The organism is Cuspidothrix issatschenkoi CHARLIE-1 (assembly GCF_002934005.1).
In the GTDB taxonomy this organism is placed as follows: domain Bacteria; phylum Cyanobacteriota; class Cyanobacteriia; order Cyanobacteriales; family Nostocaceae; genus Cuspidothrix; species Cuspidothrix issatschenkoi.
Window position 1 is genome coordinate 57,672 of sequence record NZ_PGEM01000025.1, and the last position, 48,817, is coordinate 106,488.

Genomic DNA, 48,817 nt, shown 5'->3' on the forward strand with positions numbered 1-48,817 from the left:
AATTAAGCAAAACATCACGGAAGTAGGGTAATTCATGAATTACTCCTATGAAGGAATGAGGCTGTTGATGACTTCATAGGTAAGTCCGAGCATTTTATAGTTGGCTATTTAATATGACAATAAATTTCATCTTCGTTTCATTTTCAGATGAAAAGCTAGAATTGTAGTTATAGAATCTTCATGCGCTCTAGGAGCTAAAATTATGAAGAGTAAATATTTGATGTATGGTATTGTCGCTTTAATCAGTAGTAGTGCTGTTCTAGGATCATCAATTATTAACAGTACACAAGCACGAAGTACCAATTCTGATCACAATTCTCATCATCTATCTACAAAAACTACTCCACCAGCAAAAGAGATGATGATGAATATGGATCAGCATTTTATCGAAATGATGATTCTACACCATCAGCAAGCGGTGGAAATGGCTGATCTGGCATTAACTCGCGCTCAACATCCAGAAATTAAGAATTTAGCAGTTGCTATTAAAAAAGATCAAACCGGTGAAATTCAACAAATGCAAAGTTTATATCAGGTATGGTACGGGAAACAAGCACCTGTAACAGCTATGAATCATCAACAAATGATGACAAAACCTTGCAAGATGTGTCAACAGATGAACCCAGACACGATGAAAATGCCGATGAATGGTAAAATGACGTGCATGAATCTGGATTTAGAAACCTTAAAAAATGCACCAGATTTTGATCAAGAATTTATCCGTCAAATGATTCCCCATCATCGTCACGCTGTCAAGATGTCACAAATGGTTTTGAAAAAATCTCAAAAGCCAGAAATACGTAATTTAGCTGAGTCTATTATTACCAGTCAAACAGCAGAAATTAACCAGATGGTGCAATGGTATGAAACTTGGTATAAATCAAAGCTACTTTAAACCATTTCTGTGTTTAATAAATAGGACTTATGCAAGTGTCACACTAAAAAATCTTTTGTAGGGTGTGGTTCGACAAGCTCACCAACCAATTATCAGCAGTAACTAGCAAATTGCGTTATTAAAGAGAAAAATGCGGCTTATCTAGTAAATGAAGCCGAAAAACAAGGTTTATTACAAGCTGGTGGTACAATTGTTGAATCTAGTTCTGGCAACTTTGGTATTGGGTTAGCAGTTGTGAGTGCAATCAAAGGTTACAGGGTGATGATCGTTATTGATGCAAAAACTCCTGTAACACGACAGAGGATGAAATTGGAAGAATCTCCAGCTACAAAAGTAAGTTTAGGGACTTTATGGCGGGAATTTCTGCCTTTATCCCTTAGTGATGTAACTATGGCCTGTGGTGATCCGATGATGACCACTACCTTAGCCCATCTCCCTGATGCTCAAAATAACCTTGCATCTGTAGGTATTGCCAAATCTTTGGCGATATTTTTTGAAAGTCCAATTATTATGATTCTGCACGCTTCTAATGCTTTGGCAGGTTCTCAATCTTCACGTAAGGCTTTATGGCGGTTTAATTTATTTTTGGGTGGAGGACTGACTTTTTTATTAGGTTTTTTAGGGATACCTATTATATTTAATTCTGTTGGTGTAAGTCTGTTGGGTGTTCCTCCAGCAATGTTAGCTACAGTCAGTCAAGTATTATTAATTGCTTGTGGCTGGCCATTTGCGATCGCTTGGCGGCGTTATTTTCAAGGTTTATTAATTTACCACGGTCAACCCCATGCAGTTGCTACAGCTAGTATTTTAAGGCTTTTGACCTTGGCAGTAATTCTTGGATCTGGCTTTTTTTTACAAGTATCTGGGGGTGTACTGGCAGGAATTGCCCTTATTAGTGGGGTGATAGTCGAAGCTATAGCTGTAACAATTTTTGCTTATCAGACTGGAGCAAATATACCACCGGCCGCAGTCACCCAACCTAATTTACCCCGCAATTTAGCCCAGGTGTGGAAATTCTATTTACCCTTAGCTAATACGATGATGGTGGTTTGGGGTGGTAGAACAATATTAATTAGCATTATTGCTCGCGCTGAAGATGCGACAATTGCTATTGCTGCGTGGTCTGCGGCCTGGGGTTTGGTGTTAGTAATTGCCAATTCTACCCGCATGGTACAGCAAATTGTGATTAAATATCGCCATCAAGTGAGCGATCGCCAATTATTAACTTTTGCTGTGAGTGTGGGAGCAGCTTGTTCTGCTTTATTATTGTTTATGAGTTTAACACCGATAGGCGATCGCATTGTTCAAAGTTTTATCGGTAATGATCTCACCCTCGCTAATAGTATCAACCCTGTAATTTTAATTTGTACCATTGTCCCATTATTGGTAGCTTTGCAAAATGCAACTCAGGGATTTTTAGTAAGTGAAAATCGTACAGGTCATGTTAATCTATCCACATGGTTAGGAACAGCAACTTTATTAATGATTGCCAGTTTAGCTATCAATAATGGTCTAAAAGGTGCAACAGCCGCCGCAATTGCTATGATCACATCAATCATGGTTGAAGTTAGTTGTTTAATTTGGAAAAGAGTGGCAAAATAACAGTAAATTTAGTACCAATATCCACCTGATTTTCTACTTATAATGTATAATTAATTTTGCTCAGGTACTTAATTCAAAAACTCTTCTAAACTTGGCACATTTACCCAACTCCCTCTTTGATTAGATTCATGGGATAAATCCATTAATAATTGAGAATAAACTCCTTCTTTTAAAGACGGTATAATTTGTTGATGATTAGTAATTCCTTTTACCCATTCATCCACAACTCGCAGAAAAGCACAAATTCGACCATCACTATAATGTTGAGGAAATAATAATTGTGGAGGAATTTCTATTTCTTTTGAAGCTTCACCAGGTTGAGATCCCCAAATCTGAAAACCATGAATGTAATCTTTTCGATTATCACTCCCTAAAACTAATGTTCCCTGATCTCCATACACTTCTATCCAATGAGTTCTTTTAGCATGAACAACCGCACTAATAGAAACTTGGCAAGGTGTACCATTTACTAATTCTAGAGATAATAAACAAGTATCATCACTATCAACAGCTTGTAATTCTCCCGTTGCTGGGTTAATTCTTTCAGAGATAGCCGTAATTAAATGAGCATTTAATTTACCAATTGGACCGAATAACCAATTTATATAATCAAAAGCGTGAGAACCCAAAGAACCTAAAGCACCACCACCTTTTGCTTTGGTAGAATACCAATTCCAAGGACGGGAAGTATCAGCACGAGAAGAACCTAACCAATCAATTTTAATTAAGCGGATATTCCCAACATAATTTGTAGATAAAAGTTGGGCAAAAAATTGCCATGCAGGAACAAAGCGAAATTCAAAATCAACAGTAGCAATTACACCTTGATTTTGTGCTAAATGATATAATTCCTTAGCTTCATTGACATTTAAAGTAATAGGTTTTTCTAATAATAGATGTTTTCCAGCTTGCAAAACTTGTCTAGCCATTTCATAATGCAAAAATGGCGGTGTAGAAATACTAACAGCTTGCACCGTCGGTAAAGCCAAAATTTCTGCTAAATTGTCTCCTGCATAGGGAATATTGTAAGTTGCGGCTATGGTTTTGGCTTTATTAATATCTCGATGATAAACAGCGACAATTTCCGTTTGATGATGTCCTTGAAATGCGGGAATATGAACCTTTTGACCAAATCCCGTTCCAATAACTGCTACCCCTATCATGTTTAGTTTTGGTAAATTTTCTCAATCATCATTGTAACCATAAACAGGACAAGATCAAAGGGAAATGAAGTCACCAAAAATACTAACCCAAGTTGCTAGTTATCAAAAAACACTTTAGAATAAGTACAGAATAACCATAATTTGTACTTTATAATACCTCAGAGATAAAATTCTGTATCAAATGGATACAATTATCAGCACTAACTAGCAACTTGCGTTATAACAGAAATGCCGAAAACCCTTGAAGGCGTGACCGACTCAGAAGATCACACCTGGTCCTTGGACAAGGGATGAAGGCCAAGCGCGGGATAAATAAATCCTGCATTGACGTTAATTGCGTTGCTCTTGAATATATTTTTTCACTGTTTCCGTGCAAATATTTCCTGCTGTGCTTACAAAATAACTTGGTGTCCACAAGGTAGGTATTTTTAAAAGCTCGGGAAACTCTTTCCTGAGATAATGAGAAGCTCTCGCCCTAATTTTTCTCATGATACTAGATGGATCATCAGTCGGCTTCACATTTAAAAACAGATGAACATGATCCGGCATAATCTCCATAGCAATAATCTTCCACCTATTCTCTACAACCAACTCACAAATAATTTGCTGTAATCTCTCTGCGATAGCACCTACCAGAACTTTTTTCCGACGATTAGGAATAAAGACAAAGTGGTAATTTAGTAGTGATACCGCATTACTTTCATGCCTGTACTCATCTGGAGAAAATTTCGCCATAACCTTAAAATATTTGCTTACTATTTGTATATAACTATTGTATAATAGTTCTAGGTTGTAAACAATAAACCAATGATAGTTCTAGAATATAAAGTTAAGGGAAAACAACATCATAGACGATGCAATTCGGACTACTTAATTCCTTCGTAATCAGGCGATTAGATATTGGATGGATGCACCACGCGAGCTAAAAATTGATAAGTTTGCTCTTAATAAATACTCTACTAAACTTAGGAAATAATTCACCTTTGCTGCTGAATTAAACTCAATGGCTGTTTTTTGTGTGGGTATTGATTATGTATCACTGATGTTTAGTCAGTGGATTTATTTGATTGGGTAATGCCTATAAAAACCGGAATAAAGCGATCGCTTACAGCACTGCTGGAGGCAATCGCTATTAAGTTCACAAACACAAAATCCTCTGAACTCTAGATAGAAACTTACGCAGCAGAATTACTGTTATTAGGCAGTAAACTAGCATTTTTAGATGCTTCATTTACACGAATAATTTTTGCCCCTAGTTGCTGTAACTTCATATCTAGCCGATCATAGCCTCGATCTAAATGTTGTAATCCTTGAACTGTGGTTGTTCCAGACGCTGCCAATCCTGCCATAACTAAAGCTGCGGAAGCTCGTAAGTCTGTACCTATAACTGGCGCACCTGATAAGCTTGACACTCCCCGAACAAACGCAGTATTACCTTTAACACGGATATCCGCCCCCAAGCGATTCAACTCAGAAGCATGACGCAGGCGATTTTCAAACACCGATTCATTAATGATACTATCACCTTCTGCCACGGACAGTAGTGCCATAAAAGGAGCTTGCATATCCGTAGGAAACCCTGGATGGGGCAAAGTATCAATATTGATCGCTTTGAGAGTTTTGGCTGGCAAAATCCGTAAACAGTCTTTCCCTTCCTCAATGATTGATAAGCCAATCTCTTGTAGCTTGGCAATGACTGGGGTTAAATGATCCGGTACAACTGGGGATAAAAGCAGTTCAGAACGAGTAATTGCTCCAGCGATTAAAAATGTTCCTGCTTCAATGCGATCAGGAATAGTACTATAATCGGTAGAGTGTAGCTCAGGAACACCAACTATGGTAATTGTACTTGTTCCTGCACCATGAATTTTTGCTCCCATAGAGTTACAAAAGTTGGCTAAATCCATGACTTCTGGCTCTCTAGCCGCATTTTCAATGATAGTTTCCCCATCTGCTAGGGTAGCAGCCATCATTAAAGTTTCCGTCGCGCCGACACTGGGAGTATCTAAATAAATTTTCGCTCCTCTTAACCTGCCATTATTTCCGGGAACATGAGCATTGCAAATACCATGTTCAATTTGCACATCTGCACCCATAGCTTGCAGTCCCCTGACGTGCAAATCTACCGGTCTAGCACCAATGGCACAACCGCCTGGTAATGGCATTTGTGCTACTCCTAATCGTGCCAAAATTGGCCCAATGGCAAAAAAACTAGCTCTCAGTTGGGTAACAAGTTCATAGGGTGCTTTAGATGTGGTAATTTCCCGCGCATCGATATCTAAAATATCTCCATTTCTGCTTAAACGTAACCCTAAAGCTGACAATACTTGTCCCATTCGTTCTACGTCCGCTAATAATGGAACGTTACGAATCCGACAATCACCGGAACAAAGGAAAGCTCCAGCCATGATCACCAGTGCGGAATTTTTAGCCCCGCTAATTTCCACATGACCCCCCAAACGATGCCCACCAGAGATTTGCAAGACTGAGGAGTCTGCTTCTAGTGAAGACTTGGCATCTGGTAAGCTGCTAGAAGAATTAATAAGCCTACCTCCAAAAGTACGTAATTATAAAGGTTCGATGTTTTTTTTGATTTTACATTGACAATCCGTTAGCTCGACGCTATGAGATTTTGATCTCAATTGTCAAATACGATAAAATCGTTAGATTCTATCATGTAGTATGTCAGCTTAACGGCAAAAATCACGATTCGGCAAATGGGAGAAAATTTTTAGCCTTCCTCCTGGGCTGAATTGATAAATTTTCCCTTGACAAATCAAAATTTTTTAGGAATAATGATAAGCTGTGAATAAGATTCAATTCCAGCGGAACTGGCGGAATTGGCAGACGCGCTAGATTCAGGTTCTAGTGCCGCAAGGCTTCCGGGTTCAAGTCCCGGGTTCCGCATCTCAATTTTGGGTTGATCTAAAATCCGAAATTTTTAATCTAAATGTTGTGTTAACAAGTCTACAGAATTCCCTAGTTAAACAAATCCGTAAGTTGCACTCCACTAAAGAGAGAAATAAGCAACACCTAATTTTATTGGAAGGAACGCATTTATTAGAGGAGGCCTGTGCAGTTAGTTATCCTCTAGAATCTGTATGTTGTACTCTGCAATGGTATGAGACACATCCTCAATTGTGGGAAGTTATTTGTGAATATTGCTATCGCACTGAATTAGTTAGTCCCGAAGTTTTAGCGGCCATGGCTACCACTGTTAATCCTGATGGGATCGTGGCTATCGCCCCTAGAAATGCAAGACCAAATCAACTTCCTTTTACTGGTTTAGTTCTGGCTTTAGAAACGGTTCAAGATCCCGGTAACTTAGGAACTATGATTCGTACAGCGGCCGCCGCAGGTGCATCTGGGTTGTGGGTAAGTGAAGATAGTGTAGATTTAGATCATCCCAAGGTTTTACGTGCTTCTGCTGGTCAATGGTTTCGTGTCAATAAGGCTGTTAGTGAAGATTTGAAAGCCACCGTTAAACAATGCCAGCAAGCAGGAATGCAGGTAGTAGCCACCTTACCCAGTGCCGATTTAACTTATTGGCAAGTGGATTGGCGTAAACCTAGTTTAATATTATTAGGTAATGAAGGGGCAGGATTATCAGCAGATTTAGCCGCCTTGGCGGATATCCAAGTGAAAATTCCTCTTAGTCCCGGGGTAGAATCCTTAAATGTGGGAATTACTGCCGCTTTGATGTTGTATGAAGCCCAAAGACAAAAAAGTTGAATAACTATCTGCTTAATTGAAGTTAGGAATTTTTACGACTATTTGTTTTTTGTTGTAAATACCGTTCAATGTCAGCAACTGCATCTTCCCACGCGTCTAAATCACCAATATCAGTATGTTTACTAATGACATCATGGATAGAGTTACTGTTGTTTGATTCTGTGGTTAGTTCATCTTGAGATTGAATAATATCTTCTAATTGATTTAGGGATTGCTGAAAGTCTTCATCAGCAAAATTGCGCTTAGTGTGCTGAATAGTTTTCATAATCTTTTTAGGAGAATGATCATTTGTGGGAGATGATTGTGAATCTTCGTTATTCATCTAAGTAACATCAGATATTTAATACTATTGTTATAGATAATCGCTACTAACAATGGTTTCTGTATCAATTTTACACATTTAGAGGCAAAATTGCTAAATTTTTCGATATGAATAAACTGGTTAAACAAGGGTTGGTTGGGCTAGGTGTAGCTATCATTGCTGTAAATTTGGTAGCTTTTACTCCTTCTGGCGATTTAGTACAACGGGTTAGCGATGGGGATACATTAGTATTAAAAACTGTGGATGGAGCAAAAATAACCGTGCGGTTTGCTTGTGTTGATGCTCCAGAAATACCTCATTCTCAGAAAGAAAAGAATAGTAAAATTACTCAAGATGTGAATCAGTTTGCTTGGGGTATACAAGCACAAACACGGATGGAGAAATTAATCAAAGAGGCAGACAACCGTGTCAAGTTAAATATTACAGATAGCGATAGGTATGGCAGAAAAGTAGCTGAAGTCCGTTTAGCAAATGGGACATTTTTACAACAAATCTTATTACAGGAAGGACTAGCTAAAGTCTATCGCCCCTATTTAAACAAATGTCCTAGTAAGGATATATTACAACAAGCCGAAGCACAGGCAAAACAGCAAAAACTGGGCATTTGGGGGGATAGGGAATTTGTTGATCCTTGGGATTATAGGAAAATTAGAAAACAGGTAAATGTTGATGGTTGATTGTTGTAAGAGCGAACAGCCGTTCACCCCTACTGCCTTCTATCACCTTTTACCTGAGAAAAAAACTTGCTTAAAAGTCCCTAATTCTTACAGAAAGGTGTAGAATGGGAAATACTGTCTTTAATTAGATTAGGGAATTCATGGCGAAAAAGAGTATGATTGAGCGCGAGAAGAAACGCGCTAAGTTGGTGGAAAAGTATGCGGCAAAGCGTGAAACACTGCTAGAAGAATTCAGAACAGCAGAATCCCCCTTGCAAAAGCTAGAAATTCACCGCAAAATTCAACAATTACCCCGCAACAGTGCGCCCACTCGCAAACAAAACCGTTGCTGGTTAACGGGTCGTCCTAGAGGTGTGTACCGTGATTTCGGGCTATCTCGGAACGTACTCCGGGAATGGGCTCATGAAGGTCTGTTACCAGGAGTTGTTAAGTCTAGCTGGTAGGTCAGTTGTCAATGGTCAGTTGTCAGTTGTTAGTAGCTATTTGCTGTGAACCAATGATCAATGACCAATGACCAATAACTAAGATATTATTGACCACAACAGTGATCAATTCCCAGGCTGTCTAAGAGTAGATCGCTAACGGCGTTGGCGATCGCAAACTCTCCGAAAAAGCTTTTAGAAAAATCAAATGACTGCATCTCTGTGATAATAGCAATTACCAGAGAGCCTAAGTCATTTTCTCCTTCCATACGTTGTCGGACAAAAATCTGTGATGCGCGTTCGGCTATATTTTGATTGATAGCTTCGGGAATAAACTCTTCATCAAGCCAGGTTAATAAATTTTTCTGTAGCCATTCTCCTTCCTGTTGGGGATTTTCTGAAGGAGGTAGGGTAATGGGTGGAATTGTTAGAGTCATGTTTGTCTATCTTATATAGAATGTATTTGCCAAGGTAATTTCAGAAGCAGACTAGAGAATGCTGATAGTGTCCCATAGTTTGCATCTGAGGATGTTTGTGATGATTCACTCAACTATGGAATATGATGTTGCTGCTATTATTCGGGGTTATGCTCAAGGTTATTTTCTCATGGCGGATGAGAGTAATAACCTGGGATGGTATGGAAGTAATGAACGAACTTTAATTCCGTTGGATGGGCGCTTTCGCTATCCTAAATCATTACAGCGAGTCCTCAACCAAGAACGATTCTCTGTGGCCATTAATCGAGACTTTTTGGGCGTGGTTGCTGGGTGTGCTGACCGCGAAACGACCTGGATTTCTCCACAATTAGAAAAGATTTATTGGTTACTTTACCAAACTGGTTACGCCTATAGCTTTGAAACTTGGCAAGGTGACAAACTCGCAGGGGGAATTTTAGGAATTGTGATTGGGGGTGCTTTTATTGGTGAATCTATGTTTTTCAATATCTCGGAAGGTTCTAAGGTGGCAATGGTAAAACTGGTAGAAAGATTGCAGGAAAGAAACTTTTTATTATTTGATGCCCAAATGATGAATCCTCATTTAGCCAGATTTGGAGCTTATTATGTGAGCGATAAAGAATATCAAACTTTATTAAAAGACGCATTACCACGTCCTTGTAATTTTATGTAGTGGTTGACTGTTGACGGTTGACAATTACCTAACTTGAACCACCCCTAACCCCTCCCCGCAAGCAACTATCCATTACCCACATCTTTCTTAATATGGCTGAAAAACAGACAAGATAAAGGTAGGCTTTTTAGCCCACCCTAGAGCTATTCTTTCAAAACAATGTGATTTGAACTTTCATTGAACAGAAGGATCTTGCAACACAGTTTTTGAGACAATTCTGGTTTTCTTGCGATCGCTTTCTGATAACTCTTCCCCGGCTTGTAAGCGGGTGGCGGAAACTTGCAACACCGTCGCCGCACTAGTATCTCCCATTTGCAAAGCGGTTTTGGCTGCCGTTTGTAACATCGTTGCTGCACCGGCACGATCACCTTGCTGTAATTTCGTTTCTGCTAATTGGGTTTGACGATATTTGGCTAAAGCTAAAACCGATTGTTGTACCTGGAGATTGGGCGCTGGTTGGTAGTTCCTGGCGGCATTAACGTAAACTGGTAGATTGGGAGAGTATAGCCCGACTTGGTTATGGGCGGGATCATCGTAGCAGACTTGTAGATTGGCGATCGCCTGTTTACCTTCTGGCAACTGTCCCACATAAATATTAACTAAAACTACCCGTTCGGAGTCTTTCATTAAATCTCCCAATCTCACCCCCAACCTTCCATCACTGTCTGGTTGTACTGGTAATTCAATGGTATCTGGGGAAACTTGGGCAATGGGTTTGAGTTCCGCTAACCGCACATTAGGCATTAAGGATAATAATAGTTGAGCATTAGTTAAACCTACTGTTTGCATTCGACTAAACAACCGCCCAAATTCTGATACCGCCTGATCAGGGTGTTGAATATAAGATAATGTACCCATGCCAGCATCGGCGATTTTTTCTAAAACTTTATCATTCCAGTTGTCACCAAATCCCAATGTATTCAGGGTTAAATTATAATGGGCGGCTAATTGGGCAAATTTCAAACAGCGATCGTTATCACCATGTTCATTTTCCCCATCTGTCAGTAAAAATGCTTGGGAAACGGTATCATGTTTACCTTTCGCTAACTCCTCAATGCCCAAACGCAAACCCTCATCAATGGATGTTCCTCCATCTGCTGTGAGTTGCATTATCTGTTTTTTAATCTGTTGGCGATCGCTAATTAACTGATTTGGGACTAAAACCTTGGCACGGTGGTCAAAAGCAACTACACTGAGACGATCTTCCGAACTGAGACGATCTACCAACAAACAAGCAGCATTTTTCACGGTTTCTAGGGATTTTCCCATCATTGAACCGCTATGATCGAGAATTAAGCATAAATTCAATGGTACATTCCGATCTATCGTTTCACCACTAGCAGACACCGAAATTGCCAATTGACGTTGAGTGCTGGGTTGATTGATATCCATACCAGCATCATTAAGTGCTAGTTGTAAATTTACTTTCATAATTCCTATTTCCTATTTAGCCTAGACACACATAATCAATATAGATAACTTCAAACCACATCCTCCAGACTACGGAAATTAAGTTAATGAAGATTGTTAATATAATTTCATCAGTGGAATAAAGCCCATTCTTATACTGTCATAATTCTTTAAACTCCTGTGGGTGCTTCCCAATCTTCCATAATGTCCTCCTGAAACAGTTGTTTAAGTAGATTGCTATTAATTTTTCCTTGAATCTGGTGATTGTTATTTACCAGATTCTTACATATATGCTGGTGCTTGGGTTGATGATTTAGACAACAATTTCATATCACCCCCCTAACTCCCCATAAAAATCTTCATCTAATAACTGTTCTATAGTAAAAGGAAAATCAAGAGGATATTCTATTTCCTCTGGTTTTCTGACTCCCAATTTAGCATTTTTACTTTCTTTAATTGCCAACTTTCTAGCATCAGCATAAGCAATAAAAATAACCTCATGGAGATAATTTTTAAAAGAAGGATTTTCTTCTAAATCTTTTTTAACTCGAAAGCGATGTTCAGTAACTAAACTGTACCAACTTCCTTTCATCATTTCGGGAGCATCAGCTTGAACAGTTAATTTGAGTAAATGAGAAATTAAGATAGTTAAATTACTCACAAATGACCGTTTTTCTGATTTCCCCATATCTTCTAATTCTAAAAGCAAATGTTCCCAATCAATATCATTAAAATCTTGTTGTTTGATTTTTTTAATGATAGTTTCTCGCCAAACATTAAAATCTTGTTCATAGAGTTGATTGTTCATAATCCTCCTGAAAAAGTTAACTCTTATTTTAATTTAAGTAGCATACCGTTAAATTTTTCGGTCTACCTACTTAGTTTAAAAATATTTACCCGTATTCAGAAAAGCAAAATTTAATAAAATTTAACCAAAACTGGAGATAATACCCGCAAATAAGTATAAAATCTAATAGATAATCTCCTGCGGATGTGATTATGCCACCAGACTACAACCGTCAAAATCTTAGGGGACGCTCTTTTAAAGGTCAAAATCTAACAGGTGCGAACTTTACTAAAGCTGATATTAGAGGAGCAGATTTTACCAACGCTATCCTTAAAGATGCTGATTTTACAGGCGCTAACCTTAAAGGCACTGATTTTACTGGTGCAAATCTAACAGGTTCAAACTTTAGCGGTACCAAGGCAGGATTAAAGTTTCATTGGATATTTATTTTATTAGCACTATCATTTATAATATCTAGTTTATCAGGATTTACGTCAGCAATTATTATTAACTTTAATATATATTTTTGGTTTTCTAAAAGGCTGAGTGCAATTTTTGTTATTACCTATTCAAGTATTTTTATTATTATAGTACGTACTATATTAAATAATTATTTTCACCACTTTGCTATCACTATCAATGTTTATTTATCTATTGGAGTTATTTTAGCTGTAGCTTTTTTTGGTGCTCCAGCAGCAGCTATAGATGAGCCTGATGCTAAACTTGGTGGAATGGCTTTGGTTACTTTTACCGGCATGGTTTTTCTTATAGTAATTGTTTTCCATCAAATGGGAGGATTAGCAGAAAAACTACTGACAAATATAGGAGATATTAAGATTGAAAAAATTATTAAAAATTTCGCTCAAGGTGAATGGCTTGGCGGATTAGTTGCGGGTATATTTGGTGCAGTTTGGGGTTATTTTTTTAGTCATGCAGCGATAGAAGGGGATAAAAAATTTGCTTGGATTTGGAAAATGTGTGTTAATTTTACCGCTAAAGGAGGTACAATTTTTAATAAAGCTACTCTAACTGATGCTGATTTTACTGGTGCAACTCTAAAAAACACGGATTTCAGAAAAGCCAATCTAACGCGCACCCGTTTTTATGAAGCAAAAAAACTTGATTTTGCTAGACCAGGTAAGACTATATTGAGTAATCATGATGTTCTCAAGTTGCTCGTTACTCTCAATGGTAGAAATAAATCTTATATTGGTGCTAACCTCAGAGGTGCAAACCTAATAGGTGCAGATTTGAAAGAAGCTAATTTAAAAAATGCTGATATTATTGAAGCTACTTTTAAAGAAGCTAATTTAGAATGGGCAAATCTAACTCTTACTCAAGCCATTGGTACTAATTTCACCAAAGCTCATATCACAGGTGCTTGTGTGGAAGCTTGGAATATTGAAAGTACAACGATATTAGATCATGTAGATTGTCGTTTTGTCTATCTTTTAGAATATCCTAAACCGAGAACAGATGACCGGGAACGTCGTCCGAGTAGTGGAGAATTTCAACCAGGAGAATTTACCAAATTATTTGAAGAAGTTTTAAATACTGTTGATTTAATTTTCCGTAATGGTATTGACTGGAAAGCTTTTATTACTGCTTTCAGAAAAGTGCAGGTTGAAAATGGAGCTACAGAATTAGTTAGTATTGAAAACAAAGGTGATGGTGTTGTTGTTGTTAAAGTTGCTGTTCCTGAGAATGCGAATAAAGAAAAGATTCACAGCTATTTTACTCAAATTTATCAATTAGCATTAGCAGCAGTTGAAGAAAAATATAAAGCAGTTTTACAAGCAAAGGATGAGCGAATAGAGGATCATAAACAGCAAATAAAAGATATTAAACAATTTTACTCAGAACTTGTTAATATAAGTAAGTCATTAGCAGATCAACAGACAAGTATTGAAAACAAGATTATACAGGAGATTAACAACGTGAATAATGATTCTAGCCGTAAAGTTGAAATTGGGAGTATTGGCAGAGATTTTAACGCCAGTGGACAAGCTTTGAATTTAGGTGAAATCAGTGGTACAGTCACAAATACCATTAATGAATTACCATCTGCACCCGAACCCGATAAACCGGGAATTAAAGAATTATTAACCCAATTAAAAACAGCAATTGAGGCTGATACTAATTTAAGTGAAGAAGATAAAACCGATGCTTTAGAACAAATTAAAACCTTAGCAGAAGTTGCTAAAAATCCTCAAGCAGGTGCGATGCAAAAAGCAGCAAAAACGGCAATCAAGATTTTAAAAGGGACAATTTCTAGTTTACCAACTGCGGCAACTTTAGTTGAGCAATGTAGTAAAATTTTACCACTAATTTCTAGTGTTCTAGGTTTAGGTTAGAAATGTAGTTAAGATAAGAGTTAAAACCTCCCTGAGAGCATTCCCAGTGTCAGACTGGGAACGAGATATACTAAAGACAGTCTCTAGCTTTTATAAAATTATGCTTCAAGAACTCGAAGCCACATTTGATGGTACAGCCCTTCAACTGGAAGCACCTTTAAATTTAGCAGTAGGTACAAGGGTGCGGATTATTGTGGAAACTGTTTTACCCAATGAACAAAAAAACCTAAAACTTTTCTTCAAACTGCTAAATCTTTGAAGTTGCAAGGTGAACCAGATTGGTCAGAAAAAATTGACCAGTATTTGTATGGAGAAACGGTTTCTGTTGATGATTGAGGTTTTTTTAGATACTTCTTTTGCTATTGATTTGGTAACTATTATTAATAATTAACTAGAAGCACTCGTATAAAACCGCAAAGCAAACCGCCAAAACTGAGTAGAAATGAAAAATAAGAGCAAAGCTAAAAATCCCGAACCCAGAAACCAGGTAAATTGAATTTCTCCTAACATAGCTTGGGCGGGAATAGTAGTTAAAAAAGCTACTGGAACGACAAAGGTAAAGAAAAAGCGATAACCAACGGGATAAGCTATAATGGGATATCTGCCAGCTTCTAATAATCCCCTTAATACTTCAGTAATATTATAGATTTTTACAAACCAAATACTTGTTGCTCCCAGGATAAACCAGAGGCTATAAAGAATTATGAAACCACAACCCAAGGGGAAAATAGTTAATAAATATTTGTCAATTCCTAAATTGAGTTTTGTACCTGCATAGGCAATAATCAGTAATCCGAAAATTATATCTGATATTCCCCAGGGTGACAGGGTATGACAAGATAACCAAAATTGACTACGAATAGGTTTTAATAAGATAAAATCTAAAGTACCTTCCTGAACATGACGGACAATTCTATTTAAGTTGGGAGCAAGAAAAGTTTCACTAAAACCTTGCAATAAAGTAAAAATTCCCAAAACAATTAAGGCTGCTTCCCATGACCAACCGGTAAAGGTGTAGCCTGTGCGGTAAAATAGGAACAAACCAAACATACTACCTCCTAAATTACCTAAGCTACTGATAGCAGCAATAATAAAATTGATCCGATATTCCATTTCAGCGGAGATGGAGGCACTCCAGAATAGTTTCAGCACTTTTAAATATCTTGACATTTTTTGCTTTTACTCCAATATCTATTGCAAAATAACTTTATCTAAACTTAATCTGATTTGGGAATTTTATAGATTTATCAACCTTAAAATGCAAATTATTTAGGAAATTATATCTTATGCACTTTAATTTACCAGACTTAATTAAATCAATCGGTTACTTTGGCGTATGGGGAATTATTTTTGCTGAATCTGGTTTATTTATTGGCTTTTTTCTTCCTGGTGATAGTTTACTATTTACGGCGGGATTTGTGGCTTCTCAAAACTTTCTAAATATTTGGGTACTGATTTTTGGGGCATTTGTTTTTGCTGTCTTAGGTGATAATGTTGGCTATTTTACGGGGCATAAATTTGGCAGAAAATTATTTAATAACCAAGATTCCTGGTTATTTCATAAAAAACATATTGTGAAAACACAAGATTTTTATGAAAAGCATGGGAAAAAAACAATTGTTTTAGCGAGATTTATGCCAATTGTCAGGACTTTCGCCCCCATTGTAGCAGGAATTGGGGCTATGCACTATCGCTCTTTTATGTCCTATAACTTAATTGGTGGCTTTATTTGGACATTTGGTATTACTTTGTTGGGGTTTTTCTTGGGTAAATCTTTGCCAGCAGAACAATTAGATAAGTATCTATTACCAATAATTGGCTTAGTGGTGATTATTTCTTTGTTACCATCAATTATTCATGTAATTCAAGACAAAAGAGTTAAGAAATAAAGGTGACAGATGATAGGTGATAGGTGATACTCATAAGCCATTGTTCAATACTCGTTACCAAAGATGACCAAAAACTGGTAGCGTCAAACAAAGGAAAATATTTTTTGTGGATGTTACGACTTGAAAACACGTTCTAATTATTGGCAACTTTTACCCTATATCCGCACCCAGTGGGAAACTATCGCTAAGGGTTTTGTGGGAATTTTAGGATATGTACTGGCAACTTTAACCCTCATTAATGTCGCGGGTAAGTTGGCAGTTCCTTTTGGTGATGGTAATGTACTAGCGATCGCTCAGTTAGCAGGTATCAGCGCTGTGATATTTCTCATCAGAGGCTTTTTCCAGTCTGTGCAAGATTTATACATGGCCAGGGCAGCGTTACGGGTGGCTTTTTACCTGCGTCAACGGGTTTACTCACATTTACAAAAACTTAATCTCAGCTATTTTGAAACTGCCAAAGCTGGAGATTTATCCTATCGTCTAACGGAAGATGTGGACAGAGTTGGGGAAGTTATTAATAAACTGTTTCATGATTTTCTTCCCTGCGCTTTACAGTTAATTGCTATTCCTATCTACATGATTTATTTGAATTGGCAATTGACTTTAGCGACAGTAATTGTTGCCCCAATTATGGGAATTTTAATTGGTTGGTTTGGGGAAAGATTACGAAAATTTTCTTTAAAAAGCCAAAATCATATTTCTGATTTATCTGCTATTTTAACAGAAGTTTTTAGCGGTATTCGCTTAATTCAAGCTTTTGCTGCGGAAAAATATGAAATAGAGCGATTTACCTATGAAGCAGAACGGAGTTTTAAAGCTAAATATTCCACCGAAAGATTAAAAGCAATTCAAATTCCTATTGTCGGCTTTTTAGAAGCTGTGAGTGCTTTATCTTTACTCATGGTGGGAACTTGGCAAATATCCCAACGCAATTTAACTGTAGGTGAATTTTTTAGTTATTTAACAGCAGCAGCTTTGTTAATTGATCCCATTGGTCATACTACTAATAACTATAATGAATTTAAACAAGGTGAAGCATCGGTTGATCGGGTTTTTGAATTATTAACAATTCGACCCACGGTATTAGAAAAACCTAATGCTATTACCCTACCTCCTGTTAATGGTAAAGTTGAATATTCTCATATTACCTTTGCCTATAAAGCAGGAGAACCTGTATTAAATAATATTAGTTTATTAGTCATGCCAGGTCAAGCCATTGCCCTTGTCGGTGCTTCTGGTGCTGGTAAAACTACTTTTGTAAATCTCTTACCTCGATTTTATGATCCGGAAATTGGGGAAATTTTCATAGATGGGATAAATATTCGAGATGTAACCTTAAATAGTTTAAGAAAACAAATTGGGATTGTTCCCCAGGAAACGATTATGTTTTCGGGAACTATTGCCCAAAATATTGCTTTTGGCCAAAATGATTTTGATCTGCAAGCAGTAGAAGCAGCAGCCAAAATTGCCAATGCTGATCAATTTATTCAGCAATTACCGGAAGGTTATCAAACTTGGGTAGGTGAAAGGGGTGTGAATTTATCAGGGGGACAAAGACAGCGAATTGCGATCGCTCGTGCAGTCCTTCTTAACCCACAAATATTGATACTTGATGAAGCCACATCGGCTTTAGATTCAGAGTCAGAAGCTCTAGTACAAGAGGCTTTAGAAAGATTGATGCAAAATCGCACAGTGTTAATTATTGCCCATAGATTATCAACTGTCAGGAAATGCGATCGCATTTTAGTTTTAGAAAAAGGGCAAATTGTCGAATCAGGAAATCATGAAGAATTGTTAGCTTTAGAAGGCAGATATGCGCGGTATTATGCTCAACAATTTTCCTAAACTACCCAGAAATGATTTTTTTATTCAGCCTTCTGCACTGAAGCGGTTGGCTTTTTATACGGTTTTGTACACCTATGCTTGTTGTCAAAATAAGGTAAATTATGCTTTTAGACGCAGTTGAGGTCGCTAATTTAACTCTAAGCATAAACGTACTTTGAGTTCGTTTTTATATTTTGATACCTTTTATAAAATTCAAGACGTACTTTAAGTTCGTGTTGATTTTTTATGAATTTTGAAAGATATAAAGAAGCTAAACAGCTTTTTGGTGATAGAGTTCAAACCCTTCGTAAAGAAAGAGGAATTACACAAGAGCAGTTAGCAGAAGATATTAGTAAATCCGTTGAGCATATTAGCTATATAGAACGAGGTGAACGCGCTCCGTCTTTTGAAACAATTTTAGATATTGCTGAAGCTCTGAAAATATCAGTACCATACTTAATGAATGTCACACCCCAAACAGATATAAGTACAAACTTTCTCACTGAATTACAAACTCCGGTAGTTCCTCCTTCTCTTGTTGAACCTGTTGATGAACCAGTGAACACAATTAAAGAGCGCCGTTCGGATTTAGAACGATTACAAACATCACTTGAGGCTATTGAGGAATTACAAAGTTTGGCCAACGAGTATGGTATCAATGATGTTTTTCAAGACAATGGAGGAAAAGTTCTTCAAGTTTTAATCTTGCTTGGTTTGCGAATATCACCTGGACGTGAAGGAAATGATGCTATTGATGCCGAACAAAATGAATATGAATTAAAAACAATTAATAAACTTTTGAGTAAGAGTGTAACTACACATCATCATCTTAATCTTGATATCCTAGCCAAATATCGTGCTGTAAAAGCTTGGTATATTGCTGTATATGAAGGAATAGTATTGAAAGCTATATATAAAATTGAGCCTAGTTCACTTGAGGTTAAGTTCAGTTATTGGGAATCTAGAATACGTGGAGGAATGGACTCTATTAATAACCCTAAAATCCCTTTAAGTTTAATAGAAAAAGAAGGTGAGTTAGTTTATATTAAACAGAATTAACTAACAATTAAAGAAAATGTGATACTGTAAATAATTACCCTTCATAATTTCAGAGATAATTGCTTTGAGGTATTTAAATAAACCGATTTTTTTTGATTAATAAGACATTCATAAAGAGTTAAAGTATCCTGCAAACTTTGAGATTTATCTAAAAAACGAAAAGCTGAAGATGCTAAATAAGACGGCTCTTGTTCAAAAGACATCCAACTTCTTTCTAGCTGTTCAGCAGCAAAACCTGTAGTATTTGAGCCTGCAAAGATATCTAGAACTATATCTCCAGGATCGGTCAAAAATTTAATGAAAAACATCGGCAACTTTTGAGGAAATCTCGCTGGATGGGGAGGTATCGAAATAGATTTACATAATTGAATATAACTAGATTTACTTTCAGTATTTGCAATTTCTAACAAATTTGATGGTATAGCACCACCATTGTCAGTAGCAAAATTCTTACTGATATCATGCCCTGAAGGTCTTTCTTTCGGTGTATAGTATTTTTGAGGATCTGCCTGTAGCTTTTTCATGCGCTCAGAGTAAGGCACTAAAACATTACTGACATTAGCTTTAGGATTGTCAGTTTTTGAGAGCCACCAGACAGTATTGACAGAATCCTTTGCTCGAATCTTTCGCTTATTAACCCATTCAATTGGTGAAGGTAGTTTGGCTGGATTGTACCAAAAAAATTCTTCGGCAAGTCTAAAACCCAATTCATCACAAAGTTTAATTAAAACTCGATAGTTATAGAGAGAGCGCACTGGACGTTTACTTTCATAAGCTCCACCTAAATCAAGTACAAAACTACCAGTTGAATTCAGAACCCGATAAACTTTCTGGCAAAATTCAACCAACCAATCAACATAATCTTCCTGGTCTACATTGCCATAACTCTTCTTCCTCTGCAATGCAAAAGGTGGTGATGTCAGCACTAAATCTATTGAGTCAGATTCTAGTTGATCTAGCAATTTCAGGGAATCACCAAGATAAGCTGCACCGGAGTCTGTCGTATATAGTGGATTTGGCAGAATCATTTTTAGACGTACTTAGAGTTAGTTCTATAACTATAATGCGAAAAAAACAAGAAGGTAGGCTAAATTTTGTACCTGAATATGCCTCATCATAGCCATAAATTAAAAACTGTAACAAAAACTACAAAATTGACATCTTTTAAAAAAACGAGGGTAAGCTAACCATATCAATCCGGTTTAGAAAGATACTGTGATGAGGAGTGAATATTATGGTGGCTACATCTCTCCCTTTTGTGGAAACTCAATCCCCCGCCCATATATGCCCCTATGATCAAGCTTGTAATTATTTAGAATGGGCGGCTAAAGAATTAAAATTAGATGCAGGTATAGTAGAAATACTTAGCCATCCTCGCAAAGTAGTGACTGTTTCCATCCCCATCAAAATGGACAATGGGGAAGTACGAGTTTTTGCTGGACATCGGGTACAACATTCCGATATTTTAGGCCCCTATAAAGGTGGGATACGCTATCATCCAGCCGTAACATTACGGGAAGTATCTGCCCTAGCCATGTTGATGACTTGGAAATGTGCTTTATTAGGTATTCCCTATGGTGGTGGGAAGGGTGGCATTCCCATAGACCCCAAAAAGTTCAGTGTGGGGGAATTAGAACGAATTAGCCGCCGTTATATTAGTGAATTGATTAAAGATATCGGACCATCAGTAGATATACCTGCCCCAGATATGGGAACTTCTGCCAGGGAAATGGCCTGGATGATGGACACCTACTCTGTGAATGTTGGTCATTCTGTACCAGGAGTGGTTACAGGTAAACCTTTATCTATTGGTGGTTCTTTAGGACGAGAAATGGCTACGGGACGAGGTGTAATGATTATTGTCCGTGAATCTCTCAAAGATCATGGTATATCCCTTACTGGGGTGAGAATTGCCATTCAAGGGTTCGGTAATGTGGGCGGTGCTGCTGCTGAATTATTACATCAAGCTGGGGCGAAAATCATCGCCGTTTCTAGCGGCGCTGGTGGTATCTTCGCAGAAGATGGTCTTGATATTTCGGCTGTAAAAGCTTATGCTGCTCAAAATCGCCGCAGTGTGGTCGGTTTTCCCACAGCTAAGGCCATTAGTAATGCAGACTTGCTAACTTTACCTTGTGATGTGCTAATTCCCGCAGCTTTAGAAAACCAAATTACTGAAGAAAATGTTCATGAAATTAAAGCCCAATTTATCGCCGAAGCTGCAAATGGGCCTGTGACTTTAGAGGCTAACCAAGTTCTGGAAGCGCGGGGTGTCACCGTATTGCCAGATATTTTGGCCAATGCTGGGGGTGTGGTGGTTAGTTATTTGGAATGGGTACAAGGTCTTTCCTATCTATTTTGGGATGAGGAACGAGTTAATAAGGAAATGGAATATTTGATGGTTCAGGCTTACCATAAGGTAATGGAAGAGGCAAAAACACGGAGGGTAAATTTACGGTTAGCTGCCTATACTTTAGGTGTGGGTAGAGTGGCGCAAGCTTTGACCGATAGAGGTTTATATCCTTAGTCGAACTAACGCAGTTGTAGCAGGAGGCAGGAGGTAGAGGGTAGGAGTTCATGAGTATGCCCGCACCACAAAAGTTTGATTATGGTTGTACCTCATTTGAATGAAATATGCTGTATTATTTCCCCCCTGCTCCCTGTCACTTGTCACATGATATGCGCTTTTCCAAATATTGACCAATCATTAACTGTTCACCGGCACGGGAAATAATGCTCTGTCTGGTGCGGTATTTACTGCCAATGAGTTTAATTTCTTCCTCAAATACGGAATTATTGTATTCAGTTCGTAAACAAAGAGTTTGGGGACTAGAGAAATAATAGTCAGCGGTGACAGGTAGAGAAGTGGCAAAACCCCGATCTCGATATAAGATATTGCCTAAAGCACCAAAAAGGGTTAATCCTTGGGATTCTTGTCTGTCCTTAATTATATCTGTACTTTGCCAAGACACTTCAGCACCACAGCTTAAACTTTTGACATCACTTAAATTATGGAGTTGGCCTAGTTTTTCTAATTCTTCACACTCTGGTTCTAAAAATCGGATGGTGATAATACTTTCTATTTCCTTGGTTTCTCCTTGGGGAAGAGTATAATAACGTCGTTCAGAATGCCATTGACCTGCGGAGGCTTGAAAAAATTCGCTAATTTGCTGTTCGTCAGAGGTGGTAAAGAGTTTGAGGGATGTTGTCACTGTTAATTTTCCTCATCTATCTATCAATTTTTAGTTAATTTTCCATATTTTTCTGTTTCATCTGTTACCAAGTAGTGTTAAGGAGGCAGGAGGTAATACCCATATATAAATTTAGGGGCTTTAAACCCTTTTGCCACAGGGCGAAAATTGTATTTTCTTCCTCCTGCCTCCTGCCCTCTGCCTCTTCGGTAGTACATCTGCTATTAGATGATATAGAGCTAAAATGCAATGATTATTTACTATTCTTAATATATGGATAAAAACTCAAAAATGCCAGCCTGTTAGTAAAAGTTAAGTATTTTGAATCATTTATTAATAATAATTAATACAAAACAAATAGTGTTTTCTGGTAGAATCAGTCTGGATCTAAGGACTTACTTATGAACCAGAAGATCCGCGACTGTTCTAAGAAGTCGAGGATCTGACTAGTGAATTTAGGTGTAAGTCCTGGATATCAAATTGAAACTTTCAGGTGATTAATTGTGAAAAACTGGCTGCATAAATTATTGGTAGGATTAGTTTGTTGTATTTTTTTAGTTTGTGGATGGCAAAATAGAGCATTAGCGGTAGAAGTTACCCAAAATGTTTATGATTATCTATTGCAATATCAACCAGAAACTTATAATCTGCTTAAACAGGAATTAGCAGAAAGTATTGAAGATGCTAAACAACCACTAGCAGATGAAGTAGTTAATAATCTTTGGGCATTATCTCCCAATAATCCCCAAGTTAAATGGCGAGAAAATAATGGCAACATAGAATATTTAATGTCAACTTGGAAATATACAAGTAACCCAAGTACAGATTGGCCGGTAGGTGCAAAAAAACTTTTAGCTTATCAAACTTGGTTTACCGCAGTACCACAAGTAAAACAATTTTGTCAGCAATATCAAGCAACTGATAGCAATATTCCTGATAATGTTGAACTTTCATTGCGGTTACAACAGTATTTGGGGTTAATTTTAAATAAATATTCTACTAAAACCCATTTTGTAGAAATGTGGGTCAAAGCAAAAGATTTAACTAGACCATGTATTGATGGAGAAATTAACGATTCTAGTTGTAATCTTTTACCTGTTCCTGTTCCTGATAGCAGTCCTGTGATTAAGGCAATATACACTAATTCCTACACCAACAGTAAACAAGAATATTATCCTTGGACGGGGTTAGGTTATACTTATGATTGGGGAAATAAACAAAAACCTCATCAAGGACCAAGCGAGTTTATTATTAATCCCACTCCAGAAAAACCTGTGGAGGTAGAGGTTGTTTCTGTGACACAAACCCAAGAATATTGTCAGCGCGTACAGTAATTAGGAATTTCCAGGGCGGGGAAAACCCGCCGCTACTGGGTGTTATCTACCTAGTTTGTTGGGAATATCGGCACAACCTCCGGGAATTGTTTTGCGGCTTTTTTCTCCACACCAAGCGCAGCAGTAATAACGGATGGAGTCGGACATTCTTTGGGCGTTGGTAAAGTTGGCATTTTCGATGACTGCACCAGTATATTCTCCGGTTTCATAGTTGGGGGGTTCAGTACGACTGCGGGGGGATGCTTGTTCTGCTGCACCGTAAAAGAGACGGACTGCGTTTAAATCACTCTCGCTGAGGTTGGCATCATATAAGATGGTGCGGGACAGGTTGGCTTTTACTAGGTCACAACTGCTAAGATTAGCCCGGATGAGATTAGCTTCACTTAAATCTGTCCAGCGTAAATCGTTGTTAGCAACATCAGCACCGGCTAACATAACACCTAAATCTATGACGCGGACTCCTTCTAAACGATCTTCGGCGTAACCACCACTACCATCAAGAATAGCTCTCCCTAAACGGCGATCGCGCTGTAGGGGAGTGAGTAATTTAGAACGGGAGAGAAAGCGGAGAATTTTGGCTTTACCACTGCCATCTACACTACTAAATATGGCGGCTGTACGTCCTTCAGCGATCGCTCTTTCTTGTGGCCAATCTTCTAATAATCCTTCTTCATCTAAGACTAGATCGGAAACACCTTGGAAGTAAGAATCTATAGTTTGTTGTTGGGTAATAATGTTTTGCTGTACTGTCAGTAGGTTTTGTTGGATAGTCAAATCTTTGGAAATTACATATTGTCGCCAAGCTACGTAAACGGCAATAATAGCGATCGCAATTTGTCCTAGTGCCCCAAACCATTCTGCTAAGGTTCCCGATGCTTCCCAGTTGATTCTCCTACCCCAACGCAGTAAACTATTACCCAAATTCGTAAACTTTAATAGACCAATTATGGCGACAATTATGCCCACTAACCCAATAAATACATTTTTATCTTGAGGTGAAAACCACTCTTGAATGACATTTTGCAAGCGAGGGAAGAGTATCCACACGGATAACAACAAAGTAGCGAAAGTTCCCGAAATACCTAGAAATGAGTTATTAATGACAACACCAACCAGAGTCAGGGCGATCGCTAAACTCGTGAATAACAAAATTCTGGGGGCAATTCCCATCTGAAACCGAGACTTATCTTGCAGCAGAGAAGATGTTCTGTTGATAATATTTGTTTTCAGAGAAGATGGTAAAAATACTGATTTATTAATCTTTTCCTCTCCTAGTAATAACTGATTACTGCCATCTATTTCCAATTCATCTTCCTGCTTGATCTCTGGGGAAGATGGGTGGTGAGGTGTATCAGATTCATGAATAGTCATTCGATTTTGGATTTTATATTTTAGATTTTAGATTTTGGATTGATGTCCCGGATCAAGCCGGGAGGTTGTATCATTAGGGAATTATTGACCATTCTTGTAATTTTCCTCCCATCGTCTCACCAAAAACCCAAGGTCTATAAAAACACTGACATTGAAAGTATTATATAGCGTTTCCCTCCAATCTAATGAAGTATATATCAATTTATTCTCTGTTCCCTGCGATGCCCTGAGCAAGTCGAAGGGTCGAAGTATTCCCTGCCCACACAAATCTATTCAGACATCAAAACGGATTGCTGTATGATAAGGATTGCCATAGATGAGTAAATTTTACACAATGGTTGAATTGATTTATTGAGCTTGGATATGGTATTCTATGCCTAATTCAACAGAACTTTATCCAAATCTTCATTTTTAGTTTACATAATCAAAAAACAATTAATCACAATCTGTTGATTTTGATACGACTTTTAAAACCCAATCAGTTTTAGGACCATTCTATGAGTTTTGTAGGTGCAGTATGGTAATTTGGCAGCGCTTAATTGCCTCTAGTTTAATCAGTTGCTTGGCAATTGGTTGTAATGATTTGGCAAATTCTTCATCTGACAATGCTCAACAAGTAGTTCAACAAACTAATGTTAACCAACTGATCACAGAAGTACAAGATAGTCAAAAAGCAGAAACCCTATTACTCCAAGGTAATGGATTATTAGATAGCCACCGTTATCAAGAAGCTTTAATTGTCTATAATCAGGTGATAGCTCTAAAAAATGATAGCCCAGAAACCTATGTAAATCGGGGCAATGCCTTAATCGCTTTGCACCAATATCCAGAAGCTGTAGAATCATACAATAAGGCGATCGCCATTCGTCCCAATCAGGTTCAAGCTTGGTATAATCGAGGCAATGCTTTAACTGCTACACGCCGTTATGAAGAAGCTGTAAAATCATACAATGAAGCCATCACGATTGAACCAAGTAAACACGAAGCTTGGATTAATCGGGGAATTGCCCTCACAAAATTGCAACGCTACAAAGAAGCTTTAGCTTCTTACAATCAAGCAATTACTATTCAACCTAATTTGCATCAAGCATATTATAATAAAGCTTGTAATTATGCCTTGCAAAACAATACAGAACTAGCCTTAGAAAACCTGAAAGAAGCTATTAAGTTTGTCCCCCAAAAATATCAAAATCTCGCCAAAAACGACCCCGATTTTGATAAGATCAGAGGTACAGAGCAGTTTCAGAAATTATTAATTAGTTCTGCAAAATAAGTTATGTATTTGGGAGAGGGAACAGGAAGGATCAGGGAATAGCAATGTCACAACTTCAACGCATTACCATTAACTCTCAACAACTTCAAGCCAGCCAACTGTTATTAACATCTCAACAGCAACATTATTTATGGCGAGTATTGCGTTTACAAGATGGTGATCAATTTATTGCTATGGATGGTATGGGTAAATGGTGGTTAGCACAGTTACAAGGAGAACAAGCGCAGATTTTAGAACCACTGGAAACTAATCAGGAATTACCCCTATCTATTACCTTGATGATGGCCTTACCCAAGGGTAATGGCTTTGATGAAATTGTCCGGTATTGTACAGAATTAGGAGTAACTTCCATTGTACCAATTTTGAGCGATCGCACCCTGTTAAATCCCAGTTCGCAAAAACTAGAGCGTTGGCGGCGCATAGCCTCAGAAGCCGCAGAACAATCAGAAAGAACCATAGTTCCCACCATCCTAGAACCAGTCACTTTTAATACGGCTATTCAAAACTGTACTTCTAATCATCGTTATATCTGTGAAGCCCGTGGAAACTATCCCCATTTACACCACATCATCAATAATATTACCTATCAAATATATGAAATAATGATTGCTATCGGACCAGAAGGCGGATGGACAGATCAAGAACTAGAAATAGCTATAAAATCAGGGTTTATACTTATTTCGTTGGGTCGTCGTATCCTCCGTGCAGTTACAGCCCCCATCGTTGCCATATCTTTAATAGCCGCCAAATTTGAATCATAACGAAGGCAGGAGGCTTTTTTTGGAATGGGGGATTTATACTCCAAAAATTTTCCCATTAAAAGGCGAAGTTTTAGACCAGATTGTTTCAATAACCACGCGCTGAATTGAAAACCTGTAAACAACACCTAATTATTTTTACCCGGTATCCAGAACCAGGGAAAACAAAAACCCGACTCATACCAGCGTTGGGAGAAGTTGGTGCTGCCCATTTGCACCAGCAGATGACCGAATATACTGTTTCCCAAGCCCAAGAATTGGTAAAAATCGCCAGAATATCCGTAGAAGTACGATTTACTGGCGGTAATTTACAAAAAATGCAACATTGGTTAGGAAATGATTTAGAATATCAGAGTCAGGAGGAAGGGGATTTAGGTATCAGAATGGAGCGATCGCTTAACCATGCCTTTAAACAAAAAGCAGAACAAGTGATCATTATTGGTACAGACTGTCCCAATTTCAGTTTACAAATTTTAGCAACAGCTTTTAAACAATTAAAAACGTTTAATCTGGTACTGGGTCCAGCCCTAGATGGCGGTTATTACTTAATCGGCTTACAACAACCACAACCCGAATTATTTAAGAACATTCACTGGGGTACTGATCAAGTATTAATAGAAACATTAAAAATTGCCAAAAGCAGGGATCTATCAATATATTCTCTGCCACTTTTAGCAGATATTGATCGTCCAGAAGATTTGAAAACTATAGGATTATAGGATTATTATTAGACATCCGGTGGTAATTAAATGTGCTTGCCTTGAAACCCTTGTACAGAAGTTCCGCCGGAACGTCTCTATGCCTAAATTTATACCTGGTTTCAGCAACGCCGATTTTTCAAATACACGTACTGGGGCTGGATATTACCCACGTGGAAATACTTATATTTAATGTTTATAACACATAGACAATTACTTATATATAAGCAAAGAAATGGTAATGATTGGCAAAAAACTCTATTATCTAAAAAAGCAAAAACTTGATAAACTAAGACCCATAAAATGTCGTCGCAGTTTAGTTTTGAAAAGCTCATGTTAGATTATGTTTAAACTACCTCAAGCATTTTCCGTATTAGGTTTACCAGTCCATGTTATGAAAGATTATCCAGACTGGTTAATAGATTGTTTACAAAAAGGTCAAGGAACTCATGTTGTTACATTGAATGCAGAAATGACCATGCAAGCAGAACGGAATCTAGCCTTAGCAAAAGTAATTAAAAATGCTGAACTAGTAATTCCCGACGGTGCAGGGGTTGTTCTCTATTTACAATATTTACTAGGACAAGACATCCAACGTTGTCCAGGCATTGAACTGGCAGAAAAATTATTAGAAACTGTTGCAAAACAACAAATGGCTGCCTCAATATTTTTGTATGGAGGCGCACCAGGGGTGGCCGCCACAGCAGCAAATTTATGGCAAGAAAAACTGCCCACATTGAAAATATTAGGAACACATTCTGGTTATCATTCCCCAGAAGAAGAACAACAATTATTGGAAACCCTCACCCAACTACAACCACAAATTATCTTTGTTGGTTTGGGCGTACCACGTCAAGAATTATGGATTGCAGAACACCGCCATTTGTGTCCTCATTCCATTTGGGTAGGTGTTGGTGGTAGTTTTGATATTTGGTCAGGAACAAAAACACGCGCTCCCTATTGGTTAGCCAATAATAACCTAGAATGGCTGTATAGATTATATCAAGAACCTTGGCGCTGGCGACGGATGTTAGCCTTACCAGAATTTGCCTTTAAATCCTTGATTTATCGTTTAACGGCAAAGGATGTAAAAACTTTGGAATATTGAAAAAGATAGAAAACATACACAGGGTGGGGAAACCTTGCCCCCACAATAATTATGTCTATATTAATAGAGTCTCTAGAGTGCATTCCCAGCCAGAGTCTGGGAACGAGGGAAAAAAGTTTTGAATATTTTCGACAAATGCTAGAGTATTTTCTAAGTGGATATTATGACCGACTTGATTAATGATTTTTAACTGAATAAAATTACATTTTTCAGTCATTGCCATATTAATATCAATAAATTTTTTATCTTTTTCTCCAACTAATAATAATAGAGGAATAGTATTTTGAGTTAGTGATTCCCATAAACAAGGTTGAGAACCTGTTCCCATAAACTGCAATGATTTAACTAAGTTGAGAGGATGATTTGCTATTCTACTTTCAAGCATAGATTGATATTGTGGATGGTTTTTAATATCACCAAAAATTGGCTGTTGATACCAATTGTTGAGAAAGTTATAAAAATCATCTTTATTTGTCATTCTCGATAATTTTTGGGCTATTTGAGAATCACTTTTAATTCTGGCTAATCTGGCTGTTTCTGTTAATAAACCAGGAGAAGCAGATTCTAAAATAACTTTAATAAATCTGTGGGGAAAATGTAGAGTGAGATATAAAGCTAATCTTCCTCCCATTGAGTAACCAATTAAAAAACATTTATCAATATTTAATTGATCTAATAAGTTAATAATAGCTTGGGCTGTGGATGACATGGTATAGTTTTCATCATCACTAACTTCAGTTTTACCATGTCCTGGTAAATCTAAAGTTAGGTAGGAAAAGTTATTAAATAATAATTTGATAGTTTGATCAAATTCATTGATATTCCCCATGAAACCGTGAAGGAAAAGCATAATGGGTTTATTAGGATTGATAGTTAAAGAATAGTTGAATTGAAATTGGTTAAAAGTCATTTTTCTATTATTTAGTAGATAAAAGTGAGATTTTCTTGAAGAGAAATATAATCTATTTGACATACTCACCGACCTAAAGGCGCGGTGATTCTTGACGCTTCACTGACTGATGCTACCGAAGTAGTCTTACTCTGTCTCTGCGTCCGTTTAGAGTCGTGGCAATGCCCTATCCCGACTTTATTTATATTTTTGGCAGCATTTTCATCACGGTCGTGTTCAGTTCCACAATTTAAACACTGAACCTTCCGAATTTTTAAATCAAGTTTACCCCATTTGTATCCACATTCAGAACAAACTTGACTTGTTGCTTCCCATCTACTAATAACACGGAACTCTCTATTAAACGTTTAGATTTTTAGTATAAATTAACTCTAGAGAATGAGGCTTTTTGAAGTTCTCTTTCTTCTCATTGTCCTCAACTAGAGTCACTGATGTTCTTTTGTCTTCCTACCCCCCTCATAACTGCTCTTTTTTGTCAAATTTCATGTTAAGAAAAATGTTTATAATGGATAGCTAGAAGGACGGGGCTTGTATCCCACCTTCCGCACCCTAAACTGTCACACAATGAAAAATGGTCGTTTGGGGATTTGAGATTGGCGAACTGCTTGCAGCAGCGCTTCGCTATCGCCACCTAAGATTTAGGCTATTTTGTATCAAAATTATCCTCACAGGTATTCAAAAATCCGATAGCAGAGCGTGGCGTTAGCCATAATTACCGATTGTGACACCAGGGGGTGCGGAATGTGGGTTAAATTAGCAATAGCGAACTGCTTGCAGCAGCGATTCGCTATCACAAAGCACTCCGTAGGAATCACTATATGACCAACACCACAAATATATTAAAGCAAGCCACAGACGGGTTACTGATGATGAGTGAATCAGAATGCCCCTTTGAGGTCTTTACTTGGGAATCCACAGCATTGAATGAAGCTACATTATTAGAAAAGACGGGTCATTGTCAGGGTACACCTGTTAAACTTGTGGAAATTGATAATTTCTTTAAAAACTCAGTGAGTGAGAAAGATTGGCACGAGGACGAGGAAAAAGCCACTGTGAAAAAGTTTAAAAATCTTGTGAATGTCTTGAAAACTAATTTAACTAATTTACAAGGTTATAAAATAGGTAGTAAAGAAATTGATGTTTATATTCTTGGTAATACCCCTGATGGTATAGCAGGGATTTCTACTAAAGTTGTGGAAACCTAAAGATTGTCAACTTTGCTTTCAATCACTAGTTGAATATTGGGAGAAACATTAGAGAGAAAATCATACCCTGTTAGTTCTTCTAGGGTATCCACACTGGTTCTAAAGACCTTCCAATTATTATCAAGTTGTTCATCATTGGGGATATTGACAGCAATAACACGGGTATTAGCAGTAACACCATTGAGTTCAGTACCGGGGTTATCCAAGACTACAACAATTTTCCAGGTAGATTGGGGAATTGTGACTAAATTCTTCAATTTCCCCTTACTACCAACCGAACCAGCAATAATATAAAGTTCCTTACCTTGTGCTACTAATTCCCTACAATAATCCTCCAGATTCCCCCAGGTATTGCGGTTATTATCGGGTGTTTGGGGCATCATATTAGTCATCAAGAAAGTTGCTGCATTATCTTCAGTACTGCGGGTTCTATCAGCTGATGGGGTAACATGACCTCTATCATATCCTGAACCATTATAAGCAGTGGGTTTAATGCGTTCCCAACCTTCAGGTAAGTTGTTATCAGGTTTAAAGTTATCCTGACGCTCTGCACTGCCAAACCATGATTTATTTAACTGCCAACTTACCCAATTAGGAGTACCATTACTGCGATTGTAAGACAGTACATACTGGGGTTTTATCATCAAGTAATTATCAGGGCTATTAACATTGGTTGCGGCTTGACTGGGATTACCTAATAGCAAATGAACCGATGGTATATTTCTAGGAAGTAATTCTGGTTCCAGTTCTAAAGTGAGTTGTGCTTGTGCTGGTAAACAAATCAGTAGCCCAATTACAAAACTAATTAATTGGACTTTTATAAACTTAATCATAAATTACTCAGTTTTTATTGAAATACTTGAACAAACTGTAAAGCAATTAGGACAGGCATTCAGGATATCCATATCAGTATCAGCAACCTGTAGAAATAAAATCTTTTGCACCTGAGAACTTAGCGATGAATTGGGTAGTCTGAATTGCATCGTCTATGGCGTTGTATTGATGTTGTTTTCTCTTAACTTTATATTCTAGAACTAAGTAGGTGAACCGAAAACTCTTTCGGTGTTCCCTGTTCCCTGTTCCCCGTTCCCTGTTCCCTTGCCCCAAGGACAATTTTTAACGCTAACCTACTTATCATTGGTTGATTGTTTACGACCTGTAACTGTTATACAATGAGTGTTTACACGGAAACAGTGACAAAATATATTGAAGACCAAGGCATTAACGTCAATGCAGGATAAATCCTGCAACTAGCCTTCATTTCTTGTCTAAAGCCCAGATGTGGCTCCCTAAGTCAGCCGCACCTTCAAGGGTTTTCGGCATTTTCTTCATAAGACCCTGAAACTAACAACTTGTATACATCATTCAGTCTCAAGTGAGACTATCAATTTACTCTAAAATCTCATATCCACAATCATTTAATTTTTTGGTGGTGTGCGTCGTCTTTGCAGAAAGTCAGGAATATCCAAAGAGGGTTTTTCTTTTGGTTCTGTGCGTAAATTGGGATTGTTAGCGGGTGGTTGTGGTGTTATTGTTCTTCTAGTTGTTTGTGAGGGAGTAGGAGTGACAGTTCTGGAAGTAACTACAGTTTGTGATGATGGAGCTTGAATTTCACCAGTAAACCCAGTGGCAATTACAGTTATTCTCACTTCTCCTTGTAATCTGTCATCTATGACTGCACCAAAAATAATATTGGCATTGGGATCAACTACTTCATAGATAGTTTCTGCGGCCGCATTAACTTCATGGAGAGTCAGATCACTACCACCAGTAATATTAAAGACAACTCCTCTAGCACCTTCAATAGAACATTCCAATAAAGGAGACGAAATGGCAGCGATCGCCGCTTCTCTCGCTCTAGATTTACCTGAACTCACACCAATTCCCATCAAAGCTGATCCAGCATCCGCCATAACAGCTCGCACATCAGCAAAGTCAACGTTGACTAATCCAGGAATGGTAATAATATCGGAAATACCTTGCACACCTTGACGCAATACATCATCGGCATAGCGGAAAGCTTCTTGCACAGGAGTTTGTTCTGGGATCACTTCCAACAGCTTGTTATTGGGAATAATAATCAAGGTGTCTACGCGACTTTTTAAGCCTTCAATCCCTTGTTCTGCTTGGCTAGTGCGTCTGCGTCCTTCAAAAATAAATGGCCGAGTCACTACACCAACAGTCAGAGCGCCCATTTCTTTGGCTACCTCTGCCACAATTGGGGCTGCACCTGTACCCGTACCGCCGCCCATACCAGCAGTGATAAAAACTAGGTCTGCACCATCCAAAGCAGTAGCAATCTCATCACGGGATTCTTCCGCTGCCTTTTGACCAATTGCCGGATTTCCCCCAGCACCCAATCCTCTAGTCAGTTTTTGCCCAATTTGCAAGCGACTAGGAGCGCCCGCTAATGTCAAGGCTTGGGCATCAGTGTTAATTGACCAAAACTCTACCCCAGAGACATCGGACTCAATCATGCGGTTGACAGCATTGCCGCCACCACCACCGACACCAATCACTTTGATGTTGGCAACACGACCGGGAACAATTTCACCAATACCGTTATTTTCAGTAGAAATTCTCTTACTATCTTTACCTTGGGAAAAATTCAACCCAGAGTTATTAAAAGGATTGCTTGAGTTAACTGCCAGAGATAACCCTGGTTGTCCTCCAGTTTGAGAGTTATAGGTAAGCCCTTGGTTCTTATCAAGTGTCATTGGATTTGTGAAAGGTAGATAAACGAGTTTTATTGGTGTGATTCACCCAAGAGTTAAATCATAGCCATAATTTATTGTGGCACTGTGTTTTATGGTTTTTACTATATTCCCAGCCTACATGATTGCAGATGAAATAGATGAAATATAGCAATGGTAACAAACTGAGGTCTAAACCTAAATTGCAAAGCCATATATAAAGCCTGTTTTTCCCATGACTTTTTTCCTGCTGCATTCTTGAGATGATTAGCTGTATAGTTTATGATATCAGCCACTAATGTTGCTAACTCTGCCGATATGCCAAAAAGTATAGTTCTAAAAAGCATAGACATTTACATTAGACTTCAGAAGCTATAACTTACTGAATTAGGCTTTAATGGTTCAAAGCTCCTTCCTGCTTCATTTTCAACGCAGATTTTTCCATCTCTTAAGGTAGCATTTTTTGTCTTGGTTTCGTGATTTCTATTACTGGTAGTTAATGACGATCATTCCTACAGCTAAAAAAATCTCGATATAACTTGATTTCAGTTATACAACTAGTTATTAACTTTACCAGCAGTGAAAGCAACATTGAGAAGATAGGGTTATTGTTAATGTGTTTGTGTTTTCTGGGATGGCTGGGATTTTTTGGCATCTAAGCCAGATTTTGATTGATACTCTTGTACTAATGGAGTGGCAGGATTTTTAAGATTAACATAATCCATATTACTCACATTAACTTTAGTATGTAAATATCGCATTTGTCCAAGTACCTGAATTTTTTCTAATAATTTGTTATTGGGGCTGCCTAAATGCACATTTCCCAATTCAGTTTTTAAGATTAAATTAGTGGGATCTTGAAAATTAATTTCTGTCACCTTGAGAGAAGTTCGGGCGATCGCTTCATAGAGTTGATTCCAGAATGGCTTGTACTCAGCAGGAGAACCAATAACGATTATTTGGGGTAATTTGGACTGAGGGTTCATTGACGCATAGTTATCTATTGACATCCAGACCCCATTCACATCTAGTAAACCTAGTTGATTTTGTTTATTAGTACCTGGGCTATTTTGTAAACAAGACTTAACATTAGATCTAGTACGAAGAAGACAGTTAGTGACTGTTTTATCTTGACTAACTTGAGCGATCGCCACTGGGACTCGTTCCTGAATTTCAATAATTAAACTCGGTGGTAGTAGACGACGAGTGACAGTAGCTTTAGCAATATTGGGTTGTTTCCTGAGAGTATCCGCAATGATGGTAGGTTCAATGCGCCATAAAGACTGGGGAGAAGATAGCCCTAGCAGCTTATCAATATCCTTTTGTTTGACAACTTGATCCCCAGATTTAATAACTATTTGCGCGGAATCCTTTAAAACCCAGATAGGCTGAATTGCCACCCAGAACAAAGCAGAAGCAAATCCAGTTACAGCCATTGTTTGCCAAACAGCCTTAATAATTTTAATCTGTCGTTGGCGACGTAATTTTTGCCGCCTCTGGACTAAATTTCTCCGTGAAACTGATAATATTCCTGCCATATATACCTCTTGTAAATATCCGTTAAATTGATTTTTTATATTTCTATTTGCTGATATATACTCAAAATGGCTTTATCATTTTATTTTTGATGGTGATGCAGTCACCATCAAATTTAGAAATTTTTAATCTACTGACTTTAAATGTTGCACTATTCTGACTGCTGATCAAGCCTGAAAACATCATGAGTATAATTGGGAAGAGCATCTTCATTACTAACCTCCTCCGACAAATTCACTAACAAAGCTTGTATTCGCATCCGGGCAATATAAGGCCAACCGCCTTCTGATTCAATATCTTTGAGTAGTGAGTATAGTCGCTGACGATTTGTTGGCAAATTTGCCTGAAATACTCCATCCCGAATTTCTCTGTGTAACTGTTCTAAATGGCGTAACACAGCCAATAGAGCAATAACATCTCCATCACAAGCTTGAGCTACTTCTTTCACAGCAGTAGAAATATCCTGTAAACGCCAGGATAAATCCCCAGAGTCCGAATTTTGATCATTGTTCACAGCAAGGGTTACTCCATAAAACTATTGACACTCCCCGATCTAAAGACGTGGGGACTCTACCAGACTCACCGTTAGACGACAGGTTAACACCAATCGCCCAAGAGGGCAAATCTCCTGTAGCGTAAGTTCCCCTATGCCCTACGGTACTTAATCCTAATGTGAGGATGTTAATACTAGCGTTAATATCCCTATCTTCAACAAACCTACAATGATGACGGGATATTGGGAGAGTCTGTTAATTGATCAACGATTGACGCAAAATATAGTAGAGAAGCTAGAAAGAGAAATGTTTGTTGCTTCTTCCCACTGAACTTCTAAACTCCTACTCCTCTGCTCCCCTGCCTCCTACCTCCTGATACATAACTTTATAGCTATTATCAGGTAGGAAGAATCCTTAGTGATAAGCTATAGAAGGCTTTTCCATGATTTGCGCTGTATTACAGCAGGATTTAACGACTAGAATCTTTTGATTTTGAGTTAAAAAAAATCGTATGATCTGGCTAATTTCCCTATCCAAACAATTGTATGTACTCGCAATACATACACCATCGACAATGGATGCGGTCGGCTGCTTAGTCTATGGTTTGAATTCCAGACTCACAAGATAAATGACGTTTAAGTACGTTTAGTCAAGCAGTTGCACAAATTAAATACTAATTTTTGACATTGAGGTTGACCATGAGGTATCGCGCTTTAATCGTTGCTTTTCTTGCTATGTGCTTAGGACTAATTACCGCTTGCAGTGATGCACCATCTGCCACCGCCCGCGAAGTCCTTACTTATGAACAAATTCGCGGCACTGGGTTAGCAAACAAATGCCCCCAACTGTCAGAAACCAGCCGTGGTTCTATCCCCATTGATGCCAATCAAACATACACTATCAAAGAACTTTGTTTAGAACCAACAAGTTACTTTGTCAAAGAAGAACCTGCTAACAAACGTCAAAAAGCAGAATTTGTACCTGGTAAAGTAATGACTAGATATACCTCTACCATTGACCAAGTACAAGGAAAGCTCACCGTTAACCCAGATAATAGCTTGACTTTTAAAGAAGAAGATGGTCTAGATTTCCAAGCTATTACTGTTAAACTTCCTGGCGGTGAATTAGTGCCTTTCTTATTTACCATTAAAAACTTAGTTGCACAAACACAGCCTAACTTAACCAACATTAATACATCCACTGACTTTGAAGGAACTTTTAAAGTACCTTCCTATCGTGGTGCTGCTTTCTTAGATCCTAAAGGTCGTGGTGTAGTTAGTGGTTATGATAATGCGGTAGCTTTACCTGCCCAATCTGATGCTGAAGACTTAACCCGTACTAACGTTAAGCGTGCAGAAATCCTCAAGGGTAAAATTTCCTTACAAGTTGCCAAAGTAGATAATGCTTCTGGTGAAATAGCTGGGACTTTTGAAAGTGAACAACCTTCTGATACAGACTTAGGTGCAGGTGAACCTAAAGAAGTGAAGATTCGTGGTTTATTCTATGGACGTATTGAACCTAACGCTTAAATCTGAGGTTTAAATGTAAGAATTCAGGAGTATGGCTAACGCCACGCTGGGTTATCAGAATGAAGAATGAAGAACATTTTTCTTTTATCTTCCCTGTTCCCTGAATCCTTACGTTTAAATATAAAATTTAGAACTCAAGAAAATTGATTTCTGGAATTTTCCTTAACCAAGATGCAGATTATTTACAAATAGCATCTTGGTTTTTTATAAGTGGTGGGAAAAGAGGGAACAGACAAGTTTTCCTACAATTGATAAAATGATCTGTCAACTTCCGATTTATATCAGGCATTATGAATAAATTAAAAAAATCTCCCCAAAAAAATCTTTTGTGGGAAAGATTAATGGCTATTACTGCTGCGGCTAACCTAGTATTAGTTTTATTTGATTTAAGTTATGTACCTTGGCGAGATTTTTACTTCCGGAGACTTCCCCAACTAACTCTATTATATGATCCCATTAAAGGTATTGAACCTCATCGTGACACTACAAAATATCTAGAAGCCATTGCAGCATTAGAAGAACAGGTAAGTCAAACAGGTTTAAATTCAGCAGAAACAAAAACCAAATTAGCGGATATTCGTCTTCTTAGTAAAGAGATGATCGAAACTAATCCTTTTGGTGGGGCTGGTAAAACAGGCACGCTGGAAAAAATTAAAAAGCGGATGCGGGAACACATTGGCAACGAATCAGCCAAGGGAGCATTTAATACTTTTTGGAGTCGGGAGTATTTATCTCAAAATAATTGGAACCAACAAATACAATTTTTTAATACAAATATTCGCCCAGGAATTGCTGCCAACTATTACCGGAAAATTGATGAAAACGGAGAACCAACAAATGATTTTTGGATGATTGATTTACCGTTTATGATTCTATTTGCCATAGAATTATCTGGACGGGCTTTGTTAATTAAACGTAGATATAGTCATTTAAGCTGGTTAGAGGCAATTATTTGGCGTTGGTATGATTTATTATTAATAGTCCCCTTGTGGCGATGGTTGCGAGTTATACCAGTTATAATTAGACTAGATCAAGCTCAATTAATTGATCTTCATTTGATAAGAAAACAACTACATCAAGGCATTTTGGCTAATTTTGCCGAAGAAATTACGGAAATTGTGGTAGTACAGGTAATTAATCAAGTTCAAGGTTCTATTCAACGGGGGGAAATTACCCGTTGGTTATTACAATCAGAAAATGTTCGTTCTTACATAGATATTAATAATATCAATGAAATAGAAGCCCTGACAGGATTATTTATTAAAACTCTGGTTAATCAAGTATTACCAAAAATCCAACCGGAATTGAATGCAATTCTATGTCATAGTATTGAGGTTGCTTGTCAACAATTACCAGGTTATAAGAACTTGCTCATGTTACCAGGATTAGGTCAAGCAAAAGTACAAATTAGTGAACAATTAGCCAGCCAAATTACTAATAATATCTATGCAGCTTTAACGACTGTAACTGGAGATTCTATAGCTGCTAAACTTTCTAGTCAGTTAATCGAAAAATTTACAGATTCCTTAGCTTCGGAAATTAAACAAAAACAAGTCATGACAGAAGTACAAACTTTATTAAATGACTTTTTAGAAGAGGTGAAAATTAACTATATTCAACGTTTATCAACGGAAGATATAGAGAAAATTTTAGAACAAACTAGAAAAATGCGAACAGAATCATCCAGTAGCCTGTCTATTCCTCAATAACAATACCTTGATCAGTAGGTTGGGTTGTAGAACGTAAACATTCGCGAAGCAATAGCATGAAACCCAAGAAATGCCTTGGGTTGCGCTGTCGCTTAACCCAACCTACATAAAATGGACAAGGTATTGATATTTGATTCAGATTAGATACAAAAGCTGCAAGCAAGATGCCCGCACCAAAAGAGTTGTATAATTTAGTAAATTATTTAGCCGTCTCTGGATACAAAATGAGTTTGATAGATGTTTCTTATGGAAGTTCCAGAAATCGCAATATCTGTATGAGACTAAAGGAAGACAAAGATTATGGTTTAAGTCAAGGTATGGCTTAAACCACACTATGCTATAGGAGGATTTATGCGTGCAGTCTTAATGGCAGGTGGTTCGGGAACAAGGTTACGTCCTTTGACTTGCGATTTACCCAAACCGATGGTTCCTATTTTAAATCGCCCAATTGCTGAACATATTATCAATCTCCTGAAACGACACCAAATTTATGAAGTAATTGCTACATTACATTATTTACCAGATGTCCTCCGTGATTACTTCCAAGATGGTGGTGATTTTGGTGTACAAATGACCTATGCTATTGAAGAAGATCAGCCATTAGGAACAGCCGGTTGTGTTAAAAATATTGCTGAACTTTTGGATGAAACTTTTTTAGTTATTAGTGGTGATAGTATTACAGATTTTGATCTGAGTGCAGCCATTGAATTTCATAAACAAAAACAATCAAAAGCGACTTTAATTTTAACCCGTGTGCCTAACCCGATTGAATTTGGGGTGGTGATTACAGATACGGAAGGACGGATTAATAGATTTTTAGAAAAACCTTCTACCAGTGAAATTTTTTCCGATACTGTCAATACTGGAACTTATATTTTAGAACCAGAAGTTTTAGACTATTTACCAGAACATACTGAATGCGACTTTTCCAAAGATTTATTTCCCTTATTACTAGCTAAAAATGAGCCGATTTATGGTTATGTGGCTGAGGGTTATTGGTGTGATGTGGGTCATTTGGATGCTTACCGCGAAGCCCAGTATGATGCTTTAGAAAGAAAAGTGAGGCTAAAAGTAGCTTATCCCGAAATTGCTCCCGGTTTATGGATAGGACAAAATACTTATATTGATCCTAGCGCCAAAATTGCAACTCCCGCAGTTATTGGAAATAATTGCCGCATTGGTGCGAGGGTAAAAATTGAAGATGGTACAGTAATTGGTGATAATGTCACCATTGGTGCTGATGCCCATTTAAAGCGGCCTATTATTTGGAATGGGGCAATTATTGGGGATGAAGCCCAATTATCGGCTTGTGTCATTTCCCGTGGAACTCGGGTAGATAGACGCGCTCATGTTTTAGAAGCTGCTGTAGTTGGTTCTTTATCCACCGTGGGAGAGGAGGCGCAAATTAGTCCTGGGGTGAGGGTGTGGCCGAGTAAAAAGATTGAGTCTGGGGCGGTTTTAAATATTAATCTGATTTGGGGGAATATCGCCCAAAGGAATTTATTTGGACAGAGGGGAGTACAGGGTTTAGCCAATATTGATATTACGCCAGAGTTTGCGGTGAAGTTGGGTGCTGCTTATGGTTCAACTTTGAAACCTGGTTCAATGGTGACAGTTTCCCGTGATCAACGCAATGTTTCCCGCATGGTGACACGCTCTTTAATTGCGGGTTTAATGTCTGTGGGTGTGGATGTGCAAAATCTCGATACCACAGCCATTCCCATCGCGCGGACGGTGATACCGACAATGCAAGTGACTGGGGGTATTCATGTACGGGTACATCCAGAACGGCGGGATTATATCTTAATTGAGTTTATGGATATGAAAGGAATTAATATTTCTAAAGCTCAAGAAAAGAAAATTGAGGGGGCCTATTTTAAGGAAGATATGCGCCGTTCCCAAAGTCATGAAATTGGAGATGTGGTATATTCTAGCCAATTAATGGATTGCTATGGCAAGGCTTTTGAGAAGTTATTGAATGTGGATACTCTGCGTCATAGTCGGGCAAAGGTGGTAATTGACTATGTTTACGCTGTGTCTGGGGCGGTTTTACCGCAAATGTTAGATAAATTTGGTGCTGATGCGGTGGTGCTAAATGCAAGTTTGAATAAAACGGCGATTTCTAACGCTGATAGGGAATTACTGTTAACTCAATTAGGCCATGTTGTGGAGGCGGTAAATGCTAATTTTGGTGTGCAGGTATCAGCCAATGGGGAACAGTTAATCTTAGTTGATGAATCGGGTTTTCCCATTCGGGGGGAAATGCTGACGGCTTTGATGGTGGATATGATGTTAACTGCAAATCCTAGAAGTTCGGTAGTTGTTCCAGTTCATGCTTCTAGTGCGGTGGAATTAGTCGCTCATCGTCATGATGGTAATGTAATTCGCACGAAAGCAAATCCGACGGCTTTAATGGAAGCTTGTCAAAAAAATCCCAATGTGGTTTTAGGCGGTAGTGGAGAAACTGGATTTATTTTTCCGCAGTTGCATCCAGGATTTGATTCCATGTTCTGTATTGCCAAGTTAATTGAAATGTTAACAATTCAAGAGCGATCGCTTGCAACTGTCCGTTCTGAGTTACCCCGTGTCATTCACAGAACTTACACAGTGCGCTGTCCTTGGACTGCTAAGGGGGCGTTAATGCGTTATTTGGTGGAAACTCACCCCGCGCAAAATTTGGAATTAATTGATGGTGTGAAAATTCGTCAACCCTATGATGACAATTGGGTGTTATTGTTACCTGATGCCAGTGAGCCGTTAGTTCATCTTTATGTTAACAGTAGCGATCGGGATTGGGTAGATGAAACTCTCAGAGACTACCGCGCTCGTGTGCAGTATTTTGTGGAACGGGAACAGGAGAACTATAGATTGGATATCTAATTTTTGGTAATTTACCACCTTTATCTTGTTTGTTTTTCAGCCATGTTAAGAAAGATGTGGGTAATGGATAGGTTAATTGACGCGCCATTCATCCCACGCTGCCCTTTGAGTCAGGCGTGGGGCTTGGAGTCGGTTAAGCTAAAGCTGTCAAGCTTCTGTTCAGACTAGGTGCTGCTTTAGATGGGAATGAAAAATGTTAGAGTGAAAAGTGCATCTAGTAGCATTAAAATCTTGACTAAATCACCTGTGCGGAAAATCGTTATTGCTGGTAACTGGAAAATGTTTAAAACCCAGGCAGAATCCGCAGAATTTTTAAGCGGATTTTTGCCTCACTTGGAGGAAACACCCTCACAAAGAGAGGTGATATTATGTCCTCCCTTCACCGATTTAAGCCTGATTTCCAAATCTTTACATGGTAGTCGTGTAAATTTGGGCGCTCAAAACGTCCACTGGGAAGAAAACGGCGCGTATACGGGAGAAATTGCTGCTCCCATGCTTCTAGAAATCGGTGTGCGTTACGTAATTATTGGACACAGCGAAAGAAGACAATTCTTTGGGGAAACAGATGCAACTGTAAATCTCCGCCTCAAAGCAGCCCAAAAATATGGACTCGTACCTATTCTCTGTGTTGGGGAAACAAAACAACAACGGGATGCAGGGGAAACCGAATCAATAATTAGCACCCAATTAAAAAAAGATTTAGTAGATATTGATCAAGCTAACTTGATCATTGCCTATGAACCAATTTGGGCTATTGGTACTGGTGATACCTGTGAAAGCAAGGAAGCAAATCGGGTAATTGGTTTAATTCGCAGTCAATTAACTAATCCTCTAGTTCCGATCCAATATGGCGGTTCAGTCAAACCGAATAATATTGATGAAATCATGGAACAGCCAGAAATTGATGGTGCGCTTGTCGGTGGCGCTAGTCTAGAACCTGATAGTTTTGCCAGAATTGTCAATTATCAATAGTGGGGATAGGGGGATGGGGGTAAATCAATTCAAAATTCAAAATTCAAAAGTTTTATGTCTAGTAAGTTAACTATCCGCGATCGCTGTTTTGCTTGGGGACAGCGAACTTATATGATGGGGATTTTGAATGTCACCCCTGATAGTTTTAGTGATGGTGGTAAATTTAACACTACCTCGGCAGCTTTAACTCAGGCTCAAGCGATGGTGGCGGCTGGTGCTGATATCATTGATATTGGCGGACAGTCCACCCGTCCCGGCGCAGAGCAAATATCACTAGAAACGGAAATGGAGCGTGTACTCTCGGTTTTGGAGTTGTTACGTCCATTAATTGATGTTCCTATTTCCGTAGATACAACTAGGGCAGGAGTAGCTAAAGCAGCAATCCAAGCTGGGGCAGATATAGTTAATGATATTTCGGCTGGAACATTTGACCCGCAAATGTTGCCAACTGTGGCTAGTTTAGATGTACCGATCATCTTAATGCACATTCGTGGCAATCCTCAAACTATGCAACAATTGACAAATTATCAAGATTTAATGGGTGATATTTATAATTTTTTATCTGAGAAAATTACCGCCGCGAAGTTATTAGGAATTGACCATAATAAAATTATTATTGATCCTGGTATTGGGTTTGCTAAAAATCAGGAGCAGAATTTAGAAATTTTGCGCCAGTTGCGATCGCTCAAAAAACTGAATTCTCCCATTTTAGTTGGAGTATCTCGCAAGAGTTTTATCGGTAATATTCTCAACCAACCAGATCCTAAATTGCGAGTGTGGGGAACAGCCGCAGCCTGTTGTGCAGCCGTTTTTAATGGTGCAGATATCCTCCGAGTTCACGATGTTGAAGAAATGCAACAAGTTACTTTAGTAGCAGATGCTATTTATCGTAATTCTTAATCAGGGTGTACTGTCAACAGTTAACAGTTAACAGTTAACAGTCAACTAATTAGATCCATTCCCATTACTAGATTTCTGATTATGATTTTCTTCTACTGAATCAGAAATTAATTCTTGAAACATTTCCGTTGAATTAGCAGGATCTACAAACACAATTTTAGCATTATTACTTTCACCCAACTTTTGACTAGCATCTACATAATCTTGAGCCACTAAATAGCGTAAAATATCCTTACTTTCAGGATGTTTACGTAAGGCTTCAGCTATTATTTCTATAGATGTTTTTGTTCCTTCAGCCCGTTTAACTGCTGCTTGTCTTTCACCTTCCGCCGCTTCTATTACTGCTTTTTTCTTAATTTGTGCTGTTTGTTGTTCTTGCATTGACTTGCGTACAGCCTCCGGTGGGTTGATACTTTGAATATCTAACCGGATAATTTCTACTCCCCAATCCGACGCAATTGGATTTAATTCCCCTAATATATTCTTGTTCATTTCATCTCTGGACATATTAGTCTCCTCCAAGGTATTTTGGGCAATGTTTTCTCGGAGGGTAGTTGTAGCTAAATTGCTAAGTGCTGGTTGTAAATCATCAATTGCATAATAGCTTTTTTCAATGTCCTGGATGCGCCAATAAAGAATAGCATCAACTTCTAAATACACACCATCTCTAGTAATAACATTTTGCGGTTTAATATCTAATAACTGCTCTCTAGTTGTATCTTCCATCACAATTTGATCAAGGATGGGAACAATAAAACTTAGTCCGGGGTTGAGTTTACGATGATACCGCCCTAGTCTTTCCACTAAAGCCACATTACCCTGATTTACCAGCTTTGCCGATGCTAACCCATAACCAACGATAACTAAAAATATGATAAAAATTATTGGATCCATTATTCTCTCCTATTTCAACCTTGAGCAGAATTGATTGTTATCTTTATGAATTTACTAACTTTAATTTTAAATGGGTTGAATGTGTAAAAATTTATCCTAATTTAATGACTACAGTAGGGGCTAAGCATTCGGGGGATAACCTATGGCTAAAACCATTGATTTTCCGTCCGAATGCTTCGCCCTTTGCTTGACAAGAAAGCGGTCTAAAGACACATTGATTTTCCGTCCGAATGCTTCGCCCCTACTTGAGACATCATTCTACGTTAACCACCGGGCTGCGTCTTTAGCGTGGTAAGTTAAAATTAAATCTGCACCTGCACGCTTGAAGCCTGTTAAGGTTTCCATAACTACACGTTGTTCATCAATCCAGCCATTTAAAGCCGCAGCTTTGACCATGGCATACTCACCGGATACATTATAAGCCGCTACAGGTAAATTACTCGCTTCCTTTACCCGCCAGATTATATCCATATATGCTAAGGCTGGCTTAACCATAATCATGTCAGCACCTTCGGCTATATCTAACTCAATTTCTTTAATAGCTTCACGGGCGTTACCGGGATCCATTTGGTAGGTGCGGCGATCTCCAAACTGTGGTGTTGAGTCAGCAGCATCTCGGAATGGCCCATAATAAGCCGAAGCATATTTAGCAGCATAGGACATAATCGGCGTATCTGTGAATCCAGCTTCATCCAAGCCGGCGCGAATAGCTTGAACAAAACCATCCATCATCCCAGAAGGGGCGATAATATCTGCACCCGCTTTAGCTTGAGAAACGGCGGTTTTCTTTAATAATTCTAAAGTCGGGTCATTTAAAACCCGTCCTGTCAAATCACCAACTTGTAAATAGCCACAATGGCCATGACTTGTATATTCACACAAACAGGTATCTGCTACCACAATTAAATCAGGAACTGCATTTTTTACTGCGGTTGCTGCTTTTTGTACTATCCCACAATCATGCCAAGCACCGGTAGCATCTACGTCTTTATCTTCAGGAATTCCAAATAAAATAATTGCCGGAATTCCTAAGTCATAAACCTCTTTAGCTTCTTCAACAATTTTATCTACCGATAGCTGATAGACACCGGGCATAGATTTGACTTCCTTAGCAATACCTTCGCCGGGTACAGCAAATAATGGATAAATCAAATCGCTAGTATTTAAAACGGTTTCACGTACCATACGACGTAATTGGGTATGGCTACGCAAGCGGCGGGGACGATGTACTGGAAACATAAATTTTGTTCAGACAAAACAATAGGATGGACACAGAATCAGGACTTACGCAAAATAGAACGAAAGTAGGGGTAATTCATGAATTACCCCTACGAAATAATTCAGTTACATCTTGCGTAAGTCCTAAGAATAAAGCGTCACAAAACGATGTTTTTAGCTTGCTCTATTCAGACAAACTACAATCAGTGCTTAACTGTCTTTTGCCCTACTGTTGATGAAGCTGTGGGGCAATTTTATATTTTACAGCTTGAGATACACTAGCCGAGAATCAATTTGCAAAAAACAATCTTAAAAAATTAGATCAATTGATTTTAGTAAATTAGTGATTCAAAGATTGGTAATTAATTAAATTACCATATTTTTTACCAATTTTATCTTACAATAATCGAAAAATAAGCGGATAACGCCAAGGTTCACTAGAATTGCTAAAAACCCCAATTAGTGCCAAGATAGTTAGTCCCCAGTGGAGTAGATATCCTAGTCCTAGAATTGGCAACAAAACAAATAGTGGTAAAATCAACCAACCGGTAAAAAATAACAATCCTGCCAAGATCGATCCGTATAACCAAACGTTAAAGTGAAAGTTGATAGACTCTTTGGCGTTTTCCTTGACGACGGGATCATCGGTAACAAATAATATAGCTATAGGTAGGCCAATTGATACACCCGCAGTGCTGAAAAAAATTGCGCCATGACACAATGCGGATAGTAATTTTCGCTTGTCTATGTCGTACATTCTTTTCTCCTATTCAATTCTGGTTAATTATTATATCAAGAATGAGTGCATCATTTCCAGGCTAAAATATGCCCTCCATTCTTAAATATCTTTATGTGGTGAGTTAGTCAGGTTATAACCCACCATCAAGTTATCATTCCCAGATCCCCGACTTCTTTGATTAATTGTGTCTATAAATGATAAATTGATTACAGAAGTCGGGGATCTTTTGCCTCACCTGAATTTTGCCTCATCTGAATTATGAGGATTGATCTGAGTAGGAGATAATTTAACAACAGCAATAGGTATTGCAGTTGCTACAATCAAAACCGCAATAGCTAAAATCACAGCCACAGGTTTACCTCCAGATGTGACTAACACTGTCATAATGTTCTTGATTGTTTCTCCTACGACTTGTGTTAATTCAACGATTTCTGATTTAGTGAACTTATCAACTATCTTCTCCCCAGTTTCTAAAATTTTGCTGGTGTTGTCGGACTGGATGGGAAGATTATCCTTTTTAGTGGGTTGTTGAGACATGGGTTTACACTCCTGGGATATGTGTCTTTTTTCATGTCTCTATCATTGCCTGTCGTTATACGGAATAACTAGGATCTAGGTAAATATAGGATTATCGGGATAAATCTCAAAAATTTCTAGGTAAATCTAGGTAAATCTAGGATAATGTGGGTTTTGTTGTAAAATAATAACTACTCTCGCAACTCACACAGGTGCAAATGGAAGCAGAAAAAGCCTTAAAATCTATTCAACAAATATTGAAAACAAGAAGAAAACCATTTAATAGTATAGAATCACGAGTTTTTATCCAAATTTGGAAAGGCAAAACTTATGCTCAAATGTTAGGTATTATATATAAATCTAACGGTAACGTATATTCAGAAGCGTATTTTTTGGAAGTAGCTACCAAAAAGCTATTTCCAAAAATTAGAACACTTTTAAATAATGACGATATTGATAAATTTAATTTTAAAGAAGAAATAGAAATATTTTTGAGGAATAATGATGAAACAGAAATATTTTCAAGGGATGATAATGAAATTATAGATAGTCCTGAAGATCAGCCAAATCCCTTTGTTCCCACAACTGGAAGAATAGAGAACCTAAAAAAGTTTTTTGGTAGAGAACAAGAAATAAAGCAGATATTTGAACTTCTCAATAATGCTAGTAGTGTAGCGATTATTGGTGAACAAGCAATTGGTAAATCATCTTTATTATTTGCAGTTTACCAACAATCAATAAATCTTTTAAAATCTCCACGTCAAAACGTTTTTCTCGATATGAATAATATTCATAATCAAGAAGATTTTTATTTTGCTATTTGTGAAAAACTTGATATACCAGAGAACACAGGTTATAGATTTACTAGAAATTTAGAAAATAAAAGAGTATTATTAATTCTAGATAATGTTGGTAAATTGAATGGAGAAGGATTTACAAGAGATGTAAGAGATCATTTACGGGGTTTAGCTGAGGGTGAAAACGCTTGTTTAAAATTAGTTTTAGCCGCAAATGAATCTCTAAAAACATTATTTAATGATAGTTATCAAATATCCCCATTAGCCGATATTTGTCAACAAGTAGATATTCTTCCTTGGAAGGAAGAAACTATCCATGATTTTATTGCCAAACGGTTACAACCAACCACGATTGATTTTACAGAAACAGATATCCAAGAACTGATTCAAGCAAGCGGTGGACACCCGCAAAAATTAACCCAGCTTTGTTATGATTTGTATAAGGAATATTCTCAAAAAAACAATATTTAAAAATATATTATGAGTACAAAATCCTCCGTACCGCGTTTAGATTTAGCCCCTAAATTACGCCGTCCTCTCTCTTTATGGAATCCTTTAGATTATCTATTGTTGTTGTGTTGGGTGTTTTATTTTCCCCAGGCTTTGCGGTGGTATGTTGATACCTTTGGTGGGGGGTATTCTTATGAAATAGATTGGAATAATTCTGTTCAGCGTAATTTACTATTTCAGGGTGTGGTTTTAACAGTAATTACACCAATATTGACTTGTTTTTGTCTTCAAGAATTAGGCTTGCGTGTTGACTGGTTCGGTGTGGCGGTAGGTGTGGCGGTAGGTGTGGCGGTAGGTGTGGCGGTAAATGGGGTATTTAGT

At 38.0% G+C, this 48,817-nt stretch carries 45 protein-coding genes, 1 tRNA gene and 5 pseudogenes; 28 read left to right on the forward strand and 23 right to left on the reverse strand.

All coding sequences use genetic code 11. The features are described 5' to 3' along the window. The first annotated feature begins 202 nt into the window (after positions 1–202). Together CUN59_RS03905 and CUN59_RS22460 are read left to right on the forward strand one after the other, a co-directional pair. Complete coding sequence (locus CUN59_RS03905; RefSeq protein ID WP_104386605.1) at positions 203–895, forward strand: DUF305 domain-containing protein; 693 nt, start codon at positions 203–205, stop codon at positions 893–895. 117 nt (positions 896–1,012) lie between these two features. Further along, a pseudogene (locus CUN59_RS22460) lies at positions 1,013–1,201 on the forward strand (pyridoxal-phosphate dependent enzyme); the annotation flags it as partial. 1,364 nt (positions 1,202–2,565) lie between these two features. Here the strand turns inward: CUN59_RS22460 and CUN59_RS03915 are convergent. Both CUN59_RS03915 and tnpA read right to left on the reverse strand, forming a co-directional pair. After that, positions 2,566–3,660: a Gfo/Idh/MocA family protein gene (locus CUN59_RS03915; RefSeq protein ID WP_104386607.1), complete on the reverse strand. Its 1,095-nt coding sequence runs from the start codon at positions 3,658–3,660 to the stop codon at positions 2,566–2,568. Positions 3,661–3,990: 330 nt separating this feature from the next. Beyond that, on the reverse strand, positions 3,991–4,395 hold the full coding sequence (gene tnpA, locus CUN59_RS03920; RefSeq protein ID WP_104386608.1) for an IS200/IS605 family transposase: 405 nt from the start codon (positions 4,393–4,395) through the stop codon (positions 3,991–3,993). A 72-nt stretch (positions 4,396–4,467) separates the two neighbouring features. On the opposite strand from tnpA, the pseudogene CUN59_RS21870 reads away from it, so the two are divergent. Beyond that, positions 4,468–4,633 (forward strand): annotated as a pseudogene (locus CUN59_RS21870) (RNA-guided endonuclease TnpB family protein); the annotation flags it as partial. 202 nt (positions 4,634–4,835) lie between these two features. Here CUN59_RS21870 and murA read toward each other — a convergent pair. Further along, positions 4,836–6,203, reverse strand: coding sequence for a UDP-N-acetylglucosamine 1-carboxyvinyltransferase (gene murA, locus CUN59_RS03930; RefSeq protein WP_104386609.1), 1,368 nt, complete (start codon positions 6,201–6,203; stop codon positions 4,836–4,838). A gap of 282 nt (positions 6,204–6,485) precedes the next feature. Here murA and CUN59_RS03935 point away from each other — a divergent pair. Then, a tRNA-Leu gene (locus CUN59_RS03935) sits at positions 6,486–6,567 on the forward strand. 48 nt (positions 6,568–6,615) lie between these two features. After that, on the forward strand, positions 6,616–7,392 hold the full coding sequence (locus CUN59_RS03940) for a TrmH family RNA methyltransferase (RefSeq protein ID WP_104386693.1): 777 nt from the start codon (positions 6,616–6,618) through the stop codon (positions 7,390–7,392). Positions 7,393–7,414: 22 nt separating this feature from the next. On the opposite strand, the gene CUN59_RS03945 is transcribed toward CUN59_RS03940, so the two are convergent. Beyond that, the gene (locus tag CUN59_RS03945; RefSeq protein ID WP_104386610.1) at positions 7,415–7,714 is read right to left on the reverse strand and encodes a hypothetical protein; all 300 of its coding nucleotides are present in this window, start codon (positions 7,712–7,714) and stop codon (positions 7,415–7,417) included. A gap of 107 nt (positions 7,715–7,821) precedes the next feature. Between CUN59_RS03945 and CUN59_RS03950 the strand changes: the two genes are divergently transcribed. Both CUN59_RS03950 and rpsN read left to right on the forward strand, forming a co-directional pair. Next, the gene (locus CUN59_RS03950) at positions 7,822–8,391 is read left to right on the forward strand and encodes a thermonuclease family protein (protein WP_104386611.1); all 570 of its coding nucleotides are present in this window, start codon (positions 7,822–7,824) and stop codon (positions 8,389–8,391) included. A 140-nt stretch (positions 8,392–8,531) separates the two neighbouring features. Continuing rightward, entirely contained in the window at positions 8,532–8,834 is a 303-nt protein-coding gene (rpsN, locus tag CUN59_RS03955) for a 30S ribosomal protein S14 (protein WP_104386612.1), read from the forward strand. 86 nt (positions 8,835–8,920) lie between these two features. Here the strand turns inward: rpsN and CUN59_RS03960 are convergent, their stop codons facing one another. Further along, positions 8,921–9,250 carry a DUF8822 family protein gene (locus CUN59_RS03960; protein ID WP_104386613.1) on the reverse strand — a complete coding sequence of 110 codons (330 nt, stop codon included), beginning with the start codon at positions 9,248–9,250 and terminating at the stop codon, positions 8,921–8,923. A gap of 115 nt (positions 9,251–9,365) precedes the next feature. Here CUN59_RS03960 and aat point away from each other — a divergent pair, with 115 nt between their 5' ends. Then, positions 9,366–9,941, forward strand: coding sequence for a leucyl/phenylalanyl-tRNA--protein transferase (aat, locus tag CUN59_RS03965; RefSeq protein ID WP_104386614.1), 576 nt, complete (start codon positions 9,366–9,368; stop codon positions 9,939–9,941). A 174-nt stretch (positions 9,942–10,115) separates the two neighbouring features. On the opposite strand, the gene CUN59_RS03970 is transcribed toward aat, so the two are convergent. Together CUN59_RS03970 and CUN59_RS03975 are read right to left on the reverse strand one after the other, a co-directional pair. Next, positions 10,116–11,372 (reverse strand): vWA domain-containing protein, encoded by a 1,257-nt coding sequence (locus CUN59_RS03970; RefSeq protein WP_104386615.1) that lies wholly within the window; start codon positions 11,370–11,372, stop codon positions 10,116–10,118. Positions 11,373–11,682: 310 nt separating this feature from the next. Beyond that, positions 11,683–12,159 carry a DUF29 domain-containing protein gene (locus CUN59_RS03975; RefSeq protein WP_104386616.1) on the reverse strand — a complete coding sequence of 159 codons (477 nt, stop codon included), beginning with the start codon at positions 12,157–12,159 and terminating at the stop codon, positions 11,683–11,685. 191 nt (positions 12,160–12,350) lie between these two features. On the opposite strand from CUN59_RS03975, the gene CUN59_RS03980 reads away from it, so the two are divergent. Both CUN59_RS03980 and CUN59_RS03985 read left to right on the forward strand, forming a co-directional pair. Further along, positions 12,351–14,492: a pentapeptide repeat-containing protein gene (locus CUN59_RS03980; protein ID WP_104386617.1), complete on the forward strand. Its 2,142-nt coding sequence runs from the start codon at positions 12,351–12,353 to the stop codon at positions 14,490–14,492. Between the two features lie 100 nt (positions 14,493–14,592). Next, positions 14,593–14,751, forward strand: coding sequence for a hypothetical protein (locus CUN59_RS03985; protein ID WP_243406863.1), 159 nt, complete (start codon positions 14,593–14,595; stop codon positions 14,749–14,751). A gap of 128 nt (positions 14,752–14,879) precedes the next feature. Here CUN59_RS03985 and CUN59_RS03990 read toward each other — a convergent pair whose 3' ends face one another. Next, entirely contained in the window at positions 14,880–15,662 is a 783-nt protein-coding gene (locus tag CUN59_RS03990; protein ID WP_104386618.1) for an ABC transporter permease, read from the reverse strand. Positions 15,663–15,778: 116 nt separating this feature from the next. On the opposite strand from CUN59_RS03990, the gene CUN59_RS03995 reads away from it, so the two are divergent. The 3 genes from CUN59_RS03995 to CUN59_RS04005 all read left to right on the forward strand — a co-directional run bounded on the left by CUN59_RS03995 (position 15,779) and on the right by CUN59_RS04005 (position 19,264). Continuing rightward, the gene (locus CUN59_RS03995) at positions 15,779–16,381 is read left to right on the forward strand and encodes a DedA family protein (protein ID WP_104386619.1); all 603 of its coding nucleotides are present in this window, start codon (positions 15,779–15,781) and stop codon (positions 16,379–16,381) included. 120 nt (positions 16,382–16,501) lie between these two features. Next, positions 16,502–18,226 carry an ABC transporter ATP-binding protein gene (locus CUN59_RS04000; protein WP_104386620.1) on the forward strand — a complete coding sequence of 575 codons (1,725 nt, stop codon included), beginning with the start codon at positions 16,502–16,504 and terminating at the stop codon, positions 18,224–18,226. A gap of 225 nt (positions 18,227–18,451) precedes the next feature. Then, positions 18,452–19,264, forward strand: coding sequence for a helix-turn-helix domain-containing protein (locus CUN59_RS04005; RefSeq protein WP_104386621.1), 813 nt, complete (start codon positions 18,452–18,454; stop codon positions 19,262–19,264). Between the two features lie 41 nt (positions 19,265–19,305). Here the strand turns inward: CUN59_RS04005 and CUN59_RS04010 are convergent, their stop codons facing one another. Further along, on the reverse strand, positions 19,306–20,292 hold the full coding sequence (locus tag CUN59_RS04010) for a DNA-methyltransferase (protein ID WP_104386622.1): 987 nt from the start codon (positions 20,290–20,292) through the stop codon (positions 19,306–19,308). Positions 20,293–20,498: 206 nt separating this feature from the next. On the opposite strand from CUN59_RS04010, the gene CUN59_RS04015 reads away from it, so the two are divergent. Then, the gene (locus CUN59_RS04015) at positions 20,499–21,788 is read left to right on the forward strand and encodes a Glu/Leu/Phe/Val family dehydrogenase (protein WP_104386623.1); all 1,290 of its coding nucleotides are present in this window, start codon (positions 20,499–20,501) and stop codon (positions 21,786–21,788) included. A 136-nt stretch (positions 21,789–21,924) separates the two neighbouring features. On the opposite strand, the gene CUN59_RS04020 is transcribed toward CUN59_RS04015, so the two are convergent. Continuing rightward, the gene (locus CUN59_RS04020) at positions 21,925–22,473 is read right to left on the reverse strand and encodes a phycobiliprotein lyase (RefSeq protein ID WP_104386624.1); all 549 of its coding nucleotides are present in this window, start codon (positions 22,471–22,473) and stop codon (positions 21,925–21,927) included. A 482-nt stretch (positions 22,474–22,955) separates the two neighbouring features. On the opposite strand from CUN59_RS04020, the gene CUN59_RS04025 reads away from it, so the two are divergent. Further along, a complete protein-coding gene (locus tag CUN59_RS04025; protein WP_104386625.1) occupies positions 22,956–23,786 on the forward strand; it encodes a hypothetical protein in 831 nt (276 codons plus the stop codon). A gap of 42 nt (positions 23,787–23,828) precedes the next feature. Here CUN59_RS04025 and CUN59_RS04030 read toward each other — a convergent pair whose 3' ends face one another. Further along, positions 23,829–25,157, reverse strand: a complete 1,329-nt coding sequence (locus tag CUN59_RS04030) for a pentapeptide repeat-containing protein (protein ID WP_104386626.1) — start codon at positions 25,155–25,157, stop codon at positions 23,829–23,831. A 517-nt stretch (positions 25,158–25,674) separates the two neighbouring features. On the opposite strand from CUN59_RS04030, the gene CUN59_RS04035 reads away from it, so the two are divergent. From CUN59_RS04035 to CUN59_RS04050, 4 genes are all read left to right on the forward strand, one after another. Continuing rightward, on the forward strand, positions 25,675–26,430 hold the full coding sequence (locus tag CUN59_RS04035) for a tetratricopeptide repeat protein (RefSeq protein WP_104386627.1): 756 nt from the start codon (positions 25,675–25,677) through the stop codon (positions 26,428–26,430). A 44-nt stretch (positions 26,431–26,474) separates the two neighbouring features. Further along, complete coding sequence (locus CUN59_RS04040) at positions 26,475–27,191, forward strand: 16S rRNA (uracil(1498)-N(3))-methyltransferase (RefSeq protein ID WP_104386628.1); 717 nt, start codon at positions 26,475–26,477, stop codon at positions 27,189–27,191. A gap of 104 nt (positions 27,192–27,295) precedes the next feature. Further along, positions 27,296–27,907 (forward strand): TIGR04282 family arsenosugar biosynthesis glycosyltransferase, encoded by a 612-nt coding sequence (locus tag CUN59_RS04045; RefSeq protein WP_104386629.1) that lies wholly within the window; start codon positions 27,296–27,298, stop codon positions 27,905–27,907. Positions 27,908–28,229: 322 nt separating this feature from the next. Then, positions 28,230–28,994, forward strand: a complete 765-nt coding sequence (locus CUN59_RS04050; RefSeq protein WP_104386630.1) for a WecB/TagA/CpsF family glycosyltransferase — start codon at positions 28,230–28,232, stop codon at positions 28,992–28,994. 55 nt (positions 28,995–29,049) lie between these two features. On the opposite strand, the gene menH is transcribed toward CUN59_RS04050, so the two are convergent. After that, positions 29,050–29,904: a 2-succinyl-6-hydroxy-2,4-cyclohexadiene-1-carboxylate synthase gene (gene menH / locus CUN59_RS04055; RefSeq protein ID WP_104386631.1), complete on the reverse strand. Its 855-nt coding sequence runs from the start codon at positions 29,902–29,904 to the stop codon at positions 29,050–29,052. A gap of 65 nt (positions 29,905–29,969) precedes the next feature. After that, a pseudogene (locus CUN59_RS04060) lies at positions 29,970–30,233 on the reverse strand (zinc ribbon domain-containing protein); the annotation flags it as partial. A gap of 489 nt (positions 30,234–30,722) precedes the next feature. Here CUN59_RS04060 and CUN59_RS04065 point away from each other — a divergent pair. Next, entirely contained in the window at positions 30,723–31,109 is a 387-nt protein-coding gene (locus tag CUN59_RS04065) for a nuclease A inhibitor family protein (RefSeq protein WP_104386632.1), read from the forward strand. Here CUN59_RS04065 and CUN59_RS04070 read toward each other — a convergent pair. From CUN59_RS04070 to CUN59_RS21875, 6 genes and pseudogenes are all read right to left on the reverse strand, one after another. Beyond that, positions 31,106–31,942 carry a DNA/RNA non-specific endonuclease gene (locus CUN59_RS04070; RefSeq protein ID WP_104386633.1) on the reverse strand — a complete coding sequence of 279 codons (837 nt, stop codon included), beginning with the start codon at positions 31,940–31,942 and terminating at the stop codon, positions 31,106–31,108. The genes CUN59_RS04065 and CUN59_RS04070 overlap by 4 nt on opposite strands. A 585-nt stretch (positions 31,943–32,527) precedes the next feature. Next, positions 32,528–33,826, reverse strand: a complete 1,299-nt coding sequence (gene ftsZ, locus CUN59_RS04080; protein ID WP_104386635.1) for a cell division protein FtsZ — start codon at positions 33,824–33,826, stop codon at positions 32,528–32,530. 101 nt (positions 33,827–33,927) lie between these two features. Beyond that, a complete protein-coding gene (locus CUN59_RS04085) occupies positions 33,928–34,149 on the reverse strand; it encodes a hypothetical protein (RefSeq protein WP_207765362.1) in 222 nt (73 codons plus the stop codon). A 264-nt stretch (positions 34,150–34,413) separates the two neighbouring features. Then, the gene (locus CUN59_RS04090; RefSeq protein WP_104386637.1) at positions 34,414–35,340 is read right to left on the reverse strand and encodes a cell division protein FtsQ/DivIB; all 927 of its coding nucleotides are present in this window, start codon (positions 35,338–35,340) and stop codon (positions 34,414–34,416) included. A 149-nt stretch (positions 35,341–35,489) separates the two neighbouring features. Further along, on the reverse strand, positions 35,490–35,852 hold the full coding sequence (locus CUN59_RS04095; RefSeq protein ID WP_104386638.1) for a hypothetical protein: 363 nt from the start codon (positions 35,850–35,852) through the stop codon (positions 35,490–35,492). Further along, a pseudogene (locus CUN59_RS21875) lies at positions 35,842–36,063 on the reverse strand (hypothetical protein); the annotation flags it as partial. The pseudogene CUN59_RS21875 and the gene CUN59_RS04095, both read right to left, overlap by 11 nt. 467 nt (positions 36,064–36,530) lie before the next feature. On the opposite strand from CUN59_RS21875, the gene CUN59_RS04105 reads away from it, so the two are divergent. The 6 genes from CUN59_RS04105 to folP all read left to right on the forward strand — a co-directional run bounded on the left by CUN59_RS04105 (position 36,531) and on the right by folP (position 43,822). After that, a complete protein-coding gene (locus tag CUN59_RS04105; RefSeq protein ID WP_104386639.1) occupies positions 36,531–37,361 on the forward strand; it encodes a photosystem II manganese-stabilizing polypeptide in 831 nt (276 codons plus the stop codon). 290 nt (positions 37,362–37,651) lie between these two features. After that, positions 37,652–39,070: a hypothetical protein gene (locus tag CUN59_RS04110; protein WP_104386640.1), complete on the forward strand. Its 1,419-nt coding sequence runs from the start codon at positions 37,652–37,654 to the stop codon at positions 39,068–39,070. A gap of 164 nt (positions 39,071–39,234) precedes the next feature. Further along, entirely contained in the window at positions 39,235–39,396 is a 162-nt protein-coding gene (locus CUN59_RS21310) for a hypothetical protein (protein WP_165790151.1), read from the forward strand. Between the two features lie 25 nt (positions 39,397–39,421). Next, a complete protein-coding gene (locus CUN59_RS04115; protein ID WP_104386641.1) occupies positions 39,422–41,950 on the forward strand; it encodes a mannose-1-phosphate guanyltransferase in 2,529 nt (842 codons plus the stop codon). A gap of 246 nt (positions 41,951–42,196) precedes the next feature. Further along, complete coding sequence (tpiA, locus tag CUN59_RS04120; RefSeq protein ID WP_104386694.1) at positions 42,197–42,922, forward strand: triose-phosphate isomerase; 726 nt, start codon at positions 42,197–42,199, stop codon at positions 42,920–42,922. Between the two features lie 54 nt (positions 42,923–42,976). Continuing rightward, positions 42,977–43,822 (forward strand): dihydropteroate synthase, encoded by an 846-nt coding sequence (folP, locus tag CUN59_RS04125; protein WP_104386642.1) that lies wholly within the window; start codon positions 42,977–42,979, stop codon positions 43,820–43,822. Positions 43,823–43,867: 45 nt separating this feature from the next. Here the strand turns inward: folP and CUN59_RS04130 are convergent, their stop codons facing one another. The 4 genes from CUN59_RS04130 to CUN59_RS04145 all read right to left on the reverse strand — a co-directional run bounded on the left by CUN59_RS04130 (position 43,868) and on the right by CUN59_RS04145 (position 47,210). Continuing rightward, the gene (locus CUN59_RS04130; protein WP_104386643.1) at positions 43,868–44,716 is read right to left on the reverse strand and encodes an SPFH domain-containing protein; all 849 of its coding nucleotides are present in this window, start codon (positions 44,714–44,716) and stop codon (positions 43,868–43,870) included. Between the two features lie 258 nt (positions 44,717–44,974). After that, positions 44,975–45,955: a porphobilinogen synthase gene (gene hemB, locus CUN59_RS04135; protein ID WP_104386644.1), complete on the reverse strand. Its 981-nt coding sequence runs from the start codon at positions 45,953–45,955 to the stop codon at positions 44,975–44,977. Between the two features lie 376 nt (positions 45,956–46,331). Next, a complete protein-coding gene (locus CUN59_RS04140; RefSeq protein ID WP_104386645.1) occupies positions 46,332–46,691 on the reverse strand; it encodes a DUF4870 domain-containing protein in 360 nt (119 codons plus the stop codon). A gap of 213 nt (positions 46,692–46,904) precedes the next feature. Then, the gene (locus CUN59_RS04145) at positions 46,905–47,210 is read right to left on the reverse strand and encodes a hypothetical protein (protein WP_104386646.1); all 306 of its coding nucleotides are present in this window, start codon (positions 47,208–47,210) and stop codon (positions 46,905–46,907) included. A gap of 197 nt (positions 47,211–47,407) precedes the next feature. On the opposite strand from CUN59_RS04145, the gene CUN59_RS04150 reads away from it, so the two are divergent. After that, entirely contained in the window at positions 47,408–48,457 is a 1,050-nt protein-coding gene (locus CUN59_RS04150; protein ID WP_104386647.1) for an ATP-binding protein, read from the forward strand. 9 nt (positions 48,458–48,466) lie between these two features. Next, positions 48,467–48,817: pseudogene (locus CUN59_RS04155) on the forward strand (ATP-binding protein); the annotation flags it as partial.

What these genes read in the sequence shown, in the direction of transcription:
- CUN59_RS03905 (WP_104386605.1), top strand. Translation starts at nt 203, where the DNA reads ATGAAGAGTAAATATTTGATGTATGGTATTGTCGCTTTAATCAGTAGT.
- CUN59_RS03915 (WP_104386607.1), bottom strand. Translation starts at nt 3,660, where the DNA reads ATGATAGGGGTAGCAGTTATTGGAACGGGATTTGGTCAAAAGGTTCAT.
- tnpA (WP_104386608.1), bottom strand. Translation starts at nt 4,395, where the DNA reads ATGGCGAAATTTTCTCCAGATGAGTACAGGCATGAAAGTAATGCGGTA.
- CUN59_RS03945 (WP_104386610.1), bottom strand. Translation starts at nt 7,714, where the DNA reads ATGAATAACGAAGATTCACAATCATCTCCCACAAATGATCATTCTCCT.
- CUN59_RS03950 (WP_104386611.1), top strand. Translation starts at nt 7,822, where the DNA reads ATGAATAAACTGGTTAAACAAGGGTTGGTTGGGCTAGGTGTAGCTATC.
- rpsN (WP_104386612.1), top strand. Translation starts at nt 8,532, where the DNA reads ATGGCGAAAAAGAGTATGATTGAGCGCGAGAAGAAACGCGCTAAGTTG.
- CUN59_RS03960 (WP_104386613.1), bottom strand. Translation starts at nt 9,250, where the DNA reads ATGACTCTAACAATTCCACCCATTACCCTACCTCCTTCAGAAAATCCC.
- aat (WP_104386614.1), top strand. Translation starts at nt 9,366, where the DNA reads ATGGAATATGATGTTGCTGCTATTATTCGGGGTTATGCTCAAGGTTAT.
- CUN59_RS03970 (WP_104386615.1), bottom strand. Translation starts at nt 11,372, where the DNA reads ATGAAAGTAAATTTACAACTAGCACTTAATGATGCTGGTATGGATATC.
- CUN59_RS03975 (WP_104386616.1), bottom strand. Translation starts at nt 12,159, where the DNA reads ATGAACAATCAACTCTATGAACAAGATTTTAATGTTTGGCGAGAAACT.
- CUN59_RS03980 (WP_104386617.1), top strand. Translation starts at nt 12,351, where the DNA reads ATGCCACCAGACTACAACCGTCAAAATCTTAGGGGACGCTCTTTTAAA.
- CUN59_RS03985 (WP_243406863.1), top strand. Translation starts at nt 14,593, where the DNA reads ATGCTTCAAGAACTCGAAGCCACATTTGATGGTACAGCCCTTCAACTG.
- CUN59_RS03990 (WP_104386618.1), bottom strand. Translation starts at nt 15,662, where the DNA reads ATGTCAAGATATTTAAAAGTGCTGAAACTATTCTGGAGTGCCTCCATC.
- CUN59_RS03995 (WP_104386619.1), top strand. Translation starts at nt 15,779, where the DNA reads ATGCACTTTAATTTACCAGACTTAATTAAATCAATCGGTTACTTTGGC.
- CUN59_RS04005 (WP_104386621.1), top strand. Translation starts at nt 18,452, where the DNA reads ATGAATTTTGAAAGATATAAAGAAGCTAAACAGCTTTTTGGTGATAGA.
- CUN59_RS04010 (WP_104386622.1), bottom strand. Translation starts at nt 20,292, where the DNA reads ATGATTCTGCCAAATCCACTATATACGACAGACTCCGGTGCAGCTTAT.
- CUN59_RS04015 (WP_104386623.1), top strand. Translation starts at nt 20,499, where the DNA reads ATGGTGGCTACATCTCTCCCTTTTGTGGAAACTCAATCCCCCGCCCAT.
- CUN59_RS04030 (WP_104386626.1), bottom strand. Translation starts at nt 25,157, where the DNA reads ATGACTATTCATGAATCTGATACACCTCACCACCCATCTTCCCCAGAG.
- CUN59_RS04035 (WP_104386627.1), top strand. Translation starts at nt 25,675, where the DNA reads ATGGTAATTTGGCAGCGCTTAATTGCCTCTAGTTTAATCAGTTGCTTG.
- CUN59_RS04040 (WP_104386628.1), top strand. Translation starts at nt 26,475, where the DNA reads ATGTCACAACTTCAACGCATTACCATTAACTCTCAACAACTTCAAGCC.
- CUN59_RS04050 (WP_104386630.1), top strand. Translation starts at nt 28,230, where the DNA reads ATGTTTAAACTACCTCAAGCATTTTCCGTATTAGGTTTACCAGTCCAT.
- menH (WP_104386631.1), bottom strand. Translation starts at nt 29,904, where the DNA reads ATGACTTTTAACCAATTTCAATTCAACTATTCTTTAACTATCAATCCT.
- CUN59_RS04065 (WP_104386632.1), top strand. Translation starts at nt 30,723, where the DNA reads ATGACCAACACCACAAATATATTAAAGCAAGCCACAGACGGGTTACTG.
- CUN59_RS04070 (WP_104386633.1), bottom strand. Translation starts at nt 31,942, where the DNA reads ATGATTAAGTTTATAAAAGTCCAATTAATTAGTTTTGTAATTGGGCTA.
- ftsZ (WP_104386635.1), bottom strand. Translation starts at nt 33,826, where the DNA reads ATGACACTTGATAAGAACCAAGGGCTTACCTATAACTCTCAAACTGGA.
- CUN59_RS04085 (WP_207765362.1), bottom strand. Translation starts at nt 34,149, where the DNA reads ATGCTTTTTAGAACTATACTTTTTGGCATATCGGCAGAGTTAGCAACA.
- CUN59_RS04090 (WP_104386637.1), bottom strand. Translation starts at nt 35,340, where the DNA reads ATGGCAGGAATATTATCAGTTTCACGGAGAAATTTAGTCCAGAGGCGG.
- CUN59_RS04105 (WP_104386639.1), top strand. Translation starts at nt 36,531, where the DNA reads ATGAGGTATCGCGCTTTAATCGTTGCTTTTCTTGCTATGTGCTTAGGA.
- CUN59_RS04110 (WP_104386640.1), top strand. Translation starts at nt 37,652, where the DNA reads ATGAATAAATTAAAAAAATCTCCCCAAAAAAATCTTTTGTGGGAAAGA.
- CUN59_RS21310 (WP_165790151.1), top strand. Translation starts at nt 39,235, where the DNA reads ATGCCCGCACCAAAAGAGTTGTATAATTTAGTAAATTATTTAGCCGTC.
- CUN59_RS04115 (WP_104386641.1), top strand. Translation starts at nt 39,422, where the DNA reads ATGCGTGCAGTCTTAATGGCAGGTGGTTCGGGAACAAGGTTACGTCCT.
- folP (WP_104386642.1), top strand. Translation starts at nt 42,977, where the DNA reads ATGTCTAGTAAGTTAACTATCCGCGATCGCTGTTTTGCTTGGGGACAG.
- CUN59_RS04130 (WP_104386643.1), bottom strand. Translation starts at nt 44,716, where the DNA reads ATGGATCCAATAATTTTTATCATATTTTTAGTTATCGTTGGTTATGGG.
- hemB (WP_104386644.1), bottom strand. Translation starts at nt 45,955, where the DNA reads ATGTTTCCAGTACATCGTCCCCGCCGCTTGCGTAGCCATACCCAATTA.
- CUN59_RS04140 (WP_104386645.1), bottom strand. Translation starts at nt 46,691, where the DNA reads ATGTACGACATAGACAAGCGAAAATTACTATCCGCATTGTGTCATGGC.
- CUN59_RS04145 (WP_104386646.1), bottom strand. Translation starts at nt 47,210, where the DNA reads ATGTCTCAACAACCCACTAAAAAGGATAATCTTCCCATCCAGTCCGAC.
- CUN59_RS04150 (WP_104386647.1), top strand. Translation starts at nt 47,408, where the DNA reads ATGGAAGCAGAAAAAGCCTTAAAATCTATTCAACAAATATTGAAAACA.